Source organism: Eubacterium sp. AM05-23 (assembly GCF_003477535.1).
Lineage (GTDB): Bacteria > Bacillota > Clostridia > Eubacteriales > Eubacteriaceae > Eubacterium > Eubacterium maltosivorans.
This window is the reverse complement of the sequence record NZ_QUDF01000001.1, coordinates 403,701-461,371: the sequence shown is the minus strand read 5'-3', so window position 1 is coordinate 461,371 and position 57,671 is coordinate 403,701. Positions and strand designations below refer to the sequence as shown.

The window sequence follows — 57,671 nt, the reverse complement described above, 5'->3', positions numbered from 1 at the left end:
GTAGTTTATTTTTACGATTTTGTCAAATAAACAAAAAGCATTTAAGATTATCCATATTTTTTTCTTATACTCTTAACTTAAACGCTCAAAATACATATAGGGGGTATGTGTATAATTATTTCTGCTCTTTTTTAAAAAAATTCAACTTTTCTTATTGACATTATGGAACAAGGTGTTATAATTAAAAGCGTAGCCGGTACACCGGCACACTTTAATGGTTTCCATCACAAACGATGGTTAAAGCATAATTGGGTGTAAATCCCAAACGGTCCCGCCACTGTGAGACGCAAGTCGAGTCAGGATGCTGATCATTAAAACTGCAATACATTTGGTTACGAGGAGATAACTGAGTGTCAGGACGAAATTATAAGGTTTCAGGATTCGTTATTTCGTACTTTCACCGCTTATCCGTCTGGTAAGCGGTTTTTTTTCGCTCTGCTGCCCTGTTGATTGAATCGTAGCCCGGTAAAATTCATTTTTAGAGGAGGTAAAAATGACAAAGAATCAAAGAAGGTTTGTCACACTGCTGGGCGCGTGGGCGCTTGTATTCGGGATTGTACCCGCCGCAAACGCAATGCACATTATGGAGGGCTACCTTCCTGTGGGGTACTGCATTGCATGGGGTGTTATCTGTATCCCCTTTTTAGCTGCTGGCTTTTTCTCTATCAAGAAAACTTTAACCGGCAACAGAAGATCCATTACGCTTCTGGCCATGGCAGGCGCTTTCATTTTCGTTATTTCATCACTGAAGATCCCTTCTGTAACAGGCAGCTGCTCCCACATGACGGGTACAGGTCTTGGGGCCATCTTATTTGGACCAAGCGCTGTCAGTATTCTTGGCATCATTGTCTTATTATTTCAGGCCATTTTGTTAGCGCACGGCGGCTTAACCACCCTTGGCGCAAACACCTTTTCAATGGCCATTGCCGGTCCCTTTGTGTCTTTCGGCATCTACAAGCTCTGCCAGAAGCTGAAGGTTAACCGCAAGATTGGCGTTTTTCTCGCCGCTGCGCTTGGGGATTTGTTCACCTACTGTATTACCAGTTTCCAGCTGGCGATGGCTTACCCATCCGAACAGGGCGGTGTGGCCGCATCGGCTGTAAAATTCCTGGGCGTCTTTGCCCCGACTCAGCTGCCCCTGGCCATTATTGAAGGGATTTTAACGGTTATTATCGTTATCGCTTTAGAAACTTACGCAAGCCCGGAACTCAAATCCATCGGCTTTTTAGCATCGGAGGAAGTGTAAAATGAGTAAAAACAAAAAATTAGTGATCGTTCTCCTGGTGATTGTCGCTTTACTGGTTGTCGTACCGCTATTCGCCCTTCAGGGCGCTGAATTCGGCGGCTCTGACGATGCAGGCAGCACAATGATTGAGGAAATTCAGGGTGGCGAATATGAGCCCTGGTTTACGCCTGTGCTTGAAACGATGATTAACGGTGAGCTTCCTGGAGAAGTGGAATCTTTGATCTTCTGTCTCCAGACGGGTATCGGCGTCGGTATACTAGCCTTCTTTATGGGCCGTTTGGTTGAACGAAAAAAACTCGGCAAGGAAGAGGCCGAGCTGTAGATACAAAAACACGCTTACAAGGCGTGTTTTTGTTTTTCACTATATTATAAATAAGAAGGTTTTTTATATCGGCTTTGCCTTTTCTGCTGCTGTCTGTACTACTGCACCCACTACCGCACTTTCCCTGTAAAATCCTCTCGCATTCCGCGTTCCTTAAACATGATCCCAATGATAACAAACCAGACTGATCTTATCCAAAGCATTAAATTTCCGCAATCTGGCGCACACGGGCCAGTCCCTTCGATACCGATGGAACAGCCAGCAGAATCATTGTCAGCGCGCCTTCCGAAAAAATATAGACCGCGTTGTACACCATCGAGTAGGGCAGCGCGCCCCATCCTTCCCAGGCCATGGAACCGAAAAACAGCCAGCCGGAAAGCACCGCAAACACATAGCGGCCACAGATACCGGCCAGGTATCCCTTTATGAGCCCATGCTTTGACTGGGTGAAAAAGCCCGACAGGCCCAACGCGCCAAAGGCAAGTATATAGTCAACCAGCACCTGAAGGGGATACAAAATATAAGGGTCTATTACCATTTGCAGAATGCCATAGGCGATTGCCGCCAAAATCCCAGTCTTTGGACCATACCAATAGCCCGTCAAAGTAATAAAAAGCATACTGAACAGTGTCACAGAGCCGCCAGTAGGCAAATGGAAAATCTTAATATTCGATGTCACTACCGCCAGCGCAATGGCCGCAGCGCAAAAGGTCAGATGCCTTGTGCTGATCTGGCGGTGTTCATTTTTCCCGGCAACAAGCGATGCGATTACCAGCACAACGGCCATCAATGCGATAAGCGCCGCGTATCCTGCGGCTGTCGGCATATAGCTTACGCCGCCTTCAGACGTTACAGGCTTTATAAAAAATTCCAGCACGGTTTTTTACCTCCAAATTTTCAGTCGTCCGAACTTCAGACATAATTTTATTATACGTTTTGCCTGGTAACCCTGTCAACCTGCCTTCGTCCACAAAATGAATCTTAAAGTTCACAGAAGGGCTTAATATTCACAAATTAAAGATTTACCTTTGCCTAAAAAAATGATAAAATCAATTATATACTGCAAAAAAGAGGATTTAATCTTATGGATGAAAAGAATTTACAAGATCAGCGCGAGGAGCGTACCCCCGAAGAGCAGGCGATTGAGAACGCCTCTCTTTTTGAGCGTCCTGTCCCTCCGGAGGATGCGGTCATCATTGATGAACCTGCTGCGCCAGAGGCTCAGGAGGAAACCGTTATTGACCCGCCCAGGCCGCCTGAGGGCGGAACTGAAGGCGATGCCGACCAAGCAGGCGAGATTCTCACCTTTGAGGAGGAGACCCCTGCCAATGATTCTGGAGACGGCGAGGAACCGCCGGATTCTAAAGAGAAAAAAAGCCATAAAAAGGTCTGGATCGGCATCGGTGTTGGAATTGGTATTATCCTGGCCATTTATCTTGGCTTAAGCTTTTATTTCAGCACTCGTTTCTATTTTAATACCACCATGAACGGCTTCAATGTCACTGGCAAAACGGCCGCTCAGGTCGATCAGGAAATGCAGCAAAACGCAGCGACACACACATTAACACTGAAGGAACGCGGCGGAAAAACCGAGACCATCGCTGCAGACCAGGTCAATATGCGCTATATTTCCGACGGTAAAATTTCCCAGATGTTAAATGACCAGAACGCTTTTGCCTGGCCCATGTCTCTGGTGCCGTCGGGTCATCAGGATCTGGAAGCGACCTTCAGCTACGATGACGCTCAGCTCACCAATGCACTGAACCAGCTTCAGGCTGTATCTGGAGCAGAGGTCGTAAAGGTCGCCAATGCTTATCCTAAATTCAACGGTACAAGCTATGCGATCGAACCAGAGGTTACCGGCAACGAGCTGGATCCGGCCAAGCTCAAGGACGCTGTAAAAAACGCTATTTTATCCGGCGATACCGAGCTGGATCTGGAAGCGGCCGGCTGCTATAAAAAGCCTTCCTTTACCAAGGATTCCGCTAAGGTGAAAGAAGCGATGGATACCATGAACAAGTATCTGAACGCAACGGTTACCTATACCTTTGGCGACGCAACAGAGGTACTTGATAAAAATACCATTAATACCTGGCTGGCTGTGGACGGCAATATGGACGTTCAGTTCAATCAGGACCTCATGACCACCTATGTGGCCAATTTATCGGATAAATACGATACCTACGGCATTACGCGAAGCTTCCAGACTAGCGGCGGCGGCAGTGTCAGCATTGCCGGCGGCGATTACGGCTGGCTGATTGACCAGGACGAAGAGGTCGCTGCGCTCATTCCAATTATCCAGGCAGGACAGCCTGTAACCCGTGAACCGGTTTACGCGCAGACAGCTGCAAGCCACAGCTCTCCAGACTATGGAAACACTTATGTTGAAATCAGCCTCGGCGGGCAGTACATGTGGTTTTACAAAAACGGCGGCCTGGTCGTTGGCACTCCTGTTGTTACAGGAAGCCTGAGCGGCGGCTTTGCCACCCCAAGTGGTGTTTATGGCCTTGACTACAAGGCGATGAACGTTACTTTAAAGGGTGAGGGCTACGCCTCACCCGTTACCTTCTGGATGCCGTATGCCGGCGATATCGGGATTCATGACGCCTCCTGGCGCACAGACTTTGGCGGCAATATATACGTCAACAGCGGCTCGCACGGCTGTGTCAACACACCATATGCGGCTGCTCAGGCCATCTATAACGGTATCGAGGACGGTACCCCTGTTATTGTCTATTAATAAGATTAAGGCGCTTAAAGCACCTGTGGCGTTCCAAAGCGGAACGCCTTTTATTATTTTAGAAGGAGAATCCTATGTCTATTACCTGGAACCCCTGGCATGGCTGTCAAAAGATCAGCGCTGGGTGCCAGAACTGTTATGTCTACCGTATGGACGAGAAATACAACCGCGACAGCCATCAGGTATCTAAAAATTCCTGCTTTAACCTGCTGTTGAAAAAAAACGGGATGGAAGCTTTAAAATCCCTCCAGGCGAAATGGTTTATACCTGCTTTACCTCCGACTTTTTTCTGGACGCTGCCGACGCCTGGCGGCCAGAGGTATGGGCGATGATGCGTGAGCGCTCCGACTTAAACTTTTTGTTTATCACAAAGCGTATCCACCGCTTTGCAGCGTGTATCCCTGAGGACTGGGGCGACGGCTATCCCAATGTTCATATCTGCTGTACGGTTGAAAACCAGGCCATGACCGACTACCGTCTGCCGCTGTTTAAAGAAGCGCCCATCCGCTATAAAAGTATCGTGTGCTCCCCCCTGCTCGGCCCTATCGACCTCACTCCCTGGCTCGATCCTTCCTGGGTATGCCAGGTAACCGTCGGCGGTGAATCCGGCCTCAATGCACGGGTATGCCATTACGACTGGATACTGAGCCTGCACAGACAGTGTGTTGACGCCAGAGTCGCCTTTCATTTCCAACAGACCGGCGCGCGCCTGGTAAAGGACCATAAGCTCTACCGGATCAAACGCAGGGACCAGCATTCCCAGGCAAGAAAGGCCGGGATTAACTATACACCATAAAAAGACCAGCTGCACGGCTGGTCTTTTTCGAGTTTTAATCTGTTATTTCTTTTTTAAATCAAGGACAGCGGCAAGTATTGCCTCTGTTCCCTCGATGGTTTTCATCATCTGCGAAATTTTGACCTGTTCCTTCGGCTGATGCGCCCATTTCTCTTCAGCATGAGAGTATCCAATGGTCGGAATCCCACGCAGTCCCGCGGTATATCCACCATCTGTACCAAATTTCCAGTAAAAGCATTCTGGCTTTTGTCCTGCGTTCTCCAATGCGTCCAGAGCCTTTTTTACCACAGGTATCTGCTGGTCTGTCGCCCAGGGCGGATGATATTTATTCACTTCACAGGTGTAACCTGTGTAAGTTTTTTCACAGTAAGCCCGCGGATATACTTCGGCCTTAAATTCCGGATCCTTTTCCGCAAAGCCCTCAATTACCGTCTTAAGCTGACGCACCACGTCCTCCAGTGTTTCATCCGGCGAATAGCGCCGGTCAATGGATATTTCACATTCATCAGGAATAATACTCTGTGCGCCCGGACGGACAATACAGTCGGTTATTGTAACTGAGTTATCGCCCAAAACCGGATGGGCTTTAAGCGTGCCGGGCATCTCCTCGAAAATATACTGCATAACAGGCAGCATTTTTTCAAGCGCGTTGATTCCCTGCTTTGGCTGGGAGGAATGCGCTGTCTTTCCCATTGTTTTAACGACAAGCTCTACCTTTCCACGGTGTCCCAACGCCACCCTTCCTGAGCTCGGCTCACACAGAATACACAAATCAATGCTTTCACCTTCAAGGGTATGGTCAATAAGATACTGCATTCCCAGCATTTCTGCCGCTTCCTCATGCACGACCGCCGAAAAAATAATCTTGCCTTTCAGAGAGGCCCCCGCATCCAGGGCCTGCTTAATCTGCTTAAATGCAAAAAACTGTGCTGCCAGCCCTGCCTTTAAATCACTGGCGCCCCTACCGATCAACACATCCTCCTCTACGGCCGCTTTAAAAGGACTGTAAGGCTTCCACGCCTCCAAATTTCCTTCGGGCACCACATCAAGGTGTCCGTTCAGCAAGACTGTCGGCCCGTCTCCACAGGCTATTTCTCCATAGACATTGCCCGCTTTATCGACCTGCGGCGTGACGCCAATCTGCTCTAAAGCGTTCTGCATAAATTTTGCGGCTTTGCCTTCTTCTCCAGAAAGAGACGGTATTTCAATCAATGCTTTCAAAAACTCCACATAATCTTTTCGTATTGTACAATCGTCTGACATTTTGTTTCCTCCTGAACTTAATGGCCTGCGCTTATCAGTTGGTTGACGATATTTTAAATAAAAAGACCAGCAGCTCAGGCCTGAAAGACCTGCTATCGTAATAATATCCAGGTTTTATAAGGCTCTTGAAGCGGCTGGTCTCACCACGTTTATAAATTATGAAACTCATACTTCAATTTGATTTTATCTCCACGAAAGACAACTTTAGAATACTCGTAGGGCGTATCGTCCTGTGCAAAAAGAATATCCTCAAGAATCAGAAGCGGATAGCTTTCTTCCACGCGGAAAAGCTGGGATTCTTTTTTAGATGCCTTGACGGATTCTAACGTTTCCTGTATGCGTGTGGGTAACAGCTGATATTCTTTCTCAAGAATAATACACAGCTGCTCGTCAACAAGATCATGCTTTTCGATTCCCTCGCACAACTGTACCGGGATATAAGAGTAATGCAGACTGATCGGCCTGCCCTTAAGATAGCGCATACGCTCAATCAGCATAACCGGCGCAGCCTCGGGAATGCGCAGCTTTCTCGATACGCTGCCTGAAGCCTGGATAATGGCGGAGTCCAACAGTTTTGTCGTCGTTTCGTACCCCATACGCTCAAGCTGCTCCCGAAAGCCCATATACGCTAAAGATTCTGTCATAATCTTTGGCTCAGATACAAAGGTACCCTTACCTGGAACACGGTAGAGTACACCCTCCTGAACCAGATTCTGACAAGCCGTTCGAATGGTCATACGGCTTAGATCATACTCTTTGCTCAGCTCGCTTTCAGAGGGGATTGCAGTTTGTGGTTTCCAAATGCCGGTGTCGATATTATTTCGTATCAGCTCTTCTAACTGAACATAAAGTGGCTTTGGATTATTTCTTTCAATACTATTCATCTTTAATCCTCCTGAAAGTGTGTGTCTATATCATACCATAATCTTAAACGCTTTTTCAATATCGTAAACCACTTTGTTATAACGCAAACTTTCTTATGGCTTCAATTTAAACCGGAATGGCCTTAGAACTCCAGTTTTTTTATTATTTTACTCGAAACATCTTCCATGATACCAAGGGCTTCAGCCATCCAAAGTGCATTGTAACGGCCGCTGCGCGTTTCCTTTGCAAAGTACAGGCTCTTTACCAGCTCATCCTTATCAATCTGCAACTGTTTTGGGTGCCATGGAGCGCCTGCTTTTTTTAGTTTTTCAATAAGGGCCCCGGACGAAGGCATCGCTTCAAAACGTTTGGCCAGTGCTTCACGGTGCTCAATAATCTTTTCTATTTCATTTCGTCTTACTGCTTTGTCAAAGGAATGGTTTTCTGCCTGTAATTCCAGAATACTCTCCGCGCCCTCGCCATAAACCGCTCGGATTTCCTTTTCCCATTCGCCTCTGTCCCAGGTTTTTTCCACAGCCTTTTCAACATCGAAGCGCTCAAAATCGATCGCCATAATTTCTTCCCAAATCATGGTGTTGATCACGGCCCCAACACCGACCTCCTGGCCGTGCATTGATTGCGGCACACCCTTTTCATCCTGGCATTTAATCCAGAAATGGTTCAGCTGGTGCTCAGCACCGGAGCCACAGGGCGATGAATCATACCACGCCATCGCCACCGCACTTTTATACAAGGCATCTGTTAAATTTTCAATGGCCTTTTTCTCTCCTGGCACGATCCCCTCTATTGTCTCATCTGCGGCCCCTTCGGCGATACACTCGCCCATCATCGCTTCTACCCGGTCACAATAATAAATGTCCTTAATCAATTTTCCTGCATACCAGTCCATACCTGCACTTATTTTAGAGATCACCTCGCCCACACCGGCAGCGTTCATGACACTCGGCGCTTTAGCAATAATATCGGAATCGGCCAGAATCAAACTGGGATAATTAAGGTAATATGTAACCTGGAGTCCATCGACAATGATAATGGACATGTTTGTAAAAAAACCATCCATCGTCATGGCCGACGGAATAGAAACACATTCCAGTTTCAGGCGTGTTGCCACATAACGGACCACATCCGTCACTGTTCCGCCCCCTAATGATACGATATAATCAGCGTCGAAGGGCGTATTGCAGACAACATTCCCAACCGTGTATTCATCCGGGCGGATATGGCCTTTGAGCACATAGCATTCAATCTCAAGCCCCTGCTCCTGCCAATATGCGTAGATTTCCCTGCCAATGGACCCAAAAATCACCTCGTCTGTTACGAGTATTCCCTTTTTACCAAGCTCAAGCGCTTTGACATAATAAGGAAGCTTTCTTGCCGCACCCGAATCAATAACGACCTCTCCAATCGGCATCTTATGATGTCTCCCACATTCACAGTCAAAATCATGCCTTTCATAAATATTAAAACCGCTGTTTTGCGTATCCATTTTTCCTCCAAAATAAAATACTGGCCAGTATCAACCTGGCCAGTACGTATATGTTTTTTATTAGAATATACGGTTGTCCAAGGCGTTATAAACGTTGATAAAACGCTGATAGGCTTTATCATAAGCTGCGAATTTTTCGGGATTAGGTTCGAAAACTTCTGTCAGTTGAACCGCTTTTTCAGCTGCATCCCGGCAGTTTTCATAAGCGCCAACGCCGATGCCAGCGTACAGAGCAGCCCCTAAGCAGCCTGTTTCTCCTGCGCTCAGCAGCTGGATAGGCAGTTTGAAAATGTCGGCCAGCATCTGGCACCACATCGGAGATTTCGCGGCGCCGCCTGTCAAACGAATTGAGTTGATTTTGATCCCAGCTTCCAGCTCTGCGTTAATGATATCATATACCTCAAAGCTGATGCCTTCCATTACCGCCCTTGCCATATCAGCTTTTTTTGTTCCAAGAGACATTCCGATAAAAACACCGCGTGCCTTATCATTGATTTTAGAGCCGGACGCCCCCTGCAGGTATGGTAAAAAGGTTATACCATTTGCTCCTGGCGGTACGTCTGCAATCTGCGCGTTGATGAGCTCATACGGGTCTGTTTTGACCAGCTCAGCCGAAAATTTTTCAATGTCACAGAATGTATCGCGGTACCAGCGGTAACTTGAGGCGGACGTATTTGAAAAGGCCTCGATGGTGTAATTACCAACGCCATGATTCCCCTTAACAACGAGTCTTCCCTTTGGATCACGGATCGGTTCATCACTCACAATAAAGCATGAGCCGAAGGTTCCCATTACCACAACTGCTGTTCCATCATCCACACCGCCTGAACCAAAGGTATTACAGTTCTGGTCATGAGCGCCGACACAGATTGGTGTTCCTTCAGCCAAACCAGTCAATTCTGCGACATCCTTTGGAATATGTCCGACAACTTTCCCCGGTTCATCTACCAGCTCAGCTCTTTTTTCCAGCGGAATCCCTAACATATCATGCATGCGCTTCGACCAGCATTTATTGTTGATATCCATCATACCCTCGCGGCTTGCAGATGAAAAGTCTGTATAATACCCATCTGCGCCAAGCTGCTTGAGAAAATAGTCCTGATGTGTGGAGAACATGGCTGTTTTATTCCAGTTTTCCGGTTCATGATGTTTAAGCCACACTAATTTCGCGATACTAAAGCACATTCCCAGCGGATCGCCAGTCAGCTGGTAATATTCTTCTCTTGGAATCTGATCTGTAATCCATTTTATTTCTTCCTCGCTGCCTCGGAGATCCTGCCAGCCTACAAACGGGCGGATCAGTTCGCCTTCTTCATCTAAAAGACCGATAACAGACCCCTGGGAAGAAAGCCCCACAGCCATGATATCATTTGGGTCTACCTGCGCCTTACGGATGGCTTCCTTACATGTTTTGAACAATGCCGGGGTCATATCCTCCGGAATTTGTTCTACCCAGCCTTCATTTGGGTAGTAACATGGGTATTCACGGTAATCGCTCCCAATAAGGTTTCCTTCAAGGTCAAAAACGCATACTTTACAGCCGGTCGTTCCGGCATCCATACCAACTAAATATTTTCCCATTTTGTTTCTCCTCTATAACTTCGTTTTAGTTTTTATTCAAAATCTCTGATCAAAGTCCCCCAACTCTGATTTTGGCAGTATGTTTTTTGCTTTATCCCTGGTATGCGGGAATTAATCCAATTTTCCGTAAATCATCAACACCGTCTAAAATTTCTTTGCCGCCCTGAGTTCCGATCAATTCTGCTCCGGCTAAAATAAAGGCAAATGCATTCTGTGGACGCGGCGCCTTAACCCCTGCCACCTTTACCTTGGTGTCAGAACCTTCCAATGCTTCTACCATTAAGATAACGTCTGAGACACTTGGTCCTGCATATTGTCCTGTCGAGGTCTTAACCCAGTCGATGCCTGCTTCAGCCACCAGCTTGGTAGCGGTTACAATTTCTTCTTTGGTTAACATACAGGTTTCAATGATCATCTTGGTCATTGCCGGTCCCGCTGCTTTTTTATAGTCCTTGAATTCCTGCAAGACCTTATCGTATTTTCCTTCTTTTAAATCGCCAACATTCATACAGTTATCCAAGACCGTTGCTCCCAAACGAACGGCTTCTTCTGCTTCAAAACATTTTACCGCGCTGCTCTGCTGTCCAAAAGGAAAACCGATCCCTGCCCCGACCAACAGATCTGTTCCTTTTAATTCCTCAGCAACGACCGGGGTCCAGTAAGAGGATGAAAAACAGAATGCCTTGCAGTTGTACTCAATAGCGGTCCGGCACCCTTTACGGATGTCCTCTTCTGTTGAGTCTTTGCCCAGAACAGAAAAATCAATCAGCTTTCCCATGTCACGTTTTGTCATTTTCGATAAATCAACCATTTTTTTACTCCTTTATTTTGTTATTATTTTAAATTTAACCTTCATATTTTGGAACAACACCAATTTCACGCATCATATCTAAAGAGTCAATGATCTGCGGTGCCTGGCGTGTACCGATCAATTCCGCTCCGCCCATTAAGAAGCAATAAGCGTTTTGCGCTCTTGGAAATTTAACGCCGGATACCTTTACCTTTGTATCGCTTCCTTCCAGGGTCTTGGCCATAATGCGTACCTGTTCCATCGTTGGGCCTTCCCACTGTCCTGTTGATGATTTGGCCCAGTCAAGTCCCGCTTCTGCAATAAGCTCACAACCGATACGAATTTCTTCATCTGTCAGCATGCATACTTCCAGGATCATTTTTGTGATTGCCGGTCCTGCCGCTTTTTTATAATCTTTAAATTCCTGAAGAATCTGGTCGTATTTTTTGTCTTTCATCAGACCAACATTCATGACATTATCTAAAACGGTCGCTCCCATTCTTACAGCTTCTTCTGTCTCAAAACATTTAACTGCGCTGGTCTGCTGCCCAAACGGGAATCCAATCCCTGCGCCAACTAAAATATCGGTCCCCTTTAATTCTTCCGCAACCACAGATGACCAGATTGAAGAAGAGAAGCAAAAAGCTTTTACATTGTATTCAATGGCTGTTTTACACTCTTTGCGTATAATCGCTTCTGTCGTGTCCTTTGGGCCAATGAAATAGTCGAAACATTTGCCAACGTCTTTTTTTGTCATTTTTGAAAAATCAATCATTTTTTACTCCTTATCCTGCTTATCCTTTAATTTATATCCTGGCTTATCTGCTGTCTTATCCTTCATAAGGCGGCAGTAACCCAATTTCACGCATCTGATCCATCGAATCAATAATTTCCGGTGCAGACCGTGTTCCGATCAGCTCTGCGCCTGCCATAATAAAGGCCCATGCGTTCTGTGGTCTCGGAAACTTAACGCCTGAAACCTTGAGCTTAACATTGGAATCTGCAATCGTTTCTTTCATAATGAGAACCTGCTCCATCGTAGGCCCCTCAAACTGCCCTGTCGCTGATTTTGCATAATCAAGTCCAACTTCCTTGATCAGCTCGCACCCGGCCCTTATCTCATCATCGGTGAGAAACGCAACGTCTAAAATTCCTTTTGTCATACGTCCCTGAGCCGCATTTTTAAAATCAACAAGCTCCTGTTTGACAACATCATATTTTTTACCTTTCAGAGCGCCTATATTAATTACCATATCCAGACATGTACAGCCTGCTTTCACAGCCAGCTCTGTTTCCATGGCTTTTACAGCCGAGGGCTGTGAACCAAACGGAAAGCTGATTCCCGTCGCAATATTAACGTCCGTATCGCCTAATTCTTCTACGACAATCGGCGTCCAATAGGGTGAAGAGGAATAGAAAGCCGCGCAGTTATAAGCTTTTGCCTCCCGGCACCCCTTACGGATCGCTTCTTCATCGGTGTCCTTAGGCAGAATGGCATAATCAAACAGCTTTCCGGCGTCCCACTTGGTTAACTTCTTTAAATCGATCATTTCTTTCTCCTGGTATAATCTGTTGAATCCACTCTTTTACTTTTGCAGCGGCGGTACAATACCAATCTCGCGCATCTGGTCTAAGGCATCTATAATCGCCACAGCCGCGCGGGTCCCGATTAAATCTGCGCCTGCCAGCAAAAATGCGTAGGCATTCTGCGGTCTCGGAAATTTAACACCGGCAACCTTCAGCTTAATACTGGAATCCTTTAATGTTTTTTTCATGAGTAAAAACTGATCCATTGACGGCCCTTCAAACTGTCCTGTCGAGGTTTTCGCGTAGTCAATCCCCGCTTCGGCAATCAAATTACATGCTGCAATAATTTCATCGTCCGTTAAAAAATTAACGTCCATGATACATTTCGTCAGGTTTCCTTCCGCTGCTTTTACAAAAGCGTCCAGACCAGCCTTTACCTCTTTGTAGTTCTTATCTTTGAGCGCTCCAATATTCATGACCATGTCCAGCGCCGTACACCCGAGGCGGACAGCCTCCTCTGTCTCAAGTCCCTTCATTTTTACAGTTGACGCGCCAAACGGAAAATCCAAGCCTGTCGCAATATGAATATCCGTTCCTTCAAGTTCTTCCTTTACCACAGGTGTCCAATAGGGTGATGCCGAATAAAACGCCGCACAGTTATAAGCCTTTGCTTCCCGACAGCCTCTGCGGATATCCTCTTCTGTTGTATCCTTGGGCAATACCGAATGGTCAAAACACTTTCCTAATGACCACTTATCCATTTTTGATAAATCAACCATTGCTTTCCTCCTGTATTCTCTTTTTAAAGGAGCAGTTCCTTTATTTCACTCATTGCATCCACCATATAGGCTGGTCCCAGACCTCTCAGCACATCGCTGCTGCCATATCCATAGGTCACTGCACACACATCTACCCCTGCGTTGTGTCCTGTCATAAAGTCTGTTTTTGTGTCCCCCACCAGCACTGCCTGTTCTGGCTGCATCTGGTAGTGCGCCAGTATTTTCTGAATACATTCCGGATGAGGTTTAGGATTTTTCACATCATCTGCTGTCACCAGATAGTCAAAATACTGATTGAACGCCAGGGCTTTCATAATCTTTTCCGTAGCGCTTCTGATTTTATAGGTCGCCAGAGCCATTGGTCTGTCCATTTTCTGGTAATGCTCCAACACTTCCTTAACGCCGGGATACAGGCTGGTGTATACGGCACAATTTTCCTCGTAATAACTTTTAAACAGCGGCAGAATCTCACTGTCAATCAACGCTTCTTTATTTTCTCCAAGGCTCCTGAGCAGGACATTGCGCGCGCCTCCGCCAATGCAGCTCCTTATAAAAGTGTCTGATTTTGGTTCAAATCCATACTTTTCAATAATATATTGGACGGTAGCCACAATATCAGCCGCGGAGTCTACCAGTGTCCCGTCCAGATCAAAAATAATTAAATCATAATTTTTTCCCATTTGTTCACCTACAATCTGGACAGCAGCTCATTGCTGTAAAAATACTCTGGTGTAATGCCACATTCGCCAATGTTCCGGACTTTTTTGCTGGACTTCTTATAGTCCGCGTGGTAGTCTGAGCCTCCGGAAATGATCGCGACCCTGTCAGTGTAATCTCTGCGTACCTGTTCTATGATTTCTTCCTTTGTCAGCGGGCCATTGTAAGTTGTTTTGTCATAGGTGTAGGAGGCTTCGATACCATCCAGCCCACCCTTGATCAGGCGCTCAATATATTCAGCTCTCGAACATTCCAAAGCTTTTGTCTTAACGCTCTCGTCAATGAGATAGGGGTGCGCCAATATAACGATTCCTCCCGCGCGGTGTACAATATCAATAATGGCCAGGGGGTCTGGCTTTTCACGTTTCACGCTGTATTCCGGAGTGTTGCGGATCATCAGCTTGGCGTCACTCCAGGTTTCGGTATATCCCTTCTCAGCCATAAGGTTAAAGATAATTTTTTTCTGGACATCCTCCGGCTTTCTTGGAATATCATTGTAATTCAGCACTTCCTCCCAGCTTATGGGAAAACCTTTCTCTGTCAGCAGCTCGGTCAGCCTTCTGTAGGAATCAATCTTACTCTGAACGATGATCCGGTTCATGGCCAAAATTTCAGGGCTTGAGTAATCACAGCCAAAGGCTACCAGATGCACATCTTCCACTTCTGTTTCACAGGAAAACTCAATTCCCTTTAAAACCTTCATGCCTTTCTTCTGGGCGTAGCGCTCCACATCGACCATAAGCCCGCCCACCTCAATCTTCTCAGGCGGCAGTACGTCATGGTCTGTAATGGCAACAACCTTCATCCCCAGTTCAGCCGCGGTATCCAGAAATTCCTTCGGGGTATCGTTGCCGTCTGAACGGGTGGTGTGGCTGTGCAGGTCACAGAGATAATTTGGTTTATAATCCATATGCTCACTTCCTAATCTTCCAATAAGCTAAACAATGTGATGTGATTTCTAACCACTTCTTTGACCTTATCTTTTACAAAGGCATCCAGCTTCAGCGGATCATTTTCATCGGGACGCAGCTTTGTGTAGTCTCTCATACCGCCGCAGTAGGCAATCTTGATCGCTGTTGAAATATTGACTTTTGCCGCTCCCAAACTGATCAGCCGTTTAAAGGTACCTGTACTCAGACCGGTACCGCCATGCAGTACCAGCGGGCAGGGCGAAAAGCTGTTGATGTTTTCAAAAAGGTCGTAATCAATTTTAACCTCGCCTTTATATACACCGTGGGCTGTACCGATGGCCGGGGCAAAGGCATCAATTTTTGTTTCTTCCAGATACACCTTACAGTCTTCTGGATTAGCCAGAGCGCTCTGGTCTTCATCGACGACAATATCATCCTCGACACCCACAATCGCTCCAAGCTCACCTTCGACGGTAACATCTTTTGTATGGGCGGCTTGTACAATTTTTTTGGTATTCGCGATATTTTCCGACAGCGGCAGTTTTGAGCCATCGTACATAACTGAGCTCCAGCCGCCGTCAATACAGGCAATAGTAAAATCCACATCGGTCGAATGGTCAAGATGCACTGCCACATCTACCTTTGCCTTTTCCACAATCGGTTTTAAAAACTGCATCATTTCTTCAATTCCAAATTGCTTGACGGTTTTGACCGAGGTCTGAAGAATGATCGGGCAATTCAGCTCTTCTGCAGCTTCCACAGCCGCCTTTGCTGTCATTTGATTGACAATGTTGAAGGCACCGACAGCATACCCGCCTTTTCTGGCATCCTTCAATATTTTTTCCATGTTTACATAACTCATTTCATGACCTCATTTCTTATTCTGATTTTATTTTGCGCCGCTGGCCGCGTTCATAAACCGGCGCTGATAGCTGATTACCTGGTTGCAGGAGGTAAAGCGCGCCAGATAGTTTGGTTCTGCTGTAATAACCACACGGTTGACCAGATCGCTGAATTCGTCCTCGACCAGCAGCTTGTCGATATCTGGGTAATTGAGCGGCCCTTCCATACTGCAGATAATCAGTCTTGAATCGGCCAGATTGGTATTTTTAAACCATCTCAGGTTATGTCTCACACTGTCCAGTCCGTCAGCCCCTTCATGGTCGTCAAAGTGCCGGTACTTCAGCATATCCTCAGCTGCCTGCTTAACGCTCAAAAGGTCCATTTCCTGCCCTTTACACAGGTAGTCTTTTTCGACAAACATTTTTTTAATGTCCTCAAGGTGCCTGGGATCTCGTGTTGCTTCATAAGCCGCGAGCCCTTTTTTCATAATTTCGGACTGCATAAAGCGGTGGCGGACAAAGCTGTTGATAAAATAGGGCTTTGCCTGCAGTGCAAGGGCGGTCTGATAGGGCTCAAACATCAGGGTGAAATTAACCCGATAGCCGTTTTCCTGAAGCATTAATGCGATATTGTGGCCTCTCAGCGCTTCGGCTGTACCGGGTGCGTCGCAGGGGATTGAAAATTTCTTGTCACCTGTAAGGAGCTGGTCAACGGTTTCTTTGCTGACTGGTCCAGTGTGAGGGACCTTGATGACCACGCGGTATTCGGACAGCATCTCTTTAAATTTGGCGGCTTCTTCCAGAATCTCAGCGTCAGATTTGCCGAAGGGGTCGTTCAGCTCAACGCTGATATCTGCTCCAGGGCCAAGAATCCTGCCGATTTCTGCCATAACCTCGTCTCTTGTTTTAAACTGGTTGCCGACATTTGCTTTTGGATTATTGATGAACAGATCATAGATGATCCCAGGGTTACAGGTCAGGTTTGCGAGAATATTTTTGATAGGCGCTACTTCGTAAGGATTGGCGCTGTCTGCTGAAAACAGGACATTTGTCGGCCGTTTCATGCCATTTTTGTCATAGCTGATATCTCTTACCAAATCTGCTCTGAGGGCACCGTCCTCCTCCAGCTTATATTCTATCCGGAAGCCTGCCGGCGTTTCTCCCTCTGGCACATCAAAGGTGTCGATGACCTTTTTAAATTCGTCGGTCACGCCGACGGATTTCACGTATGGCTTTAATGCCTGAAAGGTCTCAAAAGCGATGGGCCGGTCGGCCACTCTGCTGATATAAGCCTTTTCGCTGTCAATGAATGTGACGTCTGTTTTCTTGAATGTGTTTAAACTGCATTTAATCTCCATGTCTCTCTCCTTATGCTAAATTATGAATGTAAGTTTCAATGGTCTCTGTAAGCTTATCCGCGCTTAAACCATAGTAATCTAAAAGCTCACGGTACGGCCCTGTCTGAGTAGAACCCGCCTCAATGCCCAGTACATGTACTGGTGCATGATGCGGCATATCTGAAAGAAGCTCCAGCACACTGCTTCCAAAGCCGCCAGTGGTGATGTGCTCCTCTACCGTACACATAAGCCGGCAGTTTTTATACGCGTTACGGATCAGCTTTTTATCCAGTGGTTTAACGGTTGTAAAATTCAGCACCTTGACCTTATAGCCCTTTTCTGCCAGCCGCTGTCCTGCTTCCAGCGCATCAATGCTCAGCGTCCCTGTAACCAGAATGACCACATCGTCACCGGTGTCCAGAAGGCTCTCGCCCTTGCCGATTTCAAAGCTGCGCTTTTCCGGATCTACTGGCATTTCCATGGCGTTTCGCGGCATCCGGATATAAACAGGACCTTTACACGCCACAGCCTTTCTGAGCGACATTTCTACCTCATAGCCATCGCCAGGATTAAAAATCACCATATTCGGCACTGTTTTTAAAATCGCTATATCCTCCAGCGCCTGGTGGGTAGAACCCAAATTAGAATGAGACAGACCACTGCTTGAACCAATAATCTTTACGTTCATGTTAGAGTAGCCCACATCATTTCGGATCTGTTCAAAGCACCGCATGCTGATAAAGGGAGCGATCGCTGATACCACCGGCACTCTGCCGGATTCCGCCAGGCCGGCGCAAATGCCGATGGCGTCCTGCTCGCTGATCCCAACCTCTAAATACTGTAAGGGCAGCGCGTCTTTAAAAGAGTTCATGCCGGAACCGGCGCCGGAATCACAGGATATGGCCATAACGCGTTCGTCTGTTTTTCCAATTTCCAGAAGCACTTCGCCGAAGACATCTCTTGGATTCAATTTTGTTTCTGCCATTATGACCACCCCTTTGCTTTCTGATAGTTGTGTAAATCTACCAATGCCTGTCTGGCCTCCTCCGAATCTCTTCCCGGATTCCAGTGATGATATTTCACGTTGTTTTCCGCAAAAGACATTCCCTTGCTTTTGATGGTATTGGCAATCACCATCGTCGGTTTACCGGCCTGAGCGGGTGTCTGTTCAAAAATTTCTAACATTGCCGCCACATCGTGGCCATCTACAATCTCTACTGCCCATCCGAAGCTTTTATATTTTTCCGCAAGATCTGCACTGTTAAGCACCTCTTTTGTTGTGCCGTTGATCTGCAGGCCGTTCCGGTCAATAATGGCAACCAGATTGTCAAGCTTATGGTGCGCTGCAAACATTGCCGCTTCCCAGTTAGAGCCTTCTCCCTGCTCACCATCGCCCATGAGCACAAACACTCGGTTGTCATGGCTTTTAAGCTTTGCGTCCAGAGCCATACCGCAGCCAATTGGCAGCCCATGTCCCAGAGCCCCGGAACTAAAATCCACACCCCGAAACTTCTTCATATCCGGATGTCCTGGCACGATTGTCCCTAAATGATTATAGCTATGCAGTACCCGCTCACTCTCAAATCCCTTTTCAATCAGCGCCGCGTACAGCGCCAGGCATTTATGCCCCGCGCTCAGGATAAGGCGGTCTCTTTTTTCCCATTTGGGTTTGTTAACATCAACCTTCATCACCCCAAAGTACAGTGTCGCCAAAATGTCCGTACAGGACAGGGACGGTCCGGCATGACCATCACCATTCTCTATAATGGTTTTTACAATATCATTTCGGATATTAAACGCCTTTCTCTCAATTAATTCGATTTTATCCACAAGTAATTCCCCCCTCGGTCATCATTAGTGGTCATGACCAGTTAAGACTAGTATAGTTGTACTGTAACCGTTTGTCAAGCTTTTTTAATCCTCTTAAATTGTCTATATTTTAACGATTTTAACTGGTCATACTCTCCCAAGACGTAGTCTGGTGCTTTTCCTTTTAACCCGTCATGGTATAAATTTTTATGGAAACCTGCCTTAAGCATTAAGCTTTTTATTAAGAAAAGAGGACTGGCAAGCTTTGCCAGTCCTCTCAAAAATTTTTATTTAGCAGCAGCAATCCAGATCATTGCCGCATTTACAATTTGACATTTTCTTCTGCATGATGGTTTTAACCAGCTCCTCCTGTGTCAATCCCGACCAGTCCAAAAGCTCTTTATTGGATGGATACTCACCACTCTTGACGATTTTGCCATCCAGCATCACTGCCGGCAGGGCTTCTACACCCTTTTCATCCATAAGCTGCCTGAGCTCAGGTTTTTCCTTATAGAGCGAGGGCTCCTGCATAGGGTTATAACGGATAATGTCTTTTCCCGCTATTTTCAGATTCTCTACCATCGTGGTAATCCGCATGTATTCTTTATTGCCCATAGGTTCACACTCTCCGGCATAGCACTGGATATCCGGATCGAAAATTTCTATATGATGCATCATTATGACACCTGCTTTCGTTTTTCTTTCTAGATACCCCAAAGCAACAGGCCGAAACGCTTTCTGAGTGTTCTTAAGACATACCGTTTCTACCAAGCATTTCCTCAAGCTTATTGAGAGGAAAAGGCGGGCTTGTCAGTGGTTTGACAGCAATCGACAGCAGCAGCGCCGGATTGTCGTCTGCCGCAATACGATTTGAACTGAACGTACCACACAGTCAGCATCTGTGGATGATCGCCCACTCGCCGTTTTTCCGAACCCAGACGCCCACTGGCTCCATGACACCGCGGCACAAGGAGGCGCGGTCTCCTGGCCTGTTATCAACATGAAGGCTCGACAGACACCTGGGACAATGATTCCTGTGCCCACTGCCTGCTCCTTCTGGCGCAACAGGCGCTCCGCACACCTTACACACAAAACTTTCTGCACAGGCTGTATGTCTGTAGTCTGGCTGCGGCTTCATCTTAGCCGTCCTGCCGCCCATGCCTTGATAAGCGTCGTACCTCTCTCTTTCAATGCGCCCCTCCCGAAGCGCCTGTATCACAGCACAGCCTTCCTCGTGCGTGTGTGTGCAGCTGCTGAACCTGCACATATCGGTCAGACGGGCAATTTCCGGAAACACAATATTTTTTTCTTCCTCTGTAACTGCCTGCAGCGCAAAATCGCGGAAGCCCGGCGTATCGATCAGCCAGGTGTTCTGAGGGCCGGTTTCCATCTGGCTGCTGTGTGTAGCTGGAAGCTTTTCCGGTATTTTTTCCTCCTTCGAAAGACTGTTCAAAATTTTATGGATTATGGTCGACTTTCCGCAGGCCCGGTCACCGACGACCACACCTGTTTTGTTTGACACTTCCGCGGTCATCGCCATAAACTCAGCCTGATCTGATCCTGTAAAGACAAAGTCTGCAGTTTGCCTGTAAAGGCTTATTTTTTTCTCAAGCAGCTCCTTTTCACTTTCGCCGACCAGATCCCATCTGCTGATCAAAATAATTATTTTGATTCCAGCCCGCCTGGCCGTGATAATGGCTGACTCCAGATAACCCGCCTGATGTCTGAAATAATCGGCTGTCACAACAGCCAAAAGATAGTGGATATTGGCAGCTATCAGTATCACTTCTCCTTTAGAACGCCGACTTCCCCTGAAAACGGCCGTTTCTCTTGGCATTACTTCTGATAATTTATACGCTTTGTTATCTGCGGGACTTATTGTCACACGATCTCCAACCACCAGCGCATTTTTCCTTGAAACCAATGCCTGCGGCAGCAGGCAGGTCACAAGCCTATCTCCTGCCAGAACCTGTGCCTGCTTGTTCATTATTTTTACAACGGTTGCCTCTGTTTTTTCAGTTTCTGTATTTTGTATCTGAATTTTTTCCTTTAATTTTTTCTTTTTCATCTGTTTTCTCCAATCTGTTTTCATCAAATACGCCTTTTCCACAAAAACATTATACTTGCTATTCTATCTGCACAGCAACCGCCTTTATTTTTCTGAAATAAAAAAGCGCCGCAGGGTTTTTAGCTGCGGCGCTCTTATCACTGGTTTTCCAGCTTAAATTTCGCAATAATTTTCTGTATACTTTTGGGTGACAGGAAATAAATCTCCGAAAGACTTGCAACGGACATACCTTCAGTATGCTGCCTGTAAATTTCCTGGTTCCTCAGAAGTGTTTCCTGTTTTCGATTGGTGTTCTGCCCCCAACCTTTTCTGTTTGTCTCTTTTCGAGGCACATAGATATATTCTCCATCAATATAATTCTGAATTTTGTCAACAAGTTCTTTTGGCAGCACATCGCCTGCCTTGATATAGCTCATTATGCTCCTCCTAATTTATTTTTTAGGATTAAGCAAGGGCTATACACCTATCATTATTCTGATGCTGTGCGATAGCCCCTGCTACGCACAACGATCCGATGCGTACTTCATAAATCGTTTCCTTTCGTCATAAACTTGAATACAAAAAACCCGCGGCCAACATACCACATCTCTAAAGATGCAGAACGCTCCTGCGGGCAGTATAAATCAAATATAAAACCGTACAACCGCCAACGCCGCCGCACAGCCATGATTCGATATATTGAAGCAGTCTGTCTGGTATGTTTTTAAAAAAAGGCAGCAAAACAAAAGGGATCCCTTCCTCATCGCTGTACCTTTTCAACTGTATTTAGTTGAAAACCATGTAAACAGACAAAACCGACATCAACACACCTCTTTCAATTATTTTTCTAAATTATAACATTCGTGCATTTTATTGTCAAAGAGCCTTAAATTTTAGCGGCAATACACGCCATTCGCTCTGCCTCCTCCACATAGACCAGATGCAGAGCTGTGCGGTACACCGCACTCAGGGTTTCTTCACTCAGTATATCGCCCACTGTACCTGTTATCATGTGACCGTCCCGGTCCAGAATGCCTGCCTTTCCCTCCAGCAAAATCGGCTGATCCGGATTATGGGTTGTCATGATAACCGCGTAGTCACGGCCGCACAGCTTTTTGATGAGCCGCATAATATTCAGTTGGTTGCCGTAATCCAGCGCCGAGGTCGGTTCATCAAAAAGAATAATTTCAGGCTGCTGGACAATGGCTCTGGCAATACACGCCTGCTGCTTTTCACCACCGCTGATCTGAGTGCAGAGACGGTGTGCGAGGTGTTCAATGCCGAGCAGCGCAATGGTTTCATCTACAATTTCGTAGTCTTTTTTCTTTGGTGTTACCAGCATTCCCACGTGCGCGGCTCTTCCCATAGCAATGTAGTCCCTGACAGAATAGCCGTAGGTTATCTCCGTGGTCTGAGGCACATAGGCAATTTTAAAAGCTGTTTCCCTGGAGCTCATCTTATCCAGAGGCACGCCGTCCACCAATATCTCGCCGGTTGTCAGGGGCGTCAGATTTGCCAGGGAATTAAGAAGTGTGGACTTACCCGCGCCGTTTGGCCCGAGAATGGTAAAAATCTCTCCCTTTTCCAGTGTGAACGAAATATCTGTAAAGACATTTTCCCTTGTGGGATAGGAAAACCCTGCTCTTTTCACTTCCAGTAATGCCATATCACTCACTCATCCTTTGCTTGATCAATACCCAGGTAAAGAAAGGCGCTCCGATAAAGCCGGTCAAAATACCAAGGGGAAGCTCTCCTCCGGTAAGCGTCCGGGCCAGGGTATCAATGATGATCAGAAATCCGGCGCTGAGCAATGTGGTAACCGGCAGCAGCCGCACGTTGTTACTGCCCACTACCATTCTCCCCAGATGCGGCATTACAAGCCCGATCCATCCAATGGTTCCACTCATACACACCGCCGAAGCCGTCAGCACAGTAGAGCAGATGATGGCAATTCCTCTCTCAAAACGCAGGTTAACGCCCAGAGATCGCGCCTCATTGTCCCCGAGAGATAAAATATTAATCCGCCACCGCATAATGATAAGTACTGCGCCGCTGATGATCATAATCGGCGCAATTGCCATAAGTGTGGGATAGGTAACCTTCGCGATGCTTCCCAGCTGCCAATAAGTCATATCAGGCAGCTGAGTATCGGTATCTGCTATGTATTTTGTCAGGCCAATGATCGAATTCATAAACCCGCCTACTATAACGCCGGCCAGCACCAGCATCATGGTCGAATTACGGTGCATCAGCTTTGGAATGGAGGTGGTGACAAAAACTGTTAAAAGTCCGCCGGCAAAGGCCAGCACCTGTGTCATCCCACTTCCCAGGCCCATCAGGATCGCAACAGCCGCGCCCACACAGGCTCCGGCAGAAACGCCCAGAAGGTCCGGCGATACCAGAGGGTTTTTAAACATTCCCTGATAGGTGGCCCCTGCCAATGCCAGGGAGCCGCCGACTAAAACAGCTGCCAGCACACGTGGCAGTCTCAAATTGATAATGACGTCATACATTGTCTTATCCCAGGTTGGTGTGATGGGAAAAACCTGTGACAGCAGTATTTTGACAGCTTGTATTACCGGAACATGATAACGCCCTACGCACAGTGCTGTTAAAATAAGGGCGATAACAATAATCGCTGCCAGTGCCAAAACCAAGCCCAGCGGCCTGTCTTCCGGATTTTTCACCCTATTTTCTTTTATATCTCTCGCCATACAATTTTGTCCTTTTATTTTCAAAAAAGCCGCCGGGCAATCGGCGGCTTTGACTGTTTATTCTTTCACATTATTTCTTTATGCCCCTTAATCCGGCTTAGCGTCCGTCCGGAGCATTTTTGCCAGCTAAAATCGCATCCGCATATTCATCTGAAAGATCATAGCCTAAATAATCTTTGTAGAAGGAAATGGTTTCCTTCTTCATGTCGATGTCTTCAAATTTATCAGGGTATAAGGTTTTAGCTGCCCAAAGCACCTGCAGTGCAGACTCAGAGCCAAAACGGTCCCACTGGAAGGTTCCCTGTGGGTTACGGTAAACCTTACCGTCCTGAACTGCTTTCAGGTTTGCCAGTGAGGCGTCGCTCATCAGGGCGTCATAGGCATCTGCCTGTCCTGTTCCGCCCACAATGATTACATCCGGGTTAATACTGAGGAACTGCTCTGGTGTAATCTCCTTGCTCATTCCCTGAAGAATCCCATCAGTGGATAATTTACCACCAGCCATAGTCAGCCATTCTTCCTGCATTGTACCGTTTCCGGTGGTTTTGTAAGGGCTTGTGCCGCTCTGTCCATCGACATAGTGTACAACTGGCTTGTCTTCATCTTTTACGTCTTTTAAGCGGTCCTGAACCAGCTTAATGTTTTTTTCCAGATATTCAACATATTTGTCTGCCCGTTCCTTTTCACTGGTTCCCAGGGCCTCGCCGGTTTTTAAGACAGATTCTTTTAAACCGTCATAATTATTGAACATCATACACGCAGCATTAAGTCCGGCAGCGCGGTAGGCTTCGGCATCCTCATCACTGGAGGTAATGACCAGATCCGGCTTCAGGTTTAACAGTTCTTCAGCGGTCACGTCGCCATTTCCACCAACAGTCTGTTTTTCCATAATGGCTGGATTAACGATCTGCATCCAGGTAAAGCTTGGTTTTTGCAAAGTGGCCATGTAGGCGGTCTGTTTGTCCTGCGCTCCAAGCGCAATCATAATCTGATTGCTCGATGGCCAGAGGTTAATGACCGATTTCACTTCTGCCGGAACTGTTACCTCCGCACCTGACATATCGGTAATGGTGCGGTCTCCCGCCGCATTGTCCGACTTCGCTGTGTCACTGTTATTTTGTGAACAGCCAGCTGCGGTAAAGCTGAGAAGTACCAGCACTAGTAGTACAGATAGGGCTTTTTTAAATTTTTTCATTTCTCACATCTCCTTCTTTCCCTATAATTTAATATATACAAAACGGGCATATCCCGTTTAAGAATATGCCCGTTTAGTATCAAACAGCTCAATGCATTCTTCTCAAATACGGAAAGCGCAGGCGTTTCCCCCTACACTCATCGGTCCGCAGCCATGGGACTTCCTTTAGGCCTGTGGACTCGAATGCATATTTAATTTTACAACTCCAGTTTTCCCGGTTTCCACCACATGACGTAGGTCTCGGTCTCTCGCCGGAAGGATACACCGCCTCCCGGTAAATCCGTAAGCCACTTATCCACGTTTTTTCTGAAAATTTCTTCCCGGTCCTCCGGTACCGGATGCAGGATTCTCAGATCATTATATGCCTCTTCCCGGCTTTCATAATCGCAGTGGAAGCCATCTGTCACAACTTTAACATTTGGGTTTACACCCATATCATAAAGCAGATTGAAATTCACATTATATCCAAGAAGACGGTTCATTGGAGGCATGGGCTTCAATGTATCGTCCACGCCATAAAACAAAGCGTCATGCACTTCCTTCAAACTGGGGCTTTTGGTCCAGCAGAGAATAAAGACATACTTGTTTGCCAATGCGTTCAGCTTTATAAGATCGACAAGGGCTGTCGTCCGTGACGCAATGACAATATCGTGCTTTTCGACATTCTCGCCAGGCTTCACATCATCCCAATTCAAAAGCCTGGTGGTCAGATTTGACACTCCGGCAGCGTCGGCGTTTTCCCTGCACTTTTCAAGCATTTGCTGCGCCACATCCAGGCTGGTAACACTTTTAGCCATACTGGCGACCGGCACTGAGAGCCTCCCAGGTCCGCATCCTATGTCTAATACCGTGTCTTTCTCTGTAATAATCATAGCATCCAGCTGATTCTGAGTGTACTCTCTTTCCAGCTGCGCCATTTTATTATACATTTGGGCAACCGCACCCCACATTTTAGCAGGGTCAGTATCCATAGGGCCTGCCTTGGCTGCCGGGCGGTTCAATTCTGAAATTGCCGCCCAGTTTACTAAACCATTCATCATTTCACCACATTTCACTGTTTTTTTCGATCTTTATTAAGTCTTCTTTGAAAACAATTACCTTTTAATTCTATCGCCTTTTTTTCAAATTGTCCATACAGTTTCCACTAAAGACAATTTTTTACCCTACTTTTTCAATTTTTTAAACTTCTGTCATTTTCTCCAACGCCTTAATGATCGTTTTGAAAATCTGGTCGTTAGACGGCATACGGTTGGGTGCTCTGTCTCCCTCACTCTCAACAAAAATACATCCATCTTCTTTTAAAGTCCGAATATTACGCTGTACACTGGGCTTGCCGTACATCATCGGATTGATATTATTGGCAAACACAATAGGGGCTGTGGTGGATAAAATAGTCGTAGTCAGTAAATTGTCAGCGATGCCGTTGGCCGCTTTGCCAATGGTATTGGCTGAAGCCGGAGCAATCAACAGTAAATCAGACTGGTCTGAGGTTTTGTGGTCAGGGTCCCATACCTTTGGCTCTTCAAACTGGTCGATTTCAACCGGATTCCCTGAGGCGCGCCGCAGCGGAAGCGGCGTAATAAAATTAAGGGCATTCGGGGTCAGGATAACCTTTACCTCTGCTTTTTCATTTCGCAGCATCCGGATAAGCCCGGGAATCTGGTCAACCGGGGTGCATGCCGTAATCCCAATGGTTATGTTTTTTCCAATCAACATTTTTCTTTTCTCCTGTAAACATTTAAATTTTCTCATTTATTATAGCACAAATAAAACCGAAGACGTAAGACGTTCTCAATTTTATATAAAAGCACCCTTTCTGATGCGAAAAAGTGCTTTTTTTATTATTCTCATTTACTCTTTATTTTTACGAAGGTATGCATAATTGTAAACACAAGGGACGATTATGGCGCCACCGATAATATTGCCGAGGGTAACAGGCAGCAGATTGTCAATAAACATCTGACCCCAGCTGACATCTGCCCCCAGGAAAATTCCAAGCGGAATATAAGTCATATTGGCAACGCTGTGTTCAAAACCCGCAAAAACGAAAAGCATAATCGGAAACCAGATCGCAAAAATTTTACCAATCATATCCTTTGACCCGGCCTGCATCCAGCACGCTAAAACAACTAACATATTACATAGAATCCCGCGGATAAGCGCTGCTGAAAAAGGCATCCCAACCTTTGCCTGTGCAACAGCCATCGCTTTGTCCAGCACTGCGTCTGCATAAAGGCCGCTTTTTGCCAAAACAAAAGCTAAAAGGATCGAGCCGATCAGATTGCCGATATAAACTACGACCCAGTTTGTCAGCATACCCTTGACGGTAATTTTTTTATCCATCAGAGCCAGTGTCATCAGGTTGTTGCCCGTAAACAGCTCCGCACCGCATAATATAACCATCATCAAGCCTGCCGGGAAAACCGAAGCGCCGATAAACTTAGCGATCATGGCCTCGCCCAGTGCGCCTTTGCCAATGCCTGTGGCCAGCAAAAAGCCATGGGCGCCAAAACCAATAAAAATACCCGCAAAAATGCCGAGAACCAGCATCTTACCGATGGAGAGGGAGGCTTTTTTCACACCATTCCCAACCCATACTTCTCCAATCTCTGCCGGAGAAAGAAAACCATTCATTTCACACACCTCCTGAATGCTTATTGTAAAATTATAACATAACTTAAAACTTTAATAAAATATAATTTTTTACCCTTATTGACCATTTTTTTATATTAAAGAGACTTAAAAATAGCAACAAATTACTCTTATGTTACTTTTTGGAATTTTTTGCAAGTTAAATATCAAATAAACTTATATTTAAAAACACAAAAAGCAGAACCGCATGGTCCTGCTCCATTCAGCAAAGGGTTCAAAGGGTCGCCGAGGATGCGACGGCCCTTTGACTTGGTAGATTATATAGCTTAGTGCCTTTTGTTTTCAATGACAAAAAGCAACAGGAGCTCATAAAATAATAACTGCTTCTTAGAAAGCCACTAAAAAAGGGCATACTTCTCCCGTGTTGAAATATGCCCCTGAAAAATTTTCAGGAATCATCTGCATTCTTCTCAAACACGGAAAGCATATCCGTTTCCAGATATACTCAGCGGTCCCCAGCCATGGGTGCTTCACTTCCTTTAGGCCTTCGGACTCGAATGCGGTTATTCTTTTGTTTATTTCTTCCAGATAAACTGAAAACAATGTTACGTTTATTATAAATCATTTTCAGTATGAAGTCCAGCATTTTCTTACAGACCTTTACAAACAAAATACTGTGTGCTATTGACATACTGTGTATAACACACTATAATGTAATCAACAACAATTTAAGGAGGGCTGCCACTTGGATAAGGATAATGTTTTATCAGGCATGGTATCAGAGCTGCGCCGAGGAACACTGGTGCTCTGTGTATTAAGCCAGCTAAAATCCCCTATGTACGGCTATAGTCTCGTAAATACACTCAACGAAAAAGGTATTTCGGCAGAGGCAAATACACTCTACCCGCTGCTCAGACGCCTCGAAAACCAGGGTCTTCTGGAAAGCTCCTGGCAGACAGACGGCCCAAAGCCGCGAAAGTACTATCAAGCCACTGAATTCGGCAATAAAATCTGCCAGCAGTTAAAACAACATTGGGACAAAACAGTCAACAGCATAAACCAAATTTTTGAGGAGGAAGCAAAATGAAAAACGAACTGATCGACCGCTATGTCTACGCGGTTACAAGACGACTGCCTGCCAGACTGCGAAACGATATTGACAAGGAACTGCACTCGCTCATTGAAGATATGCTGGAGGCACGCTGCGATGGCCTGATGCCAGAAGAACGCGATGTCAGAGTCGTTCTCACAGAGCTGGGAACCCCGTCAGAGCTGGCCGCAAAATATATGCCTGAGGGCCGTGACCACCTTATCGGCCCCGCCTATTACAGCAACTACAAAATGGTTACCGGCATCGTTCTAGCTTCTGTGGCCTTTGGACTTATACTTTCAGGATTCATCTCCTTTTTTACAGACACCCAGCAAGCTTTGTACATTACACTTTTCTCATGGATTGGTACATTGATCACTGGCCTCATCGCTGCTTTTGGCGCGGTCACCTTTATTTTCGCGGTCTTTGAACGAAAAAACGTCGCCCTTAATTTTGGCGGCGAGCTTGATACCCTGCCGCCAGTTCCTGAAAAGAAATCCGTCATCCCAAAGGGTGAACCCATTGCCGGCATTGTCTTTTCTGTGATCTTCTGTGTGATCTTTCTGGCTGCCCCCCAGATTATCTGCGCAAAATTCGGTGCGGATCAGCCCTTTATCCCTGTATTTAACGTAGACCTCATTCACCAGCTGTGGTATATCTTTGTTGCTCTCACCATCCTCGGTATTGCGAGGGAGAGCTTTAAGCTCTACGAAGGCCGGTACACTAAGAGGCTGGCAGTCGTCACCGTTGTTACTGATATTCTGAGCGCAGCTCTGACCTTAGTCCTTTTATCCAGCCAACAGATTTTAAACAATGCTTTTATCGCTGAGGCTTCCCTCAGCTTGTCAAACGAGATCGTCACAGGCCTTTTAACCTATTTTAACCTGTTCTTTATGGCAGTCATTCTTTTTTGTCTCCTCCTTGATATGGGTGTCACCCTGTTCAAAGGCTTCTGGTATGACCGTTAAAGGAATGCAACAGGCCCGGCAGATGCTGCCGGGTCTGTTTTCTTTATCGCTTTTCATAAATTTCTTGTTAAAAATATATAAATTTTCCGATAAAAGGGTATAAGTATTCGAAACATTCGCGTCTGCCCTTTTCGGGCAGCTCGAAGGCTATCTTTTTAATACACCAAGAGGAAAAGTAGAGGATTAAAATGAAACATTTAAAAAAATCGACAGAAATTCCTGTTAGTCTGGGCGCCGCCATCGTCGCCCTTGGCGTCGTCTACGGTGATATTGGCACCTCGCCGATGTATGTTATGAAATCGATCATTGCCGGTAACGGCGGGATGAACACCATTGATGATAATCTGATCCTGGGAGCGCTGTCCCTGGTGATCTGGACCGTCACGCTTCTTACCACAGTCAAGTATGTCCTTATCGCGCTCAAAGCCGACAATCACGGTGAGGGCGGTATTTTTTCGCTGTACAGCCTGATCAAAAAATACAAGGCCTGGCTCATTGTCCCTGCCATGGTGGGTGGCGCTGCGCTTTTGGCCGACGGTATTCTCACCCCGGCTGTCACAGTTACAACCGCCATTGAGGGGCTGCGGAGCCTGCCTCTGGTCTACCGTTTTCTGGGCGATGAGCAGGGCCGCATTGTCATGATTACCCTTGCCATCATAGCACTCCTGTTTTTTGTCCAGCGGGCCGGTACCAAATCCATTGGTAAATCCTTCGGCCCGGTCATGTCTGTCTGGTTCCTTTTTTTGGCCGTTTCAGGCATCGCCAACATGGCTGGCAACTGGGAAATTCTGAGAGCTTTTAATCCTCTCAGAGGCGCCGCCATTTTGTTCAGTCCAAACAACCAGGCCGGCGTCATGATTCTCGGCAGTGTGTTTCTGGCTACCACCGGGGCAGAGGCCCTCTATTCAGACATCGGCCATGTGGGTAAGGGAAATGTCTATGCCAGCTGGCCCTTTGTCAAGGTCTGCCTGATCCTGAACTATCTGGGCCAGGGCGCCTGGCTCATGGCAAACAAGGGGAATACCGCGTTAGGCACTTTGCCTGACCTCAATCCCTTTTTCCAGATGCTTCCAGACAACATCCGTATTTTTGGCGTGCTCCTGAGCACTCTGGCGGCGGTTATCGCATCTCAGGCCTTGATCACCGGTACCTTCACACTGGTATCTGAAGCCATCAGCCTTGATCTTATGCCGCATATGCGCATCACCTATCCCTCCGAAACCAAGGGACAGCTCTATATTCCTCTGGTCAACCTGATCATGTGGCTGGCCTGCAGCGGCGTCATTCTTTATTTCCGCTCAAGCGCACGGCTCGAATCTGCTTACGGGCTGGCCATTACCCTGACCATGCTCATGACCACGCTCCTGCTCTTCATGTATCTGCGCTGCATGAAGGGCCTGAAAATCCTTCCTTTTATCTTTCTGGTCTTTTTTGGCGGCCTGGAGGGAATCTTTTTTCTCTCAAGCCTTTCAAAATTTGGAAGCGGCGGCTATGTGGCACTGCTCATTGCGACCATTCTTTTTGCAATCATGGCAGTCTGGCACCGCGGTACAGACATCGAGCGCTCTCAGGCTCTAAAGCTGCATATCTCAGACTACACCAGCATGTTTGGAGATGTCCACAAAGACAAAGGGCTCATCCCTGTATCGGATAACCTGGTCTACCTCATGAATGAAACTGAGGGGGATACCATTGACCGTGACATTTTGTATTCTATCTTTGACAAAAAGACAAAGCGGGCCAGAGCTTACTGGTTTGTCAGCGTCAGTGTGACTGATGAGCCCTATACCCGCGAGTATACGGTCGACAGCTTTGGAACAGATTATCTTTTCAGGGTAAAACTGTACCTCGGCTTTAAGGTAGACCAGCGTATCAATGTCTATCTGCGCCAGATTGTCGGCGATCTGATCACCAGCCATGAGCTGCCGCCACAGCAGCGCCGGTACTCCATCGGCGACAACAGCACTGTAGGGGATTTTCGGTTCTGCATTCTGCGTAAAATGCTGGTGCCTGAAAGCGACATTCATCCCTCGGACTGGGCAGCTGTTTCCCTAAAATATATGATCCGCCGTGTCGCCGGTTCGCCGGTACAATGGTATGGTCTTGAAAATGCCTCGGTGATTGTGGAGTACGTGCCGCTCTTTATCAAAATGAAAGAGTCCAATCCTTTAAAACGTGTAGAAGAATAAGACCGCTTCAGACAAAAAAGAGAACCGCGATTTGCCGGTTCTCTTTTTATTTTTAATACCATCTTGTCATCGGCAGGTCGTTATTCACACCCTTGGTCATCAGAATCTGGCTCAGATCAATGATACCGTTGTGGAAGGTGGCCGCGCAGGAGCAGAGGTATAAATCCCACATGCGGATAAATTCATCGTCGAACATTTCGCGCACCTCATCCAGATGCTCTCTAAAGCCCTTGTCCCAGCAGAGCAGGGTCTTGGTATAGTGCCGTCTGAGGCTTTCCACATCAATGACGTAAAAGCGGTGCGAAGCCGCCAGGCTGATCATTTCTCTGAGCGAGGGGATCATGCCGCCCGGAAAGATATACTTCTTAATCCACGGGTCGCCCGGATGTTCCTCCAGAGCACTGATATAGTGCAGCAGAAAGAGCCCTTTGGGGTTTAACACCTTGTCTGCGCAGGACAGGAAAAGATCGTAGTTTTCTCTTCCCACATGCTCGACCATGCCCACGCTGACAATCCGGTCAAAGGTTTTTCCGTATTTGGGCAGATCACGATAATCCATGAGCTCTGCTGTCAACTGGCCTTCCAGGCCTTCTTCTGCAATGCGCTCGCTGAATTTCTTGTGCTGCTCCCGGCTGAGAGTAATGCCCACACCGTTGATTCCATATTTTTTGGCTGCCTCGATAAGGAGGAATCCCCAGCCGCACCCAATATCCAGAAGGCTCATTCCCTCCTTCAGGTACAGCTTTTCCAGAATATAATCGACCTTATTGACTTGAGCGTCATAGAGAGTGTCGTCTGGATTTTTAAAATAACCGCAGGAATAGCTCAGCGTATCATCCAGCCAAAGCTTGTAAAAATCATTGCCGATATCGTAGTGGGAGGATACCTCGTCCTTTTGATTCTTCTTGGAATTCGAGGTGAAGATCAGCTTTTTTAAAGCTGATTTATCCAGAGAAAATTTGCCCATCTGGCCCAGAAGCTGGTCAAGCGCCTGGAAAAGGTCGCCTTCCACTTCGATATCGCCACGCATGTAGGCTTCGCCCAGCGCCAGCGAGGTACTGCGTCTGAGCTCCTTTATGTCCAGACTTTTGTTAAACCGGACTACGAAGGTCGGCTCGCCCTCGCCCACTAAAACTTCCTTTCCGTTTATTTTAATTAAAAACGGATTCTCATCAAATTTTTTCAAAAATTGAATCATCAGATTATCTTCAAGCTTCATGTTCATTCTCCTTAATATCGTCATCATTCAAACGCGTGGTTGGCGTTCAATACTTTAGAGCTTTACTATATAGATTTTACACCCCTTTAAGAAGTATTGTCAAACTAACACATTTCAATAGTTTTTACCCATTTTACATGGATTTAAACGTTATTTATAATTTATATTTATATTAAAAAATGTTTTTCTTTTCGCTAAAAACGGATTCTTCTTTTTTAAGGAGACTATTTTTTATCCGTATCTCTTGGTCATGCTGCCTTTTCGTATGCTATAATAAAAACAAAAAGGAATGAATCAAAATGGCTTATCTTATCGCCCGACAATTCGACAAACCCGGCTGCATCGCCATCAAATCTGAGGCTGATGACGCCCTGAAGGAGCAGGCACGCCGTCTGGCAAAAATGACGATTCACACCGGCGTACAAGTCAGTGTGGTCTACAACGAAGAGGATTTTGAGGAATATGCTCCCCAGACAATTTACGAGGACCACGATGCCTTTTTCACCGAGGTGCTGGACCTGGCGGAATGGTAACTTTTTACAAAAGCTTTTCTTAAGCTTTTTCAATAACCGTTTCAAAAAGTTTCAATCCTTTATTGCTATTTCATTGAACGCAAAATTGCAACCGGATTCACTGAAATTCCTCTAAATTGACGTTCTTGTTTTTTGCCCTTTATTCCGCTATGATATTTATTAAAGCAAACACTAAAGGATTGGAGGAATACTGCTTGACATTAAATAAAACAACGGTAAAAGCCGGCCTTAAAACATTTTGTATCAATACGGCGCGCTTTGCGTTCATCCTTCTTTTTATCAGCCTTTTCGCGCATTTCTTTGGTCAGGAAAATCTCCTGCCGTCCATTGCCATCATCGTTGCCCTCCTGACTTTTCCAGTCTGTGATATGGAGCTAAAGCCCAGTTCCATGACCTTTCTGCTTTTCTTCTTCTTTGCAGGCTCAGGTCTGGTTTCTGCCCTCTCTCTTCTTAACATATGGGCCGGTCTTCTGCTGAATTTTGTTTTTATTTACCTGATGATGGCCTTTTGTTCAGAGCCCTCTGTGCTCAGGCCGCACATTATCTTTTTACTCTGCTATATTTTCTGCCAGTCCAGCCCTGTGACAGGACATGCCTTTATTCTCAGGATGGCCGGACTTTTAACTGGCGCTGCTGTCACCGCGGTTGTCACTGCAGTTTTTTGGAAAATAAAGGGATTTGACCCGGTAGGGCAGCGCAGCCTGAAGGAGCAGACCCGGCTCTGCCGGAAAAAGGATCAGGCTTTTATTCTGAAAATGACACTGGGTCTTACCCTGGCCATGTTTATCGGGATGGCTTTTGGCCTTAAGAAGCCGCTGTGGATCAGCATTGTTGTTATGTCGCTGACACAGATTGACTACGGTGAAACGCTCACGCGGATCAAGCATCGTTCCATCGCCACGCTGGCGGGGATCGTTCTTTTCGTTCTGCTGTTTCAAATGCTGGTGCCGGAAGGATATGGCGGCGTTCTGATCCTGATTCTGGGCTACATCGGCAATTACCAGTTTGCCAAGCCCTATAAATACCAGCAGGTCATTAACTTCATGAGCGCTCTTTTTGCATCGCTGGTGCTCTTTGACCTTACCTCGGCCATTATAAACCGGGTGCTCTGCCTGCTGACAGGTATTCTGATCGTGATCGCCATCCGCCATCTGGGATCTTTTGCACGAAAAACCTTTTTCACCCCAATGGCGCCAGACCCGGAAAATTAGAGACGCTATATAAAGGATGGGGTATCCCCATCTTTTTTTATTTCCAATTGAAAATCGGTACAAGTTCTGATAAGATTAAAGATACCCACAACATTTAGGAGTAAATGCTGATGAAACCACTAAAACTATGGAAACGAATGGCGCTTCGCGGTAAAATACTCACCGTTATTTTGCTGCTTCTGCTGATTTCTGCTATTGTTGGAATCGGCGCCGCCGTTTATCATATACCGCTGCTGGTTCAAAACCGGGCGGTACAGTCTGTCAACGCACTTTTTACTGAAAACGATGCAGAACTGACCGAGGGCGTCGCACAGAATACCGGCCAGATCTCTGACAGCATTAAAAAAGCCAACCAGGTCAGGGATGAGGCCATGCGCAGCTTTTTGCTGCAGCGTACCTCCATGGCTCAGAAAATGGCCGACGCCATCAATGGAGTCTCTGCTCTCTATCAGACAAAGGAAGACGGGTCCCGCGTGGTCGTGAGAACCATACAGCCTTTCCAGGTCGACAATATCAATAAAAATCTGTCTGAGCTGGACGCCATGGGAAAAACGGAGTTTACAGCCGCTGTCCGGCAGGATTTTGCCGATGCACAGAACCAGTACAACATTTACAAACAGATCAACGATCTGCTGGACGGCCAGTTCACAGATGGGTCCGCCCGAAACGAGCTTTCTGAGGATGCCTCCTCAGAGGCCTGCGACGAGGCCCAGGAGCTGGTGGCTCAGCTTGAAAACCCCGATACCCAGACCGATATGAATTTTGCGATCAGCCAGGTGCGGAAAAAGGTTGAGGAGCAGGAAGCGGCTCAGGAGGCTGCCCGCATCGCTGAGGAAGAAGCCCGCGAGGCTGAGCGAAAGGCTGAGGAGGAGGCTAAAAAGGCCGAAGAAGAGGCAAAGAAGAAAAATAATCCCGCTGAACAGATTAAGGATGCCATCAACTCAGTTATAAACCCCAATAAAACAGAATAATCCGAGCCTCCCTTACACGGGAGGTTCTTTTTGTTTAGAGCAGCTCAAAATGGATATATTAAACAAGAATCTTTTTAAATTCAATAAAGGAGTGAACGACATTGACTGAAAAAGAACTGATTGAAAAAGGCTATAAAAAATACACCGGCAAGGATATTGACGTTTTCTATAATAAAGACATGTGCTGCCACTCAGGTAATTGTACTCACGGCAACGGGGAGGTGTTCAAGGTCTGCCGCAGGCCCTGGATTCTGCCTGACAACGCCTCTGCCGAGGAAGTAAGGACTGTTGTGGAAACCTGCCCCAGCGGTGCTTTGCAATACATTATGAAAAAATAAATTTCTGAAACTGTTCTCATCTTTACACGGACAGCACAGTCCGTTATAATGATCTCAGGGCGATGGAGTTCGCCTAAACCGCATAATGCTGATGACTCCTGTTTCTTACGGAAGCAGGAGCTTTTTAATTTTTTGACAAGGAGTGTAACAGCATGTTTGAAGTTTTATCTGTAGGTGTGGGCGGCTTTGTAGGCGCCGCGCTCCGCTATCTTATTTCCAGCGGTATCGCCCGTTTTATGAACAGCCGCCTGCCTCTCGGCACCCTGTGCGTAAATGTGTTCGGAGGTCTGCTCATGGGATTTATTATGCAGTGGAGCCTCCAGAGCGCCGGCCTCTCGCCCAGGATGCGTCTCTTTCTGACCACTGGTCTTTTAGGCGGCTTTACCACCTTCTCGACCTTCAGCTACGAGACCATGAACCTGATTGGCGAGGGCGCCTGGATGACCGCCGCCGCCAATGCCGGTCTCAACCTGATTCTGAGCCTTGCCGGCGTTATCGCCGGACAGCTGCTTGCAAAAGCGGTCCTTGTCTCTTAAAGGACTGCAAAAGTTTTTCTTTGAAAGTCATCCTCAAAAGACTCAAAAGGCCTGGGCGCTTCCCGGGTCTCTATTTTTATCTTCCTCCGGCGGCTTTTCTACCTTTACAGAAACCTGAAACAGGTAATCCTCCGGATCCTGCACGGCGATCTCGTCCAGGATGGATTCCCGGTAGCCGCAGCCGTCGATGACCAGGCCGTTTTTTTCAATATAAGCATTGATCCGCTCATACAGCTCATCAACGCTGTCGTAATTCCCATAGATATACCCTACCGCGTAATAACCAGCAGGCTTGAGGCCAATGTGCGGCAGCGCCATGGGCTCGTCCAGCCGCGCGAAATACCAGGTTGGGAAATGCCATTCTCCCTGAAGCAGGCTTTCCATGGACACAATGTCCCCCACTGGATAGCCATAGCTGATGTTGTAAAGGGAGCAATACTCATAAAATTCCTGAATGACATCCCAGATGGACGCATCGTCGACATTCGAAATATCCGGGCTGATAAAAATGCGCTCAGCTGGCATATATTCTACAGAGATCCGCTTGGTGTCAATGGTGCTGCTGGCGCGGGTCATTCTGATTCTGGACTCCATCATATCGCTGATCCGTTTCAGGCTTTTGATCTCCGCGTCGATCTTGGCCTTCCGCTCCTCAAACAGTGCCACCAGCCGCTCCGGCGTCCTTTTATCCAGATAAACCTTGATATCTTTCAAAGGCGTTCCAATCTCCTTCAAAGCATAGATGGCGCTGATCACATCGAGCTGTAGATACGAATAGTAGCGGTATCCGCTTTCGGGATTGACTGTCTCTGGGCAGAAAAGACCGATCTTATCATAGTATATTAACGTTTTGCGGCTGACGCCCGAGAGCTTCGCAAACTCGCTGATGGTTAATGTTGCCTTGTTTTCCATGTTTTAGCTTTCCTTAAACCTTACTTTTTTTCATCTTTCTGCTTGACTGTACAGTTACTCTACAGTTTATAGTAACATACATCAAACCGGAGTACAACACCTATAGGAAGGAGACGAAATGACTCGATTATTTAAATTCTTAATGCCATATCGTAAAACACTTATTCTTGTCGTGGTGCTGCTGTTTCTGCAGACACTGGGGACGCTCTATATCCCTACCCTTACAGCGGATATCGTAAACAACGGTATCGTCTATGGGGATATCCCCTATATCATCAGAACCGGCGGCATCATGCTGCTTTTTGCCGTAATGACTGGTGTCTTCGCCATACTGGGCACCTGGTTTTCGGCGATTCTCTCGTCCGGCACCGGGCGGGATATCCGAAACGCATTGTTCAGAAAGGCCCAGCGCTTTTCCATCAATGATTTTAACAGCATCGGCACAGCTTCCATGATCACGCGCAACACCAGCGACGTGAACCAGATTCAGCAGGCCGTGATCATGGTGCTGCAGATGATGCTGCCAGCCCCCATCATGGCCGTTGCAGGACTGATCCTGGCCTTTTCAAAGAACGCCTTTATGGGCGGCATTATTGTCGCTACCATGGTTCTGTTCATGATTCTGGCTGTGATCATTGAGCGGAAAACCATGCCCTTATTCGGCCTGCTGCAGACTGGGATGGATAAAATCAACCGCTTTATGCGTGAATACATTACCGGGGTGCGGGTCATCCGCGCCTTTAACCGGACCGATTTTGAGCGCCGGCGCGTCAACACCTCTTTCGAGGACTACGCAAACACAGCTATCCGCATCAACAAAATTTTCGCTGTCGCCATGCCGCTGGTTCTGATGCTCTTAAACCTCTGTACCCTGGCCATTATCTGGTTCGGAGGTATACAGATCGGTAAGGGCGCCATGGAGATCGGCGATATTATGGCCGTCATCGAATATGCCATGCTCATTCTGTTTTACCTGGTCATGGCTGTTATGGTCTTTACCATGATCCCAAGGGCTGAAGCCTGCGCAAAGCGTATCTCTGAAGTTCTGGATCTGGAGCCTGAGATCGCTGACGCTCCGGCCGAGCTTACTGCCGATCCTTCTGACGAAAAACTGGCTTTCCATCATGTGACCTTCTGTTACCAGGGGGCGGAGGAGCCTGTTTTAAGCGATCTGAATTTTACCTGCAGGGCCGGAGAAACCACAGCGATCATCGGCGGCACCGGATCAGGGAAATCCACAATTGCCAGCCTGATACCCCGTTTTTATGACATACAGGCCGGCAGCATCACCATCGACGGAGTAGATATCAAAACCCTGTCACAGAGGGATCTCCGGAACAAGGTCGGATTTGTCCCTCAAAAGGCCTTTCTATTCTCCGGTACCATCGCCGATAACCTGCGCTATGGGAAAGAGGACGCTACAATGGACGAGCTTCAGCGGGCTGCCCGCATTGCCCAGGCAGACACCTTTATCGGCGATCTAAAGTACGGGTATGAAACACGTGTGGCCCAGGGCGGAAACAACTTCTCCGGCGGCCAGAAGCAAAGGCTCTCCATTGCCAGAGCCTTAGTAAAAAAAGCCGACGTCTATATCTTTGACGACAGCTTTTCTGCGCTGGATTTCAAAACCGACGCCAATCTGCGGGCCGCCTTAAAGGCCGAGATTAAAGGCGCTGCCATCATTGTGGTGGCGCAGCGGGTCAGCTCCATTGTGGACGCGGACCAGATTATCGTACTGGACAACGGTATTATCGCCGGCAAGGGCACCCACCGCGAGCTGCTCGAAAACTGTCCGGTATACCGGGAAATCGCGGAGTCACAGTTAAGTAAGGAGGAACTTGCATGAGTGAACGTCAGGAAAACGAAGTAACCACCTTTGACGACGGCATGTCTGCCGAAAAAGCGCGCTATGCCGGAAAAACAGCGAAGCGGCTTTTCTCAAAACTTTTAGAACAAAAGGGCAAGCTGATTGTTGTGCTGATCTCTGTCGTTTTCAGCTGTGCCTTTACGCTGGCCGCCCCCATGGTCATTGGCCAGGCCATCAACCAGATATTCGACAGCGTCCGCCACTCCCTTGAGACTGGCGCCGCCTTTACCATGAACTTCAGCGCCATGGGCCAGATACTGGGCCTGCTGCTGTGCCTTTACGTATTCAGCGCCGCCTTTAACTATCTGCAGCAATACCTCATGGCCAGCGTCTCCCAGAAGCTGACGCTGTCGCTGAGAGAATCCCTGAGCGCCAAGCTCGCCCGGATGCCCCTGAGCTATTTTGACAGCCACAAAAAGGGGGACATTTTAAGCCGAGCCACCAATGACCTTGAAAAGGTTGCGGATACCCTTCAGGAAGGGCTGATGCAGTTTATTATCACGATTGTCACGATCATCGGTGCTGTGACCCTGATGCTGGTTATCAGTCCGCTGCTGACGCTGATCGCCTTTGTGATGATCATTGTCGGTATGGTGATTACCGCTCTGGTTGCGCGCCGCAGCCAGCACTGTTTTGCCCGAAACCAGAAAACCCTCGGCGAGCTCAACGGCCATATCGAGGAATTCTTTACCGGCCAGGTGGTCATCAAGGCCTTTAACCGTGAGGACGCCTCTACCCAAACGGTGGAGGAGGTCAACGAGCGTCTTTACGCGGCCAGCCGCAACGCTCAGTTCATCACCTTTGCGGTCAATCCGCTGATCCGGCTCATGAACCAGATCGGCTATGTGCTGATCGCGGTAATGGGCGCGTTCTTTGTTATCCAGGGACGGCTGTCCCTTGGGGTTATCCAGGCTTTCTTCCAATATGTGAACCAGGCCTCTGAGCCGATCACTGAAGCGGCTTATATCTTTAACTCCATGCAGGCTGCCATCGCTTCGGCCGAGCGGGTCTTTGAGGTGCTGGACGAGGAAGACGAGGTGCCGGACATCTCCCCGGCAAAGGCTCTGACAGAGCCCAAAGGCGACGTGCGGTTTGAGCACGTCCGGTTTGGCTACAGCCCGAACCGCCTGCTGATGAAGGATATCAGCATTGACGTGAAGGCCGGGGAAAAGATTGCGGTTGTCGGCCCCACCGGCGCGGGCAAGACCACGCTGATCAACCTGCTCATGCGTTTTTATGAGCTGGACGGCGGCCGCATTCTGATCGACAACATCGACATCCGCGATCTGCGCCGCGGGGACTTGCGCTCACAGTTTGGCATGGTGCTCCAGGATACCTGGCTCTTTGGCGGAACCATTGAGGACAATATCGCCTATGGCCGCAAAGCGGCTACCCGGGAGGAAATTGTCCACGCTGCCAAAGCCGCCCGGGCGGATCACTTTATCCGTACGCTGCCCCAGGGCTACCAGACCATTCTGAACGATGAGGCCTCCAATATCTCACAGGGGCAGCGCCAGCTGCTCACCATTGCCCGGGCCATTCTGGCTGATCCGGCCATCCTGATCCTGGATGAGGCGACCTCCAGCGTCGACACACGCACCGAGCTCGAAATTCAGAAAGCCATGGACCACCTGATGAAGGGGCGCACCAGCTTTGTCATCGCTCACCGGCTGTCCACCATCATCGACGCCGACCATATTCTGGTTATGAAAAACGGCACCATCGTGGAGCAGGGCACTCACCTGGGGCTGCTTGCGCAAAACGGCTTTTACGCCGACCTGTATAACAGCCAGTTTACCGTCAAGGCCTCCTGAAACTAAAAAAGGCCGGCGGGAAGCAGAGAACCCGAATCTTTGATTCGGTGTGAATCGCTTTCGCAGATGTCATCGGTTTGTTTCGTATGAAATACGAATCAAAACAAACCGTGGATCATCTGTGTTCCTTAGACGTGTCCGGATCCCTCTTAGATTGCTGCCGCTCGCACTTGCTCCCGTCGCGTTATGCGACAGGAGCTTTTTTCTTATCTGGATAAAAGGCGCAGTCTCGGGCTACACCACTTCTTTAACAATCTGAGACGCTTTTTATGCAGTGCTGCAGAAAACTTTTCTATCCGTCTTCCAGTTCGAATCTCAGGACACCGCCTGGCAGACGCCCTCCATCGCCTTTAAATCTTTGACCTCAACATCCTCAGGACAGTAGACTGAGTAGGCGAAGCCACTGGGTGTTACCCAGCAGGCCAGCGCCTCGCCCGTATCCTTGTTGACCGGAGTAAAGTAAACGTCGATGGTGCCTGTATTTTTGAGAATATCCCCTTTCTGCAAAAACACCGCCTGATCGCTGAAGCTTGTGCAGACCCCGCTGATATCCGCAGAGCGCGAGTAATGGGCCTTTCTGACAATATAAGTCCGGTTGTCACGGATAAACTGCACCTGGGCCACTGCGCCGTCCACTACCGAGTAACGGGCTGCCCCCATGTTTTCCGGCAGGCTGTCAAAGGTAAAATCCAGGCCGCCTTCATTCTGGAAGGCCTCCGCGTCCGCCAGCTTTACAGTATGTGGGTCGGCCTGCTGTGACGGACCGCAGCCGGACAGGGTAAAAACCAGAGCTACGACCATAAACAGACAACAAAATTTTTTCATCTTACCGCTTCCTTTTTCCTGTTTCAGGATTAAAATTTCTTTTCTTTCATCATAACAGCCCGAATTCAGGCTGTCAATGAAAGCCTTTAAAATTTTGACTCTTTAAGAAACAATTTTTTACCTTCTCTCATTTATAATGGTTATATTTTACTCATGACCACAATTTTCTATCCTTTCTTTTCCTTGTTGGCAGAGTGTTAGAACAGTATAATTATATTGTATACTATTTATAAGAGGTTATTATAGAAAGCGAGGGGACACTATGTACCATTTCAAGGAAATGCGTGATCAGCTGATCAAACAGGCCCAGACCAAAAAAGCCGTTGTGGCTGTTGCCGCCGCCGGCGACCTGCCTGTTTTACAGACGGTTAAAATGATGAACGACTACGGCTTTGGAACCGCCATTCTGGTAGGCGACGCGGCCAAAATCGAATATTTTGCCAAGGAAACCGGATGCAATCTGGAAGAAAATACCGTGGTTGACATAAAGGACGAGAGCCAGGCTGCCAACGTGGCAGTAGGACTTGCCCGCAACGACGCGGCCGACATTGTCATGAAGGGTCTGCTCCAGACCAAAACCTACCTGAAGGCCATCCTGAACAAGGAGCACGGCCTGCGGACCGGCAAACTTTTAAACGCCGTTACCGCCTTTGAATCCGCTGCGCTCGGCCGGGTTTTCCTGGCAACAGACTGCGGCATGATCGTCTCCCCCACCCTTGAGGATAAAGTCGAAATGATCGGCAACGCCACCACCCTGGCAAATGCCCTGGGCTGTGAAATGCCGAAAATTTCCTGTCTGAGTGCCGTTGAAACCGTCAACGCCAACATGCCTGACGGCTACGACGCGGCGGTACTCTCAAAAATGAATGAACGCGGCCAGATCAAGGGCTGTATCATCGACGGCCCCCTGTCCATGGACCTCTCCATCTCCGAGATGTCCGTTGAGCACAAGGGGATTGTGAGCCCGGTGGCCGGTAAGGCCGACGTGCTGCTCATGCCAAATCTTCAGGCTGGCAACATCTTCTGGAAGACCATGACCTACCTGGCAGGCGCAAAGAGCGGCGCAGTGGTCATGGGCACCGCCAAGCCTGCGGTTCTGACCTCCCGCGCCGATACGGCCGAGGCCAAACTCAACAGTGTCGCCATGGCACTGCTTCTGGCAGCGCATCAGAAACGCTGAGGTTCAGCTTAAACCATTCGATATAAAAAGCACTTCCCCAAAACGGGAAGTGCTTTTTCTTGATTCTGCGCCTGTCTTTAGTGTAAAAGACAGCTTTTCCTTTTATGTTTTCATAATACAGACAGAGTTGCTTTGTTTTGTCAGAATCCACCAAAAGCGGGAGATTCCTTTTTTCTTTTCAATCGTCCCACCATTTCATTCTAGTGAATTCTCTCCTTAAAAGTTACTTTAAACCTTTGCTGTCTCCGTTATATCTAAAAAAATGGTGGGTAAATAATAATTGAATTCATTTTAAACAATCACTAGCAAAGGAGTTTTCTTATGAGTAGCTTTAACCCATTTGACGAAAAAGGTATTCCTGTTGAAAAGCAGGCCGAAGACTGGAAGAAACTGACCCCGATCCCCTACGCAAAAGATCAGATTGACCCTTACACCAAGACACGCATCATCCTGATGAACGGAATCGAAGTGGAGGCAGCCCTGTTTGCCCACCAGTTCCATAGGAACTGCACCGACAATGATCTGCGCCGGGAGCTGGCCATGACGCGCCGCATCGAGCAGCAGCAGCAAAAAATGATCAACTGGCTGCCGCCGGCGGATGAATCCGTTCTGGAAATGGCCATCGGCTATGAGCAGCTGGCTGTTGACCTGACCGCCTGGCTGGCCCAGAACGAGCCCGACGACTATGTAAAGCAGGCCATGGACTTTGCCCTGCTGGAAGATTTTGACCACCTGTACCGGTATGCCGATCTTCTGGAGATGGATAAGGGCATCAAGGCCGAGGAGCTGGTCGGTGAATATACCGAAATCATGCCCGGCCGCCCCACCATCGCCCATCACAGGCATCCCTTTGACAGCATTAACCGCCCCATTGACTCCAAGAAAGCCGACATTCAGACCAAGCTCAACACCATGATCATCGTAGCCGGCGAACAGCAGACCATGAATTTTTACATGAACGTGGGCAACCGCTATCCGGATGATCTGGGGCGCAGTCTCTACCTTGAAATCGGTATGGTTGAAGAACAGCATGTCACCCACTACGGCGGCCTGCTGGACCCCAACTGTACCTGGCTTGAAAATCTGCTGCTGCACGATTATGTTGAAGCCTATCTGTATTACTCCTTCTACCGTGAAGAAAAGAATGAGATCATTAAGCTGTTGTGGGAAGAACAGCTTCAGAAGGAAATCGGCCATTTACACAAAGCCGCCGAGCTTCTGAAAAAATATGAAAAGAAAGAATGGAACGAGGTCGTCGACGGACACTTCCCGAAGCTTCTGCACCTGACCTCCAATAAAGAATATGTCCGCGACGTCCTCGCAAACCAGGCAAACCTGGGCAAAAAGGGCGAAGATTACGAGGACAGCAGCAAGCTGCCCAAGGATTACCGCTTCTTTAAATACCAGGAAATGGTCAACGGCGACTATGTGCCGTCCCATGAAGTCATTGAAAAATACATTGACAAAAACGGTGAGGATTACCGCTATGAAGATAAGGAATCCCCCGTAAAAGCACTCCGCGACCGCAAGCATGACAACACCGAAGTGGGCCGCGGATAGGATTACCTCCTGTAGAAACATCTCCCTAAAGAGAAGGCTGCGCAAAGCTGAGCGCAGGCCTTCTCTTTTTTTACGGTAATGGTACTGGCCTTACCAAAATAAAGGCCCCATTCGGGAGAGAATATGGTACAATAAACCCGTCCCTGTAACAGGGATAAATTTTTCAGAAGGAAGCATTCATGAAACGACTTTTATCACTCTTTTTAATCATATCGGCCTGCGGGCTCCTGATCGCAGGCTGCTCGCCGGCCCTCACCCTGTCCCAGTTCTTCTCCCCGGTCACCTTTACAGGCTACCTGCTGAAAAGCGACGACGCCACCCTCACCCTCCTCTGCCAGAATGAGGGCGCCAAAGAGCCTGAAACCAGCGTTTTTGACCTTACCGGCCTCCCACAGGGCAGTCTGCCCGAAACCGGCTCAGAGGTCAAAATCACGCTGAAAGCCGGCACAGACACCGAAAGCCTGGAGACCCAGGGCGACCCTCTGCCCGTCCGCAGGCTGGAAGTCCTGACCGCTTCAGACGCGGCTGAAAAATCCTTTCACAGTCTGCTGGCAGATAAGCTTCTGGCCGGCATGAGTCTTGAGGAAAAGGTGGGCCAGATGTTCTTTGCCCGCTACCCCGGCCCCGCCGCTCCCGAGGACGAAAAAACCTGGCAGTTTGGCGGCACCATCCTCTTTGGGCGCGACTTTAAGGATAAAAGCCCTGACCAGATCCGGGCTGAAATCAACGCCTGTCAGGACGCGGCCAGGGTTCCCATGCTGGTGGGCGTAGATGAGGAAGGCGGCGACGTGGTGCGTGTCAGCGGCAACCCGGCGATTCGCGCCGAGGGCTTCCCCTCTCCCCAGACCCTGCTGCAAAACGGCGGTATGGACGCGGTCACCGCCGACGCCCACGAGAAGGACGCACTGCTTAAATCCCTGAATATCAATGTCAATTTCGCCCCAGTCTGCGACCTGTCCCAGAACCCCGCAGACTATATCTACTCCCGGACCACCGGAAGGGACGCAGCCACCACAGCTGAGTATGCACAAAATGTGGCAGGCGCCATGACCTCAGACGGTATGGGCTCTGTGCTCAAGCATTTTCCGGGCTATGGTCCCGGCGGCGATACCCACAAGGATTTCTCCCGGGACAGCCGCCCCCTTGAAACCTTTGAGTCTCAGGATTTTCTCCCATTCAGGGCCGGCGTTCAGGCCGGCGCGGGCAGTGTGCTGGTCAGCCACAATGTCATTGAAGCCATGGACCCGGATCATCCGGCGTCTCTGTCGCCAAAGGTACACGAGGTTCTTCGGGACGCGCTGGATTTTGACGGCGTTATCCTCACCGACGACCTGGACATGGAGGCCATCACCAAGGCCTACGGCGCGGACACCGCCGCGGTGCAGGCTGTGGCCGCCGGCAACGACATGATCCTGAGCTCCCGCTATACCATCGAGATCCCGGCGGTGGTCGAGGCTGTCCGAAAAGGGACCCTCTCCGAGGATCAGATCGACGCCTCGGTCAGACGGGTGCTCGCCTGGAAAATGGACCTGGGCCTCTTTGAAAATTAAATTTATTTTTGGAAACACACGCTCAAAAGACTCAAAACCCAACTCAAAATAGGGTTTTGAGCCTTTTGAGCATAAGATTCTAAACTTCCCTGACATAAAACGCCGCACTGGAATAAGTATCGCCAAAGGTCTTGACCACACGATAGCTGCCCGGCTGAAGACGGCCATAGTAAGTTTTAATGTTCAAAATCTCCTCGTTTGCTTTGTCGGGCGGAAGGAACACCGTGGCTTTTTCAAAGACTGTGCCGGGAAGTGGGGACACCGGTAGCCACTGGCTGCTTTCTTCCCGCTCCAGATAAAAAATCTGGCCATAGGTCTGATACTCCCCGCTGTGGTTCGCCACCAGCACGGTGAGCTCTTCGGTGTTGGGTGTGATGTCTGCTTTGACAACGGACAACGTTATCTTGGCATTATGTCCGGTGTACTTTTCGGCTGAGAATGGCGTGACCTTAACCATCGCCGGCGCCTGAATCTCCGTCGGAAACATCAGGCAAAGGCACAGCAGCACAAATACGACTCCCATAGAAGTGGTTATATTTCTCATTTTAACTCCGTTCTTAAAATCAAAATCTCTGTCAAAAGTTTATCAAATTTAATCGAATACGTCAAATAGATAACGTCGGTATTATCTTTAAGCTCAAAAGACTCAAAACCTCATGTGATTCAGGTTTTGAGTCTTTTGAGACTGTATTCTCTATAATAAATTCTAAAAGAATATTTTTGGAAACCTGCTTCAGGCCGCCAGAGCGGTGCTGTTGTCCGAGACTGCGCCTTTTATCCGAAAAGAAAAAAGGCTTCGTCTCTTGAGTTTTTGGGCACTTCGGGTGGCTTCAGGCTGCTTCAAATCAAATGCGCCATGGCGAACTTTCAACTGAACAATCCTCTTTTAACGCTCTATCGCTTCATGATAAAGTTTTTGACAACTCCAAAACAGGCACCCTTTCGGATGCCTGTTTTTATATCTTAACGATCGCTGTAATTTTTATGCACCAACGCCTGAACCTTTTTATAAAAGGCTTTGTCGTCACTCTGGTGCATGATGATATTGCTGAGTTTCAGGATGATTCTGTCGGGAGACACTTTGTCTTCGAGCATTTTAATGGCGACGGATTTCAGTTCTCCGTCGACTTCCCTGAGGGTTTCTGCTCTTTGAATCTGTTCAGCTTCCAGCATTTTGCCGGCGTTTATGTCCTCGAGAATGTTTTTAACCGTGCTTTGTCTTTGATATTGTTGGGGCACGCGGGCTGCCTCTGCCGTATCGGCCGGGGGCCTGCTGCCCTGTTGTTTTAATGGGGTATCATAAACGGCCAGCGCATCGGTATTGTTCATCAGACCGTCACCGCCCTTTCCTCCTGTGTGAAGCCCTCCGGTTCCGCCGGTGTGATCACCGGCACGAGGGCATTGTGGCCCTCTTCCCCTGTGGCGCCTGTTTTAAGAAGTTCGGGGTTTATAAAATAACGGATGCTCCGGCGTCCGGTTCCGGCGTATTCGGCCGGTACGGGCACCAGATAGTGGTGGGCTGCCAGCAGCGCCAGTGACGATTCCACATCGTCTGCGTGCATCCCTTTACCCTTACAGCGCTGAGCGATCTCCCGTTGGGTCAGGCTGTCTTTGCCCGCGGTCAGGGCCCGTTTAAGGACATAGGCCGCGGCCTGGGTTTCGGCGTCGCTGCTTGTCAGGCTAAAGACCCGCAGCTTTTCTGCCAGATAATACTCGGCCAGATCAATGGCCTTGGCCACGGTCGAACGGCTGATTTTGATCTCAGCCGCCCGGGGGCCGTGGGCCGCGTAGTGAAGAATGCCCGCCATCCGCAGAACGGTGCCGCTGACCTTTCCAGCAAAGGGCTCAATGCATTCGTAGTCTTCGGTCAGGCGGCTCTCGGTGTCGTGGTCAAAGTCAAAGAACAAATCTCTGGCTTCTTCGGTCATTTCCAGCATCACACCGCCTTTAATCCCGGCGTCCATGGCCAGCAGCTCGGTGATGAGCTGGCAGTAGGCTGCCTCGACCTGGGGCGGGACGTCCGGCGCCTCCCGGCTGTTGCGGGTGCCCACAAGACTGTCGGGCATGGCGTACAGAAACCGGCCGGTCAGGCCCAGTTCCTGAAATTCTTTCTTCCCCTCAAATTCACACACCACATGGGGCTGTACGGCCATGACCATGGTGAGGTGGGCGTCTCTGAGAATGCGGGTCCGGCGGCCAACCCGGTCGACGGTCATCTTGTCCTGTGAATAGGCGTTGAGGAACACGTCGATATTGACCGCGCCGCTGTAGCGGCCGCTCATGGTGCCAAAAAGGCCGCCCTCCGCCGCAAAAATGGCCATGCGCTCGTTGTTCTCTTCCAAAAGGTTGACCAGTACCTCGGGGGTCACATCGCCTGCTGTCAGGCGCAGAGGACGCGTGGGCTTAAGCGCCGCCAGCTCTTCTCTGGCCTCCTGGGCATCGGTGTAGTCAATGACGCCCCGGGCGGCTTTTCCTTCCAGATATTTGATTTTCTTCTTATAAAACTGCTCCTGATGATCGTAGGCTTCGATGTCTTCGGCCAGCTTTTCATTGACCATCTCCTCATAAAGCTCGATGGGCCTGGTCATTTTACGCATAACCGGTGATTTCCGCTCCGATGAGCGGGCGATCAGCAGGATGTAAAGGCACAGGGACTCGGTCCAGTCGCCTTTGGCTTTCACCTTGGCTTTTTTCTGCACCGCGGCGGCTAAAACCCCCAGGGCCGCGCTGCCGGTCATGGCCACCGGCACCCCGATGCTGGCCGCGGCCGCCAGGACAAAATCCTGTACTGCGCCGGGCAGGCTCTCCACCGGAAAGGCGGGCACGGCGTTGGCCGCACTGCCGTCAAGTGGGATGATTGGCTTGAAGTTTATTTTTTTCTTTGTCTCCTCAATGATCAGATCTTTTCGCTCCTCTTCGGTTAAAAGGCCTGTCATGGCCTCAATGTCGTCGCTGTAATGTCGCTGTGCTCTATTCTTGTTCATACTGTATAAGTTCCTTTCTTTTATAAGCGCGGTAAAGCTCCACCCTCTCGGACGGGGCGCCGCTATCCAGGATATCCAGATAATGGGATACCACGGGCAATTGAAACAAGGCCTCGACATACTTGTCGGACACGGTTTCCAGTGATTTGTAGGGCTTATATTTCTCAGTATTTTTACATAGCTCACGGTGTAGTCTGCTATAGTACGCTTCCATATCTGCCAGCCGGTCCCGGAGCGCCGCTGCCAGTACCTTCTCTGCGCTGTCCGTCGGAGCCGTAATACACGAAGGGCTGCACAGGGTGTTCGTTGGTTTCGCTTTGCGCCGCGCGCTTTTCGTCCCGTTCGTTTCCTGCTTCACGCTTTTTGTATCCGCCGCTCCTTTCGCCGCAACGTCGTTGGCCTTATGGCTTTGACCTCTGACCTCCACCTTTAGATTGAAATCTTCCTGAAGCTTCTTTGCCGCTTCCAATGGAGAAATATGGAAAATCTGCATGACCAAATCGATGACGCTCCCACTGGCCCCACAGGCAAAGCAGATGAACCGGTTGTCTTTAAAAGACAGACTGGGATGATGATCATCATGAAACGGACACAAGGCTCTCCCATGCCGGTCAACTGCCACCCCGTAAAAGCGGGCAGCCGTCACAATATTGGTTTCTTCCCTGACGACGTTAAAGATTGATCGATAGTTTTTTATCAACACTCCCCTTCAAAATTGTTTTATATCCGGACATTGCCGTGATATGGTTTGCATTATACAATGAACCGCTCTTTAAATCAACAATTGTTAAAAGTTTAACTGATGAATAATGTTTTGTTATCGCTTTATTTTTTTATTATATTTTAAAAAAGCATGCTCAAAAGGCTCAAAACAGTCATTTTTTTAGTTTTGAGCCTTTTGAGCAGCGGCATAAATAATATTTTATTCTTTTTATGTAAAAACCTTAATTTATGACTGTCTGGCCGCACCCTTGGCGTAAGCGCTCAGGCCCTCCAGATGAAAGCGCTCGCAGCCGATTACGCTGTAAACATCCCGGATGGACAGGTCCATGGAGCCGATGGTGACCGCCGCCGGCAAAATTCAGCTTTACAGTTTCCGGGCCTTGTCCCAGATACCCATGCCGATAAAATGGGGCACCACAGCGTCAAAGACGCGCAGGCTCAGGCTGATAAGCCCTGGGGTTGAGACGGCCACGCCCATACGGCTGTCTAAAAGGGAACGGCGGGCAACAGTCTGAACGGTGGATGCCAGTGGAAAGTGGCGCACCGCGGACCGGTCCGCGTTTCTGCTGGCTGTGGGCACAAACTCGGTGTCCTTGATCCAGTAGGGGCAGACCGCGGTCACCCGGATGCCCCGGCCGAACAGCTCCCAGCGCAGGGCTCTGGTATAGCTGAGCAGAAAGGCCTTGGAGGCTGCGTACAGATTCATGCCCGGCAGAGGCATAAAAGCCGCCACTGAGCAGATCTGCATAAGGCGCGCTCCCTTATTCATATAGGGCAGCACCCTCAGGGTGACGTCCACGGCACCACGGCAGTTTAAGTCAATGAGGGCGTTGGTGTCCGCCTCGGTCACCTCCGCGTAGGTACCCAGCTTGCCAATACCGGCCGCGCCGATAAACAGCCGGACATCGGGCTGCTCCTTCTCCAGGCGCTCGGTAAGTGCGTCGAGGTCCTTTATATTTCTCAGGTCCAGTGCCAGTGCGCGCACAGGCGTGGCCGTCTCCATGTTCAGCGCGTCGAGGCGTTCCTTTCTCCGGGCTATGGCCCAGATTTCCTCGACCTGGCCCTGGGCGCTGACCTGTTTTACGAATTCGCGGCCCAGCCCGCTGGATGCTCCGGTGATAATCGCAATTTTCATCATTGATCCTTCCTTTCTGTGGCCATATACGGCCTGTTTTCTATTTACATACCACTTTCAGGAAGGAATTATCACCCTGTAAATTTTATATAAGAATCTCTCAAGCTGGATGCTCAAAAGGCTCAAAACACCTTGGATACGGGTTTTGAGCCTTTTGAGGATTGGGTTCTCAGCTTACTTTTTATTTACAGCGGCAGGTCCTTACGCCTGAAGATCAAGATGCCCAGAACGTACAGCGCCACGAAGACCGCGGCCAGGGCGGCCAGACACAGGCCCACGGTGTCACCCCCTGCGATGATTTCGGCAGGGTCGAACAGGCTGTACAGGGTGGTGTAGCGCACAACGTCCAGATCCTCACTGACGCCGGAGAGCATCATGAGCACCAGAAACAGCACGGGCAGTCCCCCGCCCAGGGCCAGGGACAGGCGGCTCTCATTAAACAGGCAGGAGGCAAAGAAGCCGATGGCGCTGACGGCCAGCTGCAAAAGCAGGGCGCCCGCGTTGACGAGCAAAAAGGCGTGGATATCCAGATCCCCCGGGAACAGCGCCTGGCTGACCGCGATCCCCATAACGGTCACAAAGGCCATAAGCAGAATATTGGACAGGATCAGGGCTGCGGCCTGGGTTAGGATCACCCTGGTCCGGGAATTTGGCGCGGACAGCAGGCAGGCCATGGCGCCGCTGTCCACCAGTTTGGCCGCCGCGTTATTGCTGGCGATGATATTAAAAATCATGGGCGCCATGATGACGATAAAGCCGTAAAAGTAGGAGCCCAGAAAACCCACAAGGCTTGTCTCAGCGCCCACGTCCAGGTTCATGGCGTTGATCATCTGCTGGGGAAGCATGTCCATCATCTCTTTTATGCCGTCCATGGAATCCGGGTTGAACATGCTGATCTCAACGCTCATATACATGGCCAGAATGGCCGCGAAGATGACCAGCATCTTGAGCTGTGATTTAAAGGTTTTTTTGAAAAGCGGCCCGCTAAGCATGATGTTTACCTCCGTAATACTGCATAAAAATATCTTCCAGGTCCTGGGAGACCGTGTCCAGTTCCATAATGTGGTAGCCGGTAAGCATTTTCAAAAAGCCGTCCATGCTCCCTGCCACCCGTACCTCCACCAGATGGGGGTGCTCTCTCAGCTGCCGTGTGCCGGTGCACCGGGCCGCGAAATCAGCGGCCTCCCTGGCAGTGGCGAAGCTGACCCGGTAGATCTTGTGACGCTCAGCCTTGAGAGAGGCCACGCTGTCCAGGGCCACCAGCTCCCCGGCGCGGATAATGCCCACCCGGTCACAGGTCCGCTCAACCTCTTCAAAGCTGTGGGAGGACATGAGAATGGTCGTGCCTTTTTTCTTCTCATTCAGAACCAGACGGATGAACCGGTTCTGCATGAGGGGATCCAGCCCGCTGGTAGGCTCGTCGAGGATCAAAACCTCGGGGTCGTGCATAAAGGCGGAGACCAGACCCAGCTTCTGCTTGGTGCCCTTGGACATCTTGCGGATCTTGCCTTTCGGGTTCAGGTCGAAAAAGCTGATGAGCTTTTCCATTTTCGCGCGGTCCTTCATGCCCCGCATCTCGGCCATAAAGTTCAGAAACTCCACACCGGTCATGCTGTCGAAAAAGGCGATCTCGCCGGGCAGGTACCCTAAAAATTCCTTGATCTCAGCCGCCTGCTTAAAGCAGTCCAGGCCGTCGATGGCGCATGTGCCTTTTTTGGGCGTCAGAAAGCCCATGAGGTGCCGGATGGTGGTGGTCTTCCCGGCGCCGTTTGGCCCCAGGTAGCCAAAAACCTCGCCGTGCTTAACCCTGAGGGATAAGTCGAAAATTCCACGGCCCTCGCCGTAGTCTCTGGTCAGATGCTCGATTGCTATCATTGTAATGCCTCCTCTTTGTAGCAGTGTTGTCTGATAAATAGAACGAGTTCGGTAAACTCGGTATCCAGCTGCTCAATGTCCACTCTGCCAAGGTCGCTCTGGCGTTTCATAAAGCCCTCGGCCGCCCAGATCAGCCAGCGGATCACCTTCTCAGGCGGGGTCTCCTCCCTGAACTTGCTCCGGTCGATCCGGTCCAGAATCACTGCGGTGCTGGCGGTCTCCAAGTCGCCGTAAAAGCTCATGTTACCCACATTCTCCGGCGCCTTGTCATAATAGACCCGGATAAAAAAATCCATGAGATAGGGGTTGCGCGTAATAATCTCGGTCTTTGCCCGCTGAGACCGCAGCCAGATTTCAAAGAAATCGGGCTCGTCGGGCGGCAGCAGCTCGCTGATATGGCCGCGCATCACGTCGTTGCCATAACGGAACAGGTACTCGTACAGGGTCTGCTTGTTGCCGAAATAATGGAACAGCAGCCCCTTGGAAATGCCTGCCGCCGCGGCGATATCGGCCGTGTTCGCCTTTTTATAGGGGTTCTCGGCAAAGACCCTGAGGGCCGCGTTGATAATCCGCTGCTGCTTTTCCTCTGGCAGGCTGTAAAATTTGTCATTCACCACTTCGTTTTCCTTTCATTAACCCGATCGGTTAATACCATTATAGACCGTTGACTCGATTGTTCAAGGCCTGTTAAGAAAATTTAACATAAAAAAGAACCCGTATCGCGGCGATACGGGTCCAGCTGTATCATATTCTTGAAAAATACTCAATGACCTTTGACAAATCCTTCAGTGTTTCCTCAGTATTCCCGTGTTCGATGCTGTCTTTGACGCAGTGGTGCAGATGCCCCTCCACCACCATCTGCCCCACCTTGTGCAGGGCCGATTTGGCAGCGTTGATCTGAATCAGGATTTCATTACAGGGAACGTCCTTTTCCATCATGTCCGAAATGCCGCGGATCTGGCCCTCGATGCGTTTCAGCCGCGCCTGCAGTTTCGGTAAGTCTTCCATACATTCTCTCATCGTTTCTCCTTTATCTCGGCTCGCTTAGTTCTCTTTAGCTATTTATCCTATCACAATTCTCTGAGAATAGCAATGGAACGGCCGAAAAGTTTCTGCCAGCCTTTCTTCAGGCGTCCTCCTCCAGAAGCCTGGCGAACGCCGGCTCTGGCAAAGGCCTTGAGAAAATGAACCCCTGGATCATATCGCAGCCCGCGTCCTTTAAGAAGGCCAGCTGCTCAGGCGTCTCCACGCCCTCGGCCACAGTCTCTATATCCAGCTTTTTGGCCATCTGAATAATGCTGCGCACAATGACCGCGCCCTTGCCGGTATCCCCCTCATTCAAAAGGAACTCGCGGTCCAGCTTGATCACATTGACGGGCATTCCCTTTAAGGCGTTGAGTGAGGAATAGCCAGAGCCAAAGTCGTCGATGGAGCAGCCAAAGCCAGCCGCTCTCAGCTCGCGGATGATGCTTCCGATGCGGTCGAGGTTTTCTAAAAAGATGCTCTCCGTCAGCTCAAGCTCGATGAGGCCGTCCGGAATCTGGCAGCGGTCCTTGATGGCCTGGTATGTGCTGACAAAATCCTCCTGGCGCACGTGCACCCGGGAGACATTGACCGAGATAGTGACCACTGGCAGCCCCTGCTCCAGCCGGTCCCGGAGGCGCTCACATACCCTTGTGAAAATATACTCGTCCAGCTGGAGAATGAACTGGTTCTGCTCAAAAACGGGGATAAATTCCCCAGGGCTTACCATTTTTCCCCCAGGCTGTATCCAGCGGGCCAGGGCCTCAGCGCCCACAACCCTGCTGCCATCCACATCATATTTGGGCTGAATATAGAAGGTGAACTCGCCGTCGGCCAGCGCCTTTTCCATGACGGCCTCTATCTCTGAACGGCGCAGCATCTCTGAGCGCATGCCGCTGTCATACTGGCAGTACTGGTTGCTGCGGCCGTTTTTAATGCTTTTCTGCGCCATGTGGGCCCGGTCCACCATGAGGCTGATGTCCGACGCGGCGGGGTCATCCTCCAGGCAGAAGATCCCTATGTGCACAGACAGGGGTACATCCTGCTTGCCGCCAATGGTCTGGCCGCTCATGCCGCGGATGATGCGCTGGCACAGCGTCTCGACCTCAGCACGCTCTTTATAGGCGTGCAGCATCAGAAAATTATCGGCCGAAAACCGGCATACAATATCTGCTTCAGCCTTTTCACGGGTCAGCACACTGGCCAGGTAGCGAAGCACTTCGTCGCCGAACTGGAACCCCATGACGTCGTTCACCAGTTTAAAACCTGTGAGGTCTATGTAAAGCACAGACCACCTGGCTCCTGGGCTGGCCGCCACCTGGCTCCCGCCGTCCAGCTTAAACTTTTCAAAATTAGGCAGGCCGGTCAGGCTGTCGTAATAGGCGATCTGGCGGACCTCCCGCCGGTGTTCCCGGCTGCTCCGGTTGTAGATTAAGATGATGGCCAGTATCAGGACTGTGATAAGCCCGCAGAGCAGCAGGGTCCAGTTAATGATATTACTGGCCTGGTCCAAAATGACGCTGTTGGGAATGATCGAGACCAGGTACCAGCCCTCCACGCTTGAGATGGGCACATAGCAGAACAGGTTCTGCGCCTTATTATAGCTGAACACTGCGGCGCCGGACTGGCCGTCTGTCATGGCCTCCTTAAAGGAGGTGAGGGCCAGCTCGCTGTTTTTACCGGACAGGTCGATGATATCATAAAGATTCTTAAAGGTCCGGTTGCTGTTCTTATTGGACGAGCGGATCAGCACCTCGCCGTCGTTTTTAACCACATAGGAAAAGCCACTGCCATTGTAAAAGGACAGGGCGAAGCGGTCTGTCACGTCCTCCAGCCGGTGCTGCTTGAGCACCAGACCGCTGTGGCCGTCGCCAAAGGTAAACCGCTTGTAAACGCCCAGGGAGCGCACGCCGCTCTGGGCGCTGTTATAGGGCTCAAGCACCCCCTGGTCTTTCATGCCCGCCAGCTGTCCGGCAGCCTCGGCGCTGAGGTCGGCGGTGCCGCCGTTATGGTATACCCGGTTTGCGGTCAGGTCGATGCAGAAATAGCTGTCCTTGAGGGGCGACTCAAAGCTGGCCAGATTGCTCTGAATCCAGGCCTGCTCGTCTGAGGGCCTTTCGCTCATCTCGCTGGCAAAGACCTGAAGGGTATCGTAATCTTTTTGGATAAAGGTATCGAGCGCGTTGCTGCCCTGGCTGGTCAGCTCCAGAATACTGGCCGCCGACTGTTCCCAGAGCGAGCTGTTGACATGGTCGATGTATAGGAGCATGCCGCCAGCCAGCAGGGCGAGCGACAGCACTGCGGCTGCCAGTAAAACCGACAGGTGCCTGCGTTTCATTCTATGCCTCCTTCCTGGCTTTTCCGGAGGCCCGCTTCAAAGCCTGCCAGGACTGTATCCGTCTTTTCACCGCTCAGCAGCTGCCGCACACTCTCTCTGGAGAGGTCCCAGATCGGGTATTTGAGGTTGCTGTCTGCGCCCAGCATGCTCCTGCCATTGGTCATATAGCTGCTCAGCGGCTGTACCGCCTGATCGCTGGGCAGGCGCTTGTCTGTCAGAGGGCTGAAGGAGCTCTGGCCGTCCACAAATTCCCACATCACGTCTTTCTGGGTCAGGTATTCCAGGAATTTCTTGGCCTCCTCCACATGGGCGCCCTTGGCGTTGACGGCCACACGGGTGTCCACATTGGTCACCAGGACGCTGCCGTCCGCCTGTACCGGATAGGGGTAAACCTTATAGCTGAAATCCGGGTTCATGGCCTCTACCCGCGGCGACGCCCAGGCCCCGGTGAGCATGAAAGGGTACTCCCCTGTGACGAAATCGTCAAGGTCATCCTTGGTCTTTTCTGTCTCCAGCGTCCGTTTCGCGTCCACATAGCCGCTTTCGATAAAATTCTCGACCATCTCGAAGCCCGGGCGCATATACCGGGCCAGCAGGCTGGGGTCTGTGTTCATCTGCTCCAGCAGGCTGTCAGGATTCTCACTCTGGTAGACCTCAAACATTCCCCGGGAAATAGCCAGTGTTTTCAGAGAAATATCATTGTTCGCCACAATGGGCGTCTTATCCTTTTCCACAAAGGTATCGCACGCCGCCAGAAAAGCCTCATAGGTTTCCGGAACCTCCACCCCATACGCTTTCAGCAGGTCCAGGTTGCAGTAGAGCCCAAAGGCTGAGATACTGGTGGGCACAAATGGCACCCTGCCGTCAATTTCCATCTGGCCGCGCACACCGGGGCTGAAATCCGGAAGCGTGGAGAGATCGGATAAATCGGCCAGGTCGCCGGTTTTCATGAGCTCCAGAGTGGTGTCGTGGTTGAGCATAAAGATGTCGTCCCCGTTACCGCTTTTCACCCGCTTTTCAAGCACGTCAAAATAGTCGTTCCCCTTGACGCTCTCATAGGTAATGTTGACGCCTGGGTTCTCTTCCATATAGGCCTTCAGAATATTTTCGATGACCATCACGTTTAAAGCTTCATTCTTATTCCCAAAGAACCTGAGCGTGACGCTCTCCGCGCTCTGGCTGTCTGGCACCGTATAATTTTGATCCTCAACGCTCTGACAGCCCGACAAAAGCGTTGGAAGAAGCAGAAGC

General features: G+C 49.1%; 55 protein-coding genes, 1 pseudogene and 4 riboswitches (1 of these 60 only partly in view). Of the genes and pseudogenes, 17 read left to right on the top strand and 39 right to left on the bottom strand.

Going from position 1 to position 57,671, the window contains the following annotated elements; translation table 11 throughout:
* Window positions 1-198 precede the first annotated feature (198 nt).
* Window positions 199-328: riboswitch (cobalamin riboswitch) on the top strand.
* A gap of 165 nt (window positions 329-493) precedes the next feature.
* Window positions 494-1,246 carry an energy-coupling factor ABC transporter permease gene (locus DW091_RS02090; protein WP_013382164.1) on the top strand — a complete coding sequence of 251 codons (753 nt, stop codon included), beginning with the start codon at window positions 494-496 and terminating at the stop codon, window positions 1,244-1,246.
* Window position 1,247: 1 nt separating this feature from the next.
* Complete coding sequence (locus tag DW091_RS02085; RefSeq protein WP_013382165.1) at window positions 1,248-1,568, top strand: energy-coupling factor ABC transporter substrate-binding protein; 321 nt, start codon at window positions 1,248-1,250, stop codon at window positions 1,566-1,568.
* Between the two features lie 202 nt (window positions 1,569-1,770).
* On the opposite strand, the gene DW091_RS02080 is transcribed toward DW091_RS02085, so the two are convergent.
* Window positions 1,771-2,445, bottom strand: coding sequence for an energy-coupled thiamine transporter ThiT (locus DW091_RS02080; RefSeq protein ID WP_224168724.1), 675 nt, complete (start codon window positions 2,443-2,445; stop codon window positions 1,771-1,773).
* 207 nt (window positions 2,446-2,652) lie between these two features.
* On the opposite strand from DW091_RS02080, the gene DW091_RS02075 reads away from it, so the two are divergent.
* Window positions 2,653-4,308, top strand: a complete 1,656-nt coding sequence (locus tag DW091_RS02075; protein ID WP_118517261.1) for a peptidoglycan binding domain-containing protein — start codon at window positions 2,653-2,655, stop codon at window positions 4,306-4,308.
* 74 nt (window positions 4,309-4,382) lie between these two features.
* Window positions 4,383-5,104, top strand: a pseudogene (locus tag DW091_RS02070) (DUF5131 family protein).
* A gap of 42 nt (window positions 5,105-5,146) precedes the next feature.
* Here DW091_RS02070 and DW091_RS02065 read toward each other — a convergent pair.
* The 23 genes from DW091_RS02065 to DW091_RS01955 all read right to left on the bottom strand — a co-directional run bounded on the left by DW091_RS02065 (window position 5,147) and on the right by DW091_RS01955 (window position 27,621).
* A complete protein-coding gene (locus DW091_RS02065) occupies window positions 5,147-6,367 on the bottom strand; it encodes a M20/M25/M40 family metallo-hydrolase (protein ID WP_118517260.1) in 1,221 nt (406 codons plus the stop codon).
* 149 nt (window positions 6,368-6,516) lie between these two features.
* Window positions 6,517-7,251, bottom strand: a complete 735-nt coding sequence (locus tag DW091_RS02060; protein WP_013382171.1) for a GntR family transcriptional regulator — start codon at window positions 7,249-7,251, stop codon at window positions 6,517-6,519.
* Window positions 7,252-7,373: 122 nt separating this feature from the next.
* A complete protein-coding gene (locus DW091_RS02055; protein WP_118517259.1) occupies window positions 7,374-8,738 on the bottom strand; it encodes a sn-glycerol-1-phosphate dehydrogenase in 1,365 nt (454 codons plus the stop codon).
* 60 nt (window positions 8,739-8,798) lie between these two features.
* Window positions 8,799-10,319, bottom strand: coding sequence for an FGGY family carbohydrate kinase (locus tag DW091_RS02050; RefSeq protein WP_118517258.1), 1,521 nt, complete (start codon window positions 10,317-10,319; stop codon window positions 8,799-8,801).
* A gap of 91 nt (window positions 10,320-10,410) precedes the next feature.
* Complete coding sequence (gene deoC / locus DW091_RS02045) at window positions 10,411-11,130, bottom strand: deoxyribose-phosphate aldolase (protein ID WP_074617541.1); 720 nt, start codon at window positions 11,128-11,130, stop codon at window positions 10,411-10,413.
* 34 nt (window positions 11,131-11,164) lie between these two features.
* The gene (gene deoC / locus DW091_RS02040; protein WP_058693486.1) at window positions 11,165-11,884 is read right to left on the bottom strand and encodes a deoxyribose-phosphate aldolase; all 720 of its coding nucleotides are present in this window, start codon (window positions 11,882-11,884) and stop codon (window positions 11,165-11,167) included.
* A 55-nt stretch (window positions 11,885-11,939) separates the two neighbouring features.
* Window positions 11,940-12,659, bottom strand: coding sequence for a deoxyribose-phosphate aldolase (deoC, locus tag DW091_RS02035; RefSeq protein WP_118517257.1), 720 nt, complete (start codon window positions 12,657-12,659; stop codon window positions 11,940-11,942).
* Window positions 12,660-12,695: 36 nt separating this feature from the next.
* The gene (gene deoC, locus DW091_RS02030; RefSeq protein ID WP_118517256.1) at window positions 12,696-13,415 is read right to left on the bottom strand and encodes a deoxyribose-phosphate aldolase; all 720 of its coding nucleotides are present in this window, start codon (window positions 13,413-13,415) and stop codon (window positions 12,696-12,698) included.
* 23 nt (window positions 13,416-13,438) lie between these two features.
* Window positions 13,439-14,095 (bottom strand): HAD-IA family hydrolase, encoded by a 657-nt coding sequence (locus DW091_RS02025; RefSeq protein WP_058693483.1) that lies wholly within the window; start codon window positions 14,093-14,095, stop codon window positions 13,439-13,441.
* Window positions 14,096-14,103: 8 nt separating this feature from the next.
* Window positions 14,104-15,042, bottom strand: coding sequence for a PHP domain-containing protein (locus DW091_RS02020; protein ID WP_058693482.1), 939 nt, complete (start codon window positions 15,040-15,042; stop codon window positions 14,104-14,106).
* 11 nt (window positions 15,043-15,053) lie between these two features.
* Window positions 15,054-15,905 (bottom strand): class II fructose-bisphosphate aldolase, encoded by an 852-nt coding sequence (locus DW091_RS02015; protein WP_058693481.1) that lies wholly within the window; start codon window positions 15,903-15,905, stop codon window positions 15,054-15,056.
* A gap of 27 nt (window positions 15,906-15,932) precedes the next feature.
* Entirely contained in the window at window positions 15,933-17,243 is a 1,311-nt protein-coding gene (locus DW091_RS02010) for a transaldolase family protein (RefSeq protein ID WP_058693480.1), read from the bottom strand.
* Window positions 17,244-17,253: 10 nt separating this feature from the next.
* Window positions 17,254-18,207 (bottom strand): transketolase C-terminal domain-containing protein, encoded by a 954-nt coding sequence (locus tag DW091_RS02005; protein ID WP_058693479.1) that lies wholly within the window; start codon window positions 18,205-18,207, stop codon window positions 17,254-17,256.
* Entirely contained in the window at window positions 18,207-19,052 is an 846-nt protein-coding gene (locus DW091_RS02000) for a transketolase (protein ID WP_118517255.1), read from the bottom strand. Before DW091_RS02000 ends, DW091_RS02005 begins: the two co-directional genes overlap by 1 nt.
* Before the next feature lie 270 nt (window positions 19,053-19,322).
* Window positions 19,323-19,709 carry an arsenic metallochaperone ArsD family protein gene (locus DW091_RS01995; protein WP_058693477.1) on the bottom strand — a complete coding sequence of 129 codons (387 nt, stop codon included), beginning with the start codon at window positions 19,707-19,709 and terminating at the stop codon, window positions 19,323-19,325.
* A gap of 214 nt (window positions 19,710-19,923) precedes the next feature.
* Window positions 19,924-21,099: a ribosome small subunit-dependent GTPase A gene (rsgA, locus tag DW091_RS20650; protein WP_347561008.1), complete on the bottom strand. Its 1,176-nt coding sequence runs from the start codon at window positions 21,097-21,099 to the stop codon at window positions 19,924-19,926.
* A gap of 137 nt (window positions 21,100-21,236) precedes the next feature.
* The gene (locus DW091_RS01985) at window positions 21,237-21,515 is read right to left on the bottom strand and encodes a CD3324 family protein (RefSeq protein ID WP_058693475.1); all 279 of its coding nucleotides are present in this window, start codon (window positions 21,513-21,515) and stop codon (window positions 21,237-21,239) included.
* Window positions 21,516-21,964: 449 nt separating this feature from the next.
* Window positions 21,965-22,744 (bottom strand): ABC transporter ATP-binding protein, encoded by a 780-nt coding sequence (locus DW091_RS01980; RefSeq protein ID WP_058693474.1) that lies wholly within the window; start codon window positions 22,742-22,744, stop codon window positions 21,965-21,967.
* 1 nt (window position 22,745) lies between these two features.
* On the bottom strand, window positions 22,746-23,765 hold the full coding sequence (locus tag DW091_RS01975) for an iron ABC transporter permease (protein WP_167495293.1): 1,020 nt from the start codon (window positions 23,763-23,765) through the stop codon (window positions 22,746-22,748).
* 124 nt (window positions 23,766-23,889) lie between these two features.
* Entirely contained in the window at window positions 23,890-24,987 is a 1,098-nt protein-coding gene (locus tag DW091_RS01970; protein WP_074617535.1) for an ABC transporter substrate-binding protein, read from the bottom strand.
* A gap of 79 nt (window positions 24,988-25,066) precedes the next feature.
* A riboswitch (molybdenum cofactor riboswitch) is annotated at window positions 25,067-25,184 on the bottom strand.
* Complete coding sequence (locus DW091_RS01965) at window positions 25,185-26,027, bottom strand: class I SAM-dependent methyltransferase (RefSeq protein ID WP_118517254.1); 843 nt, start codon at window positions 26,025-26,027, stop codon at window positions 25,185-25,187.
* Window positions 26,028-26,166: 139 nt separating this feature from the next.
* Window positions 26,167-26,703, bottom strand: coding sequence for a flavoprotein (locus DW091_RS01960; protein ID WP_074617533.1), 537 nt, complete (start codon window positions 26,701-26,703; stop codon window positions 26,167-26,169).
* 135 nt (window positions 26,704-26,838) lie between these two features.
* Window positions 26,839-27,621, bottom strand: a complete 783-nt coding sequence (locus tag DW091_RS01955; RefSeq protein ID WP_118517253.1) for a formate/nitrite transporter family protein — start codon at window positions 27,619-27,621, stop codon at window positions 26,839-26,841.
* A 405-nt stretch (window positions 27,622-28,026) separates the two neighbouring features.
* Window positions 28,027-28,150, bottom strand: a riboswitch (molybdenum cofactor riboswitch).
* Between the two features lie 174 nt (window positions 28,151-28,324).
* Here DW091_RS01955 and DW091_RS01950 point away from each other — a divergent pair.
* The 3 genes from DW091_RS01950 (at window position 28,325) to DW091_RS01940 (ending at window position 31,826) form a co-directional block, all read left to right on the top strand.
* A complete protein-coding gene (locus DW091_RS01950) occupies window positions 28,325-28,666 on the top strand; it encodes a PadR family transcriptional regulator (RefSeq protein ID WP_074617531.1) in 342 nt (113 codons plus the stop codon).
* Window positions 28,663-29,637, top strand: a complete 975-nt coding sequence (locus DW091_RS01945) for a hypothetical protein (protein WP_058693467.1) — start codon at window positions 28,663-28,665, stop codon at window positions 29,635-29,637. The genes DW091_RS01950 and DW091_RS01945 overlap by 4 nt, the downstream gene beginning before the upstream one ends.
* A gap of 188 nt (window positions 29,638-29,825) precedes the next feature.
* Window positions 29,826-31,826, top strand: coding sequence for a KUP/HAK/KT family potassium transporter (locus tag DW091_RS01940; protein WP_118517252.1), 2,001 nt, complete (start codon window positions 29,826-29,828; stop codon window positions 31,824-31,826).
* A 52-nt stretch (window positions 31,827-31,878) separates the two neighbouring features.
* Here the strand turns inward: DW091_RS01940 and DW091_RS01935 are convergent, their stop codons facing one another.
* Window positions 31,879-33,045 (bottom strand): cyclopropane-fatty-acyl-phospholipid synthase family protein, encoded by a 1,167-nt coding sequence (locus DW091_RS01935; RefSeq protein ID WP_118517251.1) that lies wholly within the window; start codon window positions 33,043-33,045, stop codon window positions 31,879-31,881.
* A 299-nt stretch (window positions 33,046-33,344) separates the two neighbouring features.
* On the opposite strand from DW091_RS01935, the gene DW091_RS01930 reads away from it, so the two are divergent.
* The 5 genes from DW091_RS01930 (at window position 33,345) to crcB (ending at window position 36,634) form a co-directional block, all read left to right on the top strand.
* Window positions 33,345-33,578: a DUF6718 family protein gene (locus DW091_RS01930; protein ID WP_058693464.1), complete on the top strand. Its 234-nt coding sequence runs from the start codon at window positions 33,345-33,347 to the stop codon at window positions 33,576-33,578.
* Between the two features lie 194 nt (window positions 33,579-33,772).
* Window positions 33,773-34,789 carry an FUSC family protein gene (locus tag DW091_RS01925; RefSeq protein WP_158577805.1) on the top strand — a complete coding sequence of 339 codons (1,017 nt, stop codon included), beginning with the start codon at window positions 33,773-33,775 and terminating at the stop codon, window positions 34,787-34,789.
* A 110-nt stretch (window positions 34,790-34,899) separates the two neighbouring features.
* The gene (locus DW091_RS01920; protein ID WP_147365266.1) at window positions 34,900-35,760 is read left to right on the top strand and encodes a hypothetical protein; all 861 of its coding nucleotides are present in this window, start codon (window positions 34,900-34,902) and stop codon (window positions 35,758-35,760) included.
* A gap of 101 nt (window positions 35,761-35,861) precedes the next feature.
* Window positions 35,862-36,098 (top strand): (4Fe-4S)-binding protein, encoded by a 237-nt coding sequence (locus tag DW091_RS01915; RefSeq protein ID WP_058693461.1) that lies wholly within the window; start codon window positions 35,862-35,864, stop codon window positions 36,096-36,098.
* Window positions 36,099-36,147: 49 nt separating this feature from the next.
* A riboswitch (Fluoride riboswitch) is annotated at window positions 36,148-36,206 on the top strand.
* A gap of 44 nt (window positions 36,207-36,250) precedes the next feature.
* Window positions 36,251-36,634 carry a fluoride efflux transporter CrcB gene (gene crcB, locus DW091_RS01910; RefSeq protein ID WP_118517248.1) on the top strand — a complete coding sequence of 128 codons (384 nt, stop codon included), beginning with the start codon at window positions 36,251-36,253 and terminating at the stop codon, window positions 36,632-36,634.
* 42 nt (window positions 36,635-36,676) lie between these two features.
* Here crcB and DW091_RS01905 read toward each other — a convergent pair whose 3' ends face one another.
* On the bottom strand, window positions 36,677-37,546 hold the full coding sequence (locus tag DW091_RS01905) for a MerR family transcriptional regulator (protein ID WP_058693459.1): 870 nt from the start codon (window positions 37,544-37,546) through the stop codon (window positions 36,677-36,679).
* Between the two features lie 118 nt (window positions 37,547-37,664).
* On the opposite strand from DW091_RS01905, the gene DW091_RS01900 reads away from it, so the two are divergent.
* Both DW091_RS01900 and DW091_RS01895 read left to right on the top strand, forming a co-directional pair.
* Window positions 37,665-39,392 carry an ABC transporter ATP-binding protein gene (locus DW091_RS01900; protein WP_118517247.1) on the top strand — a complete coding sequence of 576 codons (1,728 nt, stop codon included), beginning with the start codon at window positions 37,665-37,667 and terminating at the stop codon, window positions 39,390-39,392.
* On the top strand, window positions 39,389-41,227 hold the full coding sequence (locus DW091_RS01895; RefSeq protein WP_074617525.1) for an ABC transporter ATP-binding protein: 1,839 nt from the start codon (window positions 39,389-39,391) through the stop codon (window positions 41,225-41,227). Before DW091_RS01900 ends, DW091_RS01895 begins: the two co-directional genes overlap by 4 nt.
* A 315-nt stretch (window positions 41,228-41,542) precedes the next feature.
* Here DW091_RS01895 and DW091_RS01890 read toward each other — a convergent pair whose 3' ends face one another.
* Window positions 41,543-42,052 carry a hypothetical protein gene (locus tag DW091_RS01890; RefSeq protein WP_118517246.1) on the bottom strand — a complete coding sequence of 170 codons (510 nt, stop codon included), beginning with the start codon at window positions 42,050-42,052 and terminating at the stop codon, window positions 41,543-41,545.
* Between the two features lie 262 nt (window positions 42,053-42,314).
* Between DW091_RS01890 and DW091_RS01885 the strand changes: the two genes are divergently transcribed.
* The 3 genes from DW091_RS01885 to DW091_RS01875 all read left to right on the top strand — a co-directional run bounded on the left by DW091_RS01885 (window position 42,315) and on the right by DW091_RS01875 (window position 46,342).
* Window positions 42,315-43,232: a bifunctional enoyl-CoA hydratase/phosphate acetyltransferase gene (locus DW091_RS01885; protein WP_058693455.1), complete on the top strand. Its 918-nt coding sequence runs from the start codon at window positions 42,315-42,317 to the stop codon at window positions 43,230-43,232.
* Window positions 43,233-43,553: 321 nt separating this feature from the next.
* Complete coding sequence (locus tag DW091_RS01880) at window positions 43,554-44,792, top strand: hypothetical protein (protein WP_058693454.1); 1,239 nt, start codon at window positions 43,554-43,556, stop codon at window positions 44,790-44,792.
* A 179-nt stretch (window positions 44,793-44,971) separates the two neighbouring features.
* Window positions 44,972-46,342 (top strand): glycoside hydrolase family 3 N-terminal domain-containing protein, encoded by a 1,371-nt coding sequence (locus DW091_RS01875; protein ID WP_118517245.1) that lies wholly within the window; start codon window positions 44,972-44,974, stop codon window positions 46,340-46,342.
* Between the two features lie 79 nt (window positions 46,343-46,421).
* On the opposite strand, the gene DW091_RS01870 is transcribed toward DW091_RS01875, so the two are convergent.
* The 12 genes from DW091_RS01870 to DW091_RS01815 all read right to left on the bottom strand — a co-directional run.
* A complete protein-coding gene (locus DW091_RS01870; RefSeq protein WP_118517244.1) occupies window positions 46,422-46,886 on the bottom strand; it encodes an immunoglobulin-like domain-containing protein in 465 nt (154 codons plus the stop codon).
* A gap of 419 nt (window positions 46,887-47,305) precedes the next feature.
* On the bottom strand, window positions 47,306-47,671 hold the full coding sequence (locus tag DW091_RS01865) for a hypothetical protein (protein WP_118517243.1): 366 nt from the start codon (window positions 47,669-47,671) through the stop codon (window positions 47,306-47,308).
* Window positions 47,671-49,326, bottom strand: coding sequence for a YfjI family protein (locus DW091_RS01860; protein ID WP_158577804.1), 1,656 nt, complete (start codon window positions 49,324-49,326; stop codon window positions 47,671-47,673). Before DW091_RS01860 ends, DW091_RS01865 begins: the two co-directional genes overlap by 1 nt.
* Window positions 49,313-50,026, bottom strand: a complete 714-nt coding sequence (locus DW091_RS01855; RefSeq protein WP_224168723.1) for a CHC2 zinc finger domain-containing protein — start codon at window positions 50,024-50,026, stop codon at window positions 49,313-49,315. Before DW091_RS01855 ends, DW091_RS01860 begins: the two co-directional genes overlap by 14 nt.
* 249 nt (window positions 50,027-50,275) lie before the next feature.
* Window positions 50,276-50,404 (bottom strand): hypothetical protein, encoded by a 129-nt coding sequence (locus DW091_RS20645; RefSeq protein ID WP_263422101.1) that lies wholly within the window; start codon window positions 50,402-50,404, stop codon window positions 50,276-50,278.
* Between the two features lie 9 nt (window positions 50,405-50,413).
* The gene (locus DW091_RS01845; RefSeq protein WP_224168722.1) at window positions 50,414-51,187 is read right to left on the bottom strand and encodes an SDR family NAD(P)-dependent oxidoreductase; all 774 of its coding nucleotides are present in this window, start codon (window positions 51,185-51,187) and stop codon (window positions 50,414-50,416) included.
* Window positions 51,188-51,369: 182 nt separating this feature from the next.
* Window positions 51,370-52,176, bottom strand: a complete 807-nt coding sequence (locus DW091_RS01840) for an ABC transporter permease subunit (RefSeq protein WP_118517241.1) — start codon at window positions 52,174-52,176, stop codon at window positions 51,370-51,372.
* Window positions 52,169-53,059 (bottom strand): ABC transporter ATP-binding protein, encoded by an 891-nt coding sequence (locus DW091_RS01835; protein ID WP_199678118.1) that lies wholly within the window; start codon window positions 53,057-53,059, stop codon window positions 52,169-52,171. The genes DW091_RS01840 and DW091_RS01835 overlap by 8 nt, the downstream gene beginning before the upstream one ends.
* Window positions 53,056-53,673, bottom strand: coding sequence for a TetR/AcrR family transcriptional regulator (locus DW091_RS01830; RefSeq protein WP_158577803.1), 618 nt, complete (start codon window positions 53,671-53,673; stop codon window positions 53,056-53,058). The genes DW091_RS01835 and DW091_RS01830 overlap by 4 nt, the downstream gene beginning before the upstream one ends.
* Window positions 53,674-53,803: 130 nt before the next feature.
* Entirely contained in the window at window positions 53,804-54,079 is a 276-nt protein-coding gene (locus DW091_RS01825) for a metal-sensing transcriptional repressor (RefSeq protein ID WP_013382229.1), read from the bottom strand.
* A gap of 106 nt (window positions 54,080-54,185) precedes the next feature.
* The gene (locus tag DW091_RS01820; RefSeq protein ID WP_118517238.1) at window positions 54,186-56,420 is read right to left on the bottom strand and encodes an EAL domain-containing protein; all 2,235 of its coding nucleotides are present in this window, start codon (window positions 56,418-56,420) and stop codon (window positions 54,186-54,188) included.
* Window positions 56,417-57,671, bottom strand: the 3' portion of a protein-coding gene (locus tag DW091_RS01815) for an extracellular solute-binding protein (protein WP_074617516.1). 44 nt of this gene lie beyond the right edge of the window; only the last 1,255 of its 1,299 coding nucleotides appear in the window; its start codon lies beyond the right edge, outside the window — the gene reads right to left on this strand; the stop codon is at window positions 56,417-56,419. Before DW091_RS01815 ends, DW091_RS01820 begins: the two co-directional genes overlap by 4 nt.

Coding starts and splice junctions, on each gene's coding strand:
- DW091_RS02005 (WP_058693479.1), bottom strand. CDS start 18,207: ATGGCAGAAACAAAATTGAATCCAAGAGATGTCTTCGGCGAAGTGCTT.
- rsgA (WP_347561008.1), bottom strand. CDS start 21,099: ATGAAAAAGAAAAAATTAAAGGAAAAAATTCAGATACAAAATACAGAA.
- DW091_RS01890 (WP_118517246.1), bottom strand. CDS start 42,052: ATGAAAAAATTTTGTTGTCTGTTTATGGTCGTAGCTCTGGTTTTTACC.
- DW091_RS01980 (WP_058693474.1), bottom strand. CDS start 22,744: ATGGCATTACTGGAAGTGAAAAGAGCAGGGTTTTCCTATCCCACAAGG.
- DW091_RS01970 (WP_074617535.1), bottom strand. CDS start 24,987: ATGAAAAAATTTAAAAAAGCCCTATCTGTACTACTAGTGCTGGTACTT.
- DW091_RS02060 (WP_013382171.1), bottom strand. CDS start 7,251: ATGAATAGTATTGAAAGAAATAATCCAAAGCCACTTTATGTTCAGTTA.
- deoC (WP_118517257.1), bottom strand. CDS start 12,659: ATGATCGATTTAAAGAAGTTAACCAAGTGGGACGCCGGAAAGCTGTTT.
- DW091_RS01835 (WP_199678118.1), bottom strand. CDS start 53,059: ATGATAGCAATCGAGCATCTGACCAGAGACTACGGCGAGGGCCGTGGA.
- deoC (WP_118517256.1), bottom strand. CDS start 13,415: ATGGTTGATTTATCAAAAATGGATAAGTGGTCATTAGGAAAGTGTTTT.
- DW091_RS01995 (WP_058693477.1), bottom strand. CDS start 19,709: ATGATGCATCATATAGAAATTTTCGATCCGGATATCCAGTGCTATGCC.
- DW091_RS02010 (WP_058693480.1), bottom strand. CDS start 17,243: ATGGAGATTAAATGCAGTTTAAACACATTCAAGAAAACAGACGTCACA.
- DW091_RS01875 (WP_118517245.1), top strand. CDS start 44,972: ATGAAACGACTTTTATCACTCTTTTTAATCATATCGGCCTGCGGGCTC.
- DW091_RS02065 (WP_118517260.1), bottom strand. CDS start 6,367: ATGTCAGACGATTGTACAATACGAAAAGATTATGTGGAGTTTTTGAAA.
- DW091_RS01965 (WP_118517254.1), bottom strand. CDS start 26,027: ATGATGAATGGTTTAGTAAACTGGGCGGCAATTTCAGAATTGAACCGC.
- DW091_RS01955 (WP_118517253.1), bottom strand. CDS start 27,621: ATGAATGGTTTTCTTTCTCCGGCAGAGATTGGAGAAGTATGGGTTGGG.
- DW091_RS01880 (WP_058693454.1), top strand. CDS start 43,554: ATGAGTAGCTTTAACCCATTTGACGAAAAAGGTATTCCTGTTGAAAAG.
- DW091_RS02055 (WP_118517259.1), bottom strand. CDS start 8,738: ATGGATACGCAAAACAGCGGTTTTAATATTTATGAAAGGCATGATTTT.
- DW091_RS01820 (WP_118517238.1), bottom strand. CDS start 56,420: ATGAAACGCAGGCACCTGTCGGTTTTACTGGCAGCCGCAGTGCTGTCG.
- DW091_RS01935 (WP_118517251.1), bottom strand. CDS start 33,045: ATGAAGCTTGAAGATAATCTGATGATTCAATTTTTGAAAAAATTTGAT.
- DW091_RS01840 (WP_118517241.1), bottom strand. CDS start 52,176: ATGCTTAGCGGGCCGCTTTTCAAAAAAACCTTTAAATCACAGCTCAAG.
- DW091_RS01845 (WP_224168722.1), bottom strand. CDS start 51,187: ATGATGAAAATTGCGATTATCACCGGAGCATCCAGCGGGCTGGGCCGC.
- DW091_RS01905 (WP_058693459.1), bottom strand. CDS start 37,546: ATGGAAAACAAGGCAACATTAACCATCAGCGAGTTTGCGAAGCTCTCG.
- crcB (WP_118517248.1), top strand. CDS start 36,251: ATGTTTGAAGTTTTATCTGTAGGTGTGGGCGGCTTTGTAGGCGCCGCG.
- DW091_RS01860 (WP_158577804.1), bottom strand. CDS start 49,326: ATGAACAAGAATAGAGCACAGCGACATTACAGCGACGACATTGAGGCC.
- DW091_RS01985 (WP_058693475.1), bottom strand. CDS start 21,515: ATGAGCTATATCAAGGCAGGCGATGTGCTGCCAAAAGAACTTGTTGAC.
- DW091_RS02020 (WP_058693482.1), bottom strand. CDS start 15,042: ATGGATTATAAACCAAATTATCTCTGTGACCTGCACAGCCACACCACC.
- DW091_RS01960 (WP_074617533.1), bottom strand. CDS start 26,703: ATGTTGATTGGAAAAAACATAACCATTGGGATTACGGCATGCACCCCG.
- DW091_RS01930 (WP_058693464.1), top strand. CDS start 33,345: ATGGCTTATCTTATCGCCCGACAATTCGACAAACCCGGCTGCATCGCC.
- deoC (WP_074617541.1), bottom strand. CDS start 11,130: ATGGTTGATTTATCGAAAATGACAAAACGTGACATGGGAAAGCTGATT.
- DW091_RS02050 (WP_118517258.1), bottom strand. CDS start 10,319: ATGGGAAAATATTTAGTTGGTATGGATGCCGGAACGACCGGCTGTAAA.
- DW091_RS02090 (WP_013382164.1), top strand. CDS start 494: ATGACAAAGAATCAAAGAAGGTTTGTCACACTGCTGGGCGCGTGGGCG.
- DW091_RS01865 (WP_118517243.1), bottom strand. CDS start 47,671: ATGAACAATACCGATGCGCTGGCCGTTTATGATACCCCATTAAAACAA.
- DW091_RS02015 (WP_058693481.1), bottom strand. CDS start 15,905: ATGAGTTATGTAAACATGGAAAAAATATTGAAGGATGCCAGAAAAGGC.
- DW091_RS01945 (WP_058693467.1), top strand. CDS start 28,663: ATGAAAAACGAACTGATCGACCGCTATGTCTACGCGGTTACAAGACGA.
- DW091_RS02025 (WP_058693483.1), bottom strand. CDS start 14,095: ATGGGAAAAAATTATGATTTAATTATTTTTGATCTGGACGGGACACTG.
- DW091_RS02075 (WP_118517261.1), top strand. CDS start 2,653: ATGGATGAAAAGAATTTACAAGATCAGCGCGAGGAGCGTACCCCCGAA.
- deoC (WP_058693486.1), bottom strand. CDS start 11,884: ATGATTGATTTTTCAAAAATGACAAAAAAAGACGTTGGCAAATGTTTC.
- DW091_RS01885 (WP_058693455.1), top strand. CDS start 42,315: ATGTACCATTTCAAGGAAATGCGTGATCAGCTGATCAAACAGGCCCAG.
- DW091_RS01940 (WP_118517252.1), top strand. CDS start 29,826: ATGAAACATTTAAAAAAATCGACAGAAATTCCTGTTAGTCTGGGCGCC.
- DW091_RS01870 (WP_118517244.1), bottom strand. CDS start 46,886: ATGAGAAATATAACCACTTCTATGGGAGTCGTATTTGTGCTGCTGTGC.
- DW091_RS01895 (WP_074617525.1), top strand. CDS start 39,389: ATGAGTGAACGTCAGGAAAACGAAGTAACCACCTTTGACGACGGCATG.
- DW091_RS01900 (WP_118517247.1), top strand. CDS start 37,665: ATGACTCGATTATTTAAATTCTTAATGCCATATCGTAAAACACTTATT.
- DW091_RS01825 (WP_013382229.1), bottom strand. CDS start 54,079: ATGAGAGAATGTATGGAAGACTTACCGAAACTGCAGGCGCGGCTGAAA.
- DW091_RS02085 (WP_013382165.1), top strand. CDS start 1,248: ATGAGTAAAAACAAAAAATTAGTGATCGTTCTCCTGGTGATTGTCGCT.
- DW091_RS01920 (WP_147365266.1), top strand. CDS start 34,900: ATGAAACCACTAAAACTATGGAAACGAATGGCGCTTCGCGGTAAAATA.